Origin of the sequence: Pseudomonas sp. YuFO20 (assembly GCF_035064975.1) — a bacterium.
Lineage (GTDB): Bacteria > Pseudomonadota > Gammaproteobacteria > Pseudomonadales > Pseudomonadaceae > Aquipseudomonas > Aquipseudomonas putida_AE.
On sequence record NZ_JAXDEO010000049.1, the window covers coordinates 1 to 49,715 of the forward strand.

Below are 49,715 nucleotides of genomic sequence, written 5' to 3' on the forward strand. Positions count from 1 at the left end.
TGTAGGAGCCCGGCTTGCCGGCGAAGGCGTCCTTGAACATTGCACTGGTCTTCCGGGCGCCTTCGCTGGCAAGCCAGCTCCTACAGCGAAGGCGTCCTTAAACATTGCACTGGTCTTCCGGGCGCCTTCGCTCGCAAGCCAGCTCCTACAGCGAAGGCGTCCTTGAACATTGCGCTAGTCTATCGGACGCCTTCGCCGGCAAGCCGGGCTCCTACAAGGGGTTCAGGGCTTAACCTTGCGCCCGACCATATGCTGCAAATACCCCACCAGCATCCCCAGATCCTCATCCGGCAACACCTCGGCCGAGAACCCCGGCATCTTCGCCTGGGGCCATTGGCGCAAACTCTGCGGGTCGCGGATATAGCGCTTGAGGAAATCCGCGCCGAAGTACTCGGTCGGGTTGTACGGAATATTCAGGTCCGGGCCGAACTGCGCATCCCCGGCGCCATTCAAGCGATGGCACGCCAGGCAGTTTTTCTGGAACAGCGCAAAACCCTGGTTGACCGGGTCATCGGCCTTCAGCGCAGGATCCGGCAGCAGGGCAGGGAAGCGCTCGGCCACGGGGGCCATGCGCTTGATGCTGGCGACCTCGAACGGCCATTGTTCCGGGCTGATGTTGCCTGCCCGCGGATCGGTCCAGACCAGGTAAAACGGCCCGGCGCTGTGCTTGCCTTCCGCCAGCGGTGGCCATGGCTTGGCGGGGTCTTCGATCGCCAGCCAGGCACGCGCGCCCTGGGTGTTGAGCAGCGGGGCGGCCGCCAGCTCGGCGGCAAAGCCGTCCAGCGCCACGGCTTGCAGGTGGTCGTCAGGCTTGATGTCGGTCAATAGCGCGGCCAGCGGCACGGCGCGGTAGGCCATGTCACGCTTGTAGGACACGTCATTGCTGATGTTGATGGTCTGCACCTGAGGGTGCTTGAGCAGCTCCTCGGTTTGCCACGTGCGACTGTTCGCGCCCAGCTCCAGGTTCAGCTGTGCGGCATGAAGAGGCGTGCTGAGCAGCAGGGCCCCGAACACAATGAGCGTTTTCAAATGATCGCCATCCATGTCGTGGAAGTGCCGCAAAGGTTGGCACAGCCACGCTGGCCCGGGAAGGAAGCCAGTCACATTTTTACTTGGCGATAAAACATCTTGCGCCGTTTTCCAAAGAACGACTATCCGATCACCTTGGTCAGGTTCGGCAAAATCAACAACAGAGTGGTGGCGAAAAGAATGAGCCCGGCTTGACGAACTTTCGATTGTTTGAACATGGCTGACCGCCTTTTTTTTGTTATTTCCTGATGCCTGCCTGCACATCTCCTGACGGCAAACGCTGCACTTCCTGTAGGACGAGCGCCTCGGCAAAACCCGACGACAACTTCGTACACCTTCACCTTAGAGCCCGCGTCACGCTTGGTTTAGATCCATTTAGTATGGTGTTCTCACAAGATGCTATTAAAAAGGCATGAGGCCTATTGCCAGCTTCTTGGGCGGCCTTTTGCTAGACACCTGCGTGTCCTGAACCGGTTCACCGGCTGCGGGATGACCGTCCGTCTGAGCGTGAGCGTCAATGCCGGTGAGCGCTGCGGTCATTGAATCCAACGCGCCGTGGGCCAACAGTGAGGGCTGTATTTTTCTCACCTGCATTGCGGTTCGAGGACGTCATGACCCAAGCTTTCATTTTCGACGCGTTACGTACGCCCCGTGGCAAAGGCAAGGCCAACGGTGCCTTGCATGGCGTCAAGCCGGTGAGCCTGGTGGCCGGGTTGCTCACGGCGCTGCAACAGCGAACCGACCTGGATACCAGCCAGGTCGATGACGTGGTGCTCGGTTGCGTGACGCCCATTGGCGATCAAGGCTCCGACATCGCCAAGACCGCGGTCCAGGTGGCGGATTGGGACGTCAGCGTGGCCGGTGTGCAGATCAATCGTTTCTGCGCCTCGGGGCTGGAGGCGGTGAACCTGGGGGCGATGAAAGTCCGTTCCGGTTTCGAAGACCTGGTGGTGGTCGGCGGCGTCGAGTCGATGTCGCGAGTCCCCATGGGCAGCGACGGCGGGGCGTGGGCGCTGGACCCGGCAACCAACCTTCACGGCCATTTCATTCCCCAGGGTGTGAGCGCCGATCTGATCGCCACGCTTGAAGGCTTCAGCCGTCAGGACGTCGATGCCTACGCGCTGCACTCGCAACAGAAAGCCGCGCGGGCGCGGGCCGATGGCTCGTTCAAACAGTCATTGGTGCCGGTGCAGGACCAGAACGGCATCATCCTGCTCGATCATGATGAATTCATCCGCGCCGAATCGACCCTGGAAGGCCTGGGCAAGCTCAAGCCTAGTTTCGAAATGATCGGACAAATGGGTTTCGACGCCACCGCGCTGCGGGTCTACAGCCAGGTGGAGCGGATCAATCATGTCCACACCCCCGGCAACAGTTCCGGAATCGTCGATGGCGCGGCGTTGATGTTGATCGGCTCCGAAGCCAAGGGCCTGGCGTTGAGCCTGCAGCCGCGGGCGCGGGTCGTCGCCACGGCGGTCACCAGCACCGACCCGACCCTGATGCTCACCGGCCCCGCGCCGGCCACCCGCAAGGCGTTGGCCAAGGCCGGGCTGCGGGTCGAAGACATTGACCTGTTCGAGGTCAACGAAGCGTTTGCCTCGGTGGTGTTGAAGTTCATCAAGGACATGGCCATCGACCCGGACAAGGTCAATGTCAACGGCGGTTCCATTGCCATGGGCCACCCGTTGGGCGCCACAGGCTGCGCCATTCTCGGCACGCTGCTCGATGAGCTGCAAGCCCGGCACCTGCGTTATGGCCTGGCGACCCTGTGTGTCGGCGGCGGCATGGGCATTGCCACCATCATCGAACGCCTCTGAACCCGGACTTCAAGGAACCTGTCTATGAACCAAGCCATTCGTTACGAAAAGGGCCAGGACCGGATCGTCGTCCTGACCGTCGACATGCCGGGCCAGAGCGCCAATACCATGAATGCGGTCTACCGCGAGGCCATGGCCGAGTGTGTCGCCCGCCTGGTGGCCGACAAGGACGACATCGCGGGGGTGATCATCACCTCGGCCAAGAAAACCTTTTTTGCCGGCGGCGACCTCAATGAGCTGATCAAGGTCGGCAAACCCCAGGCCAAGGCTTTTTTTGACATGGTGCTCACGCTCAAGGGCCAACTGCGCACCCTGGAAACCCTCGGTAAACCCGTGGTCGCCGCGATCAATGGCGCGGCGTTGGGCGGTGGCTGGGAAATCTGCCTGGCCTGCCATCACCGCATCGCGCTGGACGATCCCTCGGTGCAACTCGGCCTGCCGGAAGTGACCCTCGGCCTGCTGCCGGGTGGCGGCGGGGTGGTGCGCATGGTGCGTATGCTGGGCATTGAAAAGGCCCTGCCGTACCTGCTCGAAGGTAAGAAGATTCGCCCGCAGCAGGCCTTGCAGGCGGGCTTGATCGATGAACTGGCGGTGGATCGCGAGGCACTGCTGAGCAAGGCGCGCAGCTGGATCATTGCCAACCCGGCGGCGGTTCAGCCCTGGGACGTGAAGGGCCATCAGATTCCCGGTGGCACACCGGCGAACCCGAAAGTCGCGCAAATGCTGGCGATTGCGCCGTCGATCCTGCGCAGCAAAACCCAGGGCACACTGCCCGCGCCGGAGAAAATCCTCTGCGCCGCGGTGGAGGGCGCCCAGGTGGATTTCGACACGGCGCACTTGATCGAAACCCGTTACTTCACCGAGCTGACCACCGGCCAGGTGTCGAAAAACCTGATCGGCACCTTCTGGTTCCAGCTCAACGAAATCAATGCCGGCGGTTCGCGTCCTCAAGGTTTCGCGCCTTATGTGACGAAAAAAGTCGGGGTGCTCGGCGCCGGGATGATGGGGGCGGGCATCGCGTTTGTCAGCGCGTCGGCCGGTATCGATGTGGTGCTCAAGGACATCACCCTGGCGGCGGCCGAGAAGGGCAAGGCGCACTCAGCGGCGTTGCTGGACAAGAAGGTGGCACGCCGGCAGATCAGCGCCGAGCAACGTGAAGCCGTGCTGGCGCGCATCCATACCAGCGACAACGATGCCGAACTGGCGGGTTGCGACCTGATCATCGAAGCGGTGTTCGAGGACCGTGAGTTGAAGGCCAAGGTCACATTGGCCGCGCAACAAGTGGTGGGTGCGAATGCGGTGATTGCCTCCAACACTTCGACCCTGCCGATCAGTGGCCTGGCCACGGCGGTGCCGGACCCGGGCAAGTTCATCGGCCTGCATTTCTTCAGCCCCGTGGAAAAAATGCCCTTGGTGGAAATCATCAAGGGCGCCAGCACCAGCGACGAAACCCTGGCTCGGGGATTCGATTACGTCCTGCAGATCCGGAAAACCCCGATTGTGGTCAACGACAGTCGCGGTTTCTTCACCTCTCGGGTGTTCGGCACCTTCACCAATGAAGGCATTGCCATGCTGGGTGAAGGGGTTTGCGCGGCGATGATCGAGACCGAGGCGCGCAAGGCCGGCATGCCGGTCGGGCCATTGGCGATCTCCGACGAAGTTTCCCTCAGCCTCATGAGCCATATCCGCCAGCAAACCGCCAAAGACTTGCAGGCAGAAGGCAAGGCGCTGATCGAACACCCGGCCTACGCCTTGATCGACTTGCTGCTCAACGAGTACAAGCGTCCGGGCAAGGCCGCCGGGGGTGGTTTTTATGAATACCCGGCGGGTGGCCAAAAACATCTATGGCCGGAACTGAAAACCCGCTTCGAAAAGGCGGACGGGCAGATTTCGCCAAAGGATGTGCGCGATCGCCTGCTGTTCGTGCAAGCCATCGAGACCGTGCGCTGTGTGGAAGAAGGCGTACTGACCTCGACGGCGGACGCCAATGTGGGCTCGATCTTCGGCATCGGCTTCGCCGCCTGGACCGGCGGTGCACTGCAGTTCATCAATCAGTACGGGGTCCAGGACTTCGTCGCCCGCGCCCAGTATCTGGCCGGGCAATACGGCGAGCGCTTTGCACCGCCCGCGCTGCTACTGGAGAAAGCCGCCAAAGGGGAGGCGTTTTAGGGATAGGTGACACACTGCGGGGCTTGCCTTGTCACGGTGTTCAAGGCAGGCTCTGGGGTGTGCATTATTCCCATCATGTGTCAGGTATTTTTTATGTCGTTACGCATCTGCATTCTGGAAACCGACATCCTGCGTCCGGAATTGGTTGACCAATATCAGGGCTACGGGCAGATGTTCAAACACCTGTTTTCGCAGCAACCCATCGCCGCCGATTTCACCGTCTATAACGTGATGCAGGGCGAGTATCCCGGCGATGACCTGACGTTCGACGCTTACCTTGTGACCGGCAGCAAGGCCGATTCCTTTGGCACCGACCCGTGGATCGAAACCCTCAGGGCCTACTTGCTCAAGCGCTACGAGCGCGGCGACAAGTTGCTGGGCGTGTGCTTCGGCCACCAGTTGCTGGCGCTGCTGCTGGGCGGCAAAAGCGAACGTGCGACCCAGGGCTGGGGCGTTGGCACCCATAATTACAAACTGGCCGCCAAGGCGCCCTGGATGAGTCCGGTGCGCGAAGAGCTGACCCTGTTGATCAGTCACCAGGACCAGGTTACCTCGCTACCGGAAAACGCCACGGTCATCGCCTCCAGCGATTTCTGCCCGTTCGCCGCCTACCACATCAACGATCAGGTGCTCTGCTTCCAGGGGCATCCGGAATTCATCCACGACTATTCCCGGGCCTTGCTGGAAATTCGCCAGCAGGCGCTGGGCGAGCAGATTTATTCCAAAGGCATGGCCAGCCTGGAGCATGAGCACCACGGCACGACCGTCGCCGAGTGGATGATGCGTTTTGTGGCGCACAAGCCGGAAACCGTGTAGGAGCCTGGCTTGCCGGCGAACCGGGCAACGCGGTGTGTCAGGCCGGTCGCCTTCGCTGGCAAGCCAGCTCCTACAGCGATTCTCACGAACGCCTCGGTCTCGCCTACAACCACCCCGACTTCTTGAAGCTCGCCCACAACCCCACACACCCCACCGCAATAAATCCCAGAACCCCGAAATATCCGTAATGCCAGGTCAACTCCGGCATGTTCTGGAAGTTCATCCCGTAGATCCCCGCCACCGCCGTCGGGAACGCCAGGATGGCCGCCCAGGCCGCGAACTTGCGTTGCACTACGCTCTGGCGTGAGGCCTCGAGCAAGACCCCGACCTCGATGGTCTGGCTGGCAATGTCCGCCAGGGTCGTCAGGTCTTCCATCTGCCGCGTCACATGAATCTGCACATCGCGAAAGTACGGGCGCATGTTCTTGTCGATGAAGGGGAAGCTCAGCTTTTGCAGTTCTTCACCGATCTCCACCATAGGCGCCGCGAACCGGCGCAAGCGCAATACATCGCGGCGCAGGCTGTGGAGTTTTTGAATGTCGCGCTCGTTCAGTGAGCTGCACATGACGTTGCGTTCCAGCTCGTCGATCTGCGCATGGATGGCTTCGCCCATCGGCTGGTAGTTTTCAATGACGAAGTCGAGGATGGCATAGAGTACGAAATCTTCCCCGTGCTCCAGCAACAACGGACGCGCCTCACAACGCTGCCTTACATAGGCGTAGGACGCCGAATGACCGTTACGCGCGGTAATGATGTAGCCGTTGCCGGCAAAGATATGCGTCTCGATGAATTTGAGTTTGCCATCTTCCATGATGGGCGAATACGTGACGATGAACAGCGCATCGCCAAAGGTTTCCAGCTTCGGGCGGCTGTGTTTTTCCAGGGCGTCTTCAATGGCCAGCTCATGCAGGTTGAACTGGCGTTGCAGGTTGTACAGTTCCTCTTCATTCGGCTCTTCGAGGCCGATCCAGACGAAATGCCCCGGCTTCGCAGCCCAGGCGGCGCCTTCGTCGAGGGTGATATTGGTGACTTTCTTACCAGCGCTGTAAACGGCAGCAGCAACAACTCTACCCATGATGTTGATTCACTTCTTCTTGGCAGCGTTCAGCTTAGCCTTGTCTGCTACCGGGAGTCAGTGAAATCTTGTAGGAGCCCGGCTTGCCGGCGAAGGCGCCCGTCCAGTCGTTGGGTTTATCGACTGGACGTACTGCATTTTCAAGCAGCCTGCAGCTGCCGATCCATCGAATCGATGCACTCGCGCATCTGCTCGCGGCACTGGGCGATCAACATGGGCATGTCATCCAGGCTCAATCCCGCAGTAGGAATGGCCGGCAAGGAACGGATCAGAATTTTCCCACTGCGCCAGCGGTTCAATCGCATGTGTTTGACGTAACTGCTGACACACACCGGGACGATTGGCACCCCGGCCGCGATGGCCATCTGGAAAGCGCCTTTTTTGAACGGCAACAGCTCTTCGCCCAGATTGCGTGTGCCCTCCGGGAAAACCCAGATCGAAGTGTCTTCGTTTTGCAGGGTATGGGTGGTGGTCAACATCGACTGACGCGCCTTGTGCGCATTGCCACGGTCGATCAGCACATTGCCGGCCAGCCAGAACAACTGACCGAACAATGGCACCCATTTCAGGCTCTTTTTACCGATGCACACCGTACGGCGGGGTACTACATTGCCAAACACGAACAAATCGTAGTTGGACTGATGGTTGGCAATGATCACGCAGCTGTCGGGTTTATCCATCAATGGCCCGACGTCGGCTTTTACCCGCAGGCGCAAGATGCACATCGCCGGCCACGCATAGAGGCGCGCGCACAGGCGGCTGTTGTCCGGATTGAACGGGCGACACAGGCCTAGCACCACGCCCAGCACACCCGCCACGATAAAGTGCAGGGCCATCAATGACATACGTAAAGCAAAGAGCATTTGCAGGCCCCACCGGGACAAAAGGTGGCGCAGTGTACGGATGTGCACTGTTTTCGGCAATTGCCACTATTGAGGCGGGAGATAGACGATGTTTGAGTACATGTTTCCGACTGACGGGTCAGACTTGTCCTAGAGCGCTCCCAGCGTTTTCAACGCAAAAGCCCGACACAACGGTCGGGCTCCTGGGTTACTGCAACATCGGGCTCAGCCCATATGTTCCTGATCCAGAATGATCGCGTTGTCCAGCGCTTCCAGCAGCGCCTTGCGCACTTTCAACTTGGTGTTCTTGTGGGCAATCATGTTGATTTTCTTCAACTGGCGAGCCGCCGCCAGCGCCGCGCCTTGCAGTTCTTCGGCCGCGACCACGACGTCCAGGTAACCGGCGGCCACGGCGCTTTGCGGGTTGAACATCTCACCGTTGACCACGGAACGCTGGAAGGCCGATTTGCCCAGGCGATCGCGGGCAATCTCGATACCGGCGTGGTGCATGGTCATGCCGATCTGCACTTCGTTCAGGCCAATACTGAAGGGGCCATCGACACCCAGGCGGTAATCCGCCGAAAGCAGCAGAAACGCACCCTTGGCGACCGCGTGCCCAGGGCAGGCGACGACGACGGGGAAGGGGTGCGACAACAGGCGACGGGCCAGCGTCGAGCCGGATGTCACCAACGACACCGCTTCCTTGGGGCCGGAGGTCATCACCTTCAGATCGTACCCGCCCGACAGAATCCCGGGCTGACCGGTAATGATCACCACCGCGCGATCAGTCACCGCCTGATCCAGCGCAGCGTTGAACGCCGCAATCACGTCCGGAGAGATGGCATTGACCTTGCCGTTGCTCAAGGTCAGGGTCGCGATACCGTCTTCGAGGTGGTAGGTAATCAACTCACTCATGACGCTAATCCTTTCAATAAAGTAGGGCAGAAGTTACTCACCGCCATCGGCAAGGTAAAGCGCCATGACTGACTCGCCAGTCACCCTTTACCCGCTCGGCCAGCGTCACCCGGCACGCCTGCCGCGTATCGCCTGCTATATAGAGGTGGGGTGCCAGGCCGGAGATTGGCCGGTTTGCCATTACCCTGGGCAACCAAAAACACCCAAGCGCCTTAAGCGCATGAAAATTCTCAAAAAAATGTTTGCCAACAGAAAAGCTTTCGACTACATTAGCGCGCCTCGACAGACAGAACATGTTTGAAGAGATACGGTGAAGTGTCCGAGTGGCTTAAGGAGCACGCCTGGAAAGTGTGTATACAGGAAACTGTATCGAGAGTTCGAATCTCTCCTTCACCGCCAAATTCGATGTAAACAGAACCCCTGGTTTCGAGAGAAGCCGGGGGTTTTGTGTTTTTGGGCGTGTCATTTACATATACACCGCGCAACTGCGCCAGATAACCGAGCAAAGGTAATTCCTAAATTCCCGTAGGAAATGAGCTGGGCGTGTAGGACGTCATGCTGGAGAGTCGGGTGGATAACTGCTTTCATGGGACTTGCTACTTGAAACAAGTCGTCTTGGAAAAGGGTATTGGTTTTATGTTTTCCGGGTGAAAATAAATGACCGCACCCAACGCGACCCACTCCAGGATGGAAAGGTAACCGCCATGCAGGAATTCACCATGAAGCAGGCCGAACTTGAAAAGGTTCATGTGGAAATCGTCAAGCTGATGGCTGAACAGCGCAAGCTGAACGCCGAAGCGGGCAAGATGACCCGTGAAACCTTTTGGTATCCGGTGGCGGTGGCCACCGGACTGATTGGCACGGTAGCCACCGTCACTGCGGTGCTGGTGAAGTTGCTCTGACGCTATCGATCGGTCTGTCCGGGGCCACGGCCAGATCCGACCTGAACAACAAGGACATCCCATGATCACGACGACCACCCACACAATCGAAGGCCGCCACATCACCGCCTACCTGGACATCGTCAGCGCCGAGTCGGTGCAGGGCGTCAACCTTGTCCGCGACCTTTTTGCCGGTATGCGGGATATTTTCGGCGGGCGTTCCCAGACCCTGGAGCGGGCGTTGCAAGAGGCACGTAGCCAGGCCACCGACGAGATCAGGGAGCGAGCGCGGGCATTGCAGGCGGATGCGGTGGTGGGGCTCGATTATCAGATCAGCATGCCATCGGGAAAGGGCGGCATGGTGGTGGTTTTTGTATCCGGAACGGCAGTCAGACTGAAGTGAAAGTTCCTGCCCATTCGTCGGGCATTCGCTGATCCGAACTACAAGTCCGTTAATGACCGGCTAGTCTCAAAATCCTTGGTGATCGATATTTTTCGTGCAAAGGGCTTGCCGGTGTCGATCCCGCTTTTGAGAGGGGTGAAGCGATGACTGAACCGTATATCGAAGACGACGGCGCAGAATATCCGATCAACAACTACGTTCAGTGCGGCCAGACGGAGTACGTGGCCAGCTTCGGCGAAGACCAGGTCAAGGTCCTCAAGATCAAGACCAAGGCTTGTCGAGTGTTGAAGGGGAAATTCCTACCCAAGCTAAGGGAATCGGCCAGGCAGTAGTAAATGTACCCGCGAGCAAACCCCGTCATCGAACGGGGTTTTTTGTGCCCGGAATGTGAACGAATATTTAATCTGGATTATTTTCACAAACTTTTCACAAGGCCCTACGTAGGCTCAACTCATCCGTTAGAAGCAACACCCTGCCCGTTCCCCAGCGGGCTTTTTTTTGCCTGCGATAAAACCTTTCCCAAAATTGCTGTCCAACCGTCGCCTATAACGAGGTTGAGCGCGCGCATGTCTGGACTTTGTCTCCTCTAAAGCATTCAATCTCGCCCCTTTGAGTTTCATCCCTATTTTTTTGAGGTTTCTGTCATGCGTTTCACACTGCCTGCTCTGGTTCTGGGTCTTCTGGTTGCTCAAGGTGCAATGGCCGGCGACGGCACTGCCGCCGTTGGTGGTGGCCTGGGTGGCGCACTGGGTAACGTCGTTGGCCAGAGCATGGGCGGCAGCACCGGTGCCGCGATTGGTGCCGGTGTCGCTGGCGCAGCCGGCAGTGCGGTTGCCGCCAAGAAAGGCCACCGTACCAGCGCTGCCATCGGTGGTGGCGTTGGCGCTGCCGGTGGTTCGGTGATCGGCAACAGCCTGGGTGGCAAGACCGGTTCAACCATCGGCGCAGGCCTGGGTGGCGCCCTGGGCGGCGGCGTCGGCAGCAACCTGGCCAAAGGTCACAAGCGTCACTGATCCCGGAGGATCTCACGCAAAAGCCCGGCTTGATGCCGGGCTTTTGCGTTTTGAACGTTTCTGCCGTTTGCGCCTCGAATGCTCCATACCCCCGATAAAATACGAGGCGTGCCATGACCCCGAAAACCAAAGGCAATGAAGTGCGATACCCAGGTACTCGACGCTTGACGTTGCCGGCGCTTGTTTTTGGATTGTTTCTGTCACCGTTCGCGCTGGCGGCAGGCGACGGTACTGCCGCCGTTGGCGGTGGACTTGGTGGTGCATTGGGCAATGTGGTTGGCGGACAAATGGGCGGCAGCACAGGCGCCGCCATTGGTGCCGGTGTCGGCGGCGCCGCCGGCAGTGCGGTCGGCGCACCCAAGGGCAGCCGCACCGAGGCCGCGATTGGCGGTGGATTAGGTTCGGCAGGCGGTTCGGTGATCGGCAACAGCCTGGGTGGCTCCACCGGCTCGACCATTGGTGCAGGCCTGGGTGGCGCAGCCGGTGGTGCGGTGGGCAACAATCTGGGAAGCGACGATGGCGGGTCCCATTCCGGTGGCGGCCATAAACATAAAAACAAACATAAGAACAAGCATCACTGACGGGCATCGCTCAGCGACGTAACCGATGGTCTCCCTGATCGAACCTGACGATCACCCATCCCTCCAACGGTCAGGGCCTGCCTTTCAGGCCCGTTGAGAGGTGTCACATGAACGCTGATCCAAAAGTCTCCGACATCGACGAAACCCCCGAATACCCCCTGCCTTCGCCCACCGATTCGCTGAGTCGGGACCAGCGTCCGCCCGATGACGAGCCCGGCGTCGAGCAGGTTCCCAACGATGATCTCAAGCGCACGGATTCTGATGTCGAAGCAGACCCGAGCGATCCGGACATCGCCGGGGAGGATGCCTCCGGCGAGCCAAGCTGATCGACGTCGAGTGAGAGACCGCCTGTCGAATGAGCGGCAACCATGCCAACACATCGTTGCCAGACATAAGGTATGCAACTCGTAAAGGAGACGCACCATGATCAGGTCAAGATGGATGGCCCTGACAGTGGCCGGTCTGTTGTCGCTCGGGTCCGGCATGGCATTTTCCCAGTCCTCTGGCAACGATGCACCCATCGACAAAGGCGGGATGCCACCGTCCACTGAAATGAATGCAGGCTCTGGCCCGGAAAATGCGCTGCCGCCTGGCTCCATCAATAATGGCAATGCAGGCGATGCCAATGGGAGCAGCACCCGCCCGGAGACGAAAAGCGGCTCGACCAGCGGTGGCAATTCGATGGGGAGCGGTTCTGGGAGTGGGTCTGGAGGATCAGGTAATTCTGCCGACGGGACCACAGCGCCTGCGGATGGCGGGACTGGCAAAAAAGCGGGCAGTTAGCCTGCCGATAGGTCTAAAGCAGTGAACTTGACGAGCCCGGCGATTTGCCGGGCTTTTTGCGTACTCCTCCGTTGCTCTTGGTAGCGGCTGCTCGTTATGCTGCTGAAACCTTTAATCTGTCGCGGAGCCGGCCATACTGAGCCGCCTGGGATGTCATGAAAACGGATCAGATGCGATGAATTCACTGTGCAAAGAATTCGGCCCGATCAAGGCCGTGATTTTCGATATGGACGGCCTGCTGCTGGACACCGAGGGGATCTACACCGAAGTCACGGCGACGATTGCCGCGCGCTATGGACGCACGTTCGACTGGAGCGTCAAGCAGAACATCATCGGCCGTGGTGCCGGTGATCTGGCGCGCTATGTGGTGCAGGCGCTTGACTTGCCGATCAGCGCCGAAGAGTTCCTGGTGATTCGCGAGCCGCTGATGCGCGAGCGTTTTCCTGCTGCGCAGGCGATGCCGGGTGCGGAACAACTGGTCCGGCACTTGAAGGCGCATAACATTCCCATTGCGGTGGGTACCAGTTCCTCGAGCCAGTCGTTCGGCCAGAAAACCACCTTGCACCGCGACTGGTTCGCCTTGTTCGACTTCATCGTCACTGCCGATGATCCAGACGTCGGCGCGGCCAAACCGGCGCCGGATATCTTCCTGACGGCAGCGCGACGCCTGGGTGTGGAGCCACAGGATTGCCTGGTGTTCGAGGATTCGCCGTTCGGTGTCACGGCAGCCAAAGCGGCGGGGATGACGGCGATTGCGATTCCGGATGCGGCGATGGCTGACGAAAAATACGCCCATGCCGACGGTATTCTTCGTACGTTGAAGGCATTTGTACCGGATGCCTGTGGCCTGCCTGCACTTGAGTGGACCTGATGACATTAACTGTGGGAGCGGGCTTGCTCGCGAAAGCGGTGTGTCAGCCCACGTCAATTTCGACTGACACTCCCTCTTCGCGAGCAAGCCCGCTCCCACAGTTTGATTGCATTCAATTCATCAGGCGCCAAAACCACCGTCGATGGTCAGGCTCGCGCCGGTGATGTAGCCGGCTTCGGGGCCGACCAGGTAGGCGACGAAACTGGCGATCTCTTCGGCTTTGCCGTAACGCCCCACTGCCATCAATGGAATCAGGCTGTCAGCGAAGTCGCCGTGGGCAGGGTTCATGTCGGTATCGACCGGGCCCGGCTGCACGTTGTTGATGGTGATGCCTTTGGGGCCGAGGTCGCGGGCCAGGCCCTTGGTCAAGCCGACCAGCGCCGATTTGCTCATGGCGTACGGGCCGCCACCGGCGAAGGGCATGCGGTCGGCGTTGGTGCTGCCGATGTTGATGATTCGACCGCCTTCGGTCATGTATTTGGCGGCAGCCTGGGTGGCGATGAACACGCTGCGTACGTTGATCGCCAGGGTCTGGTCGAAGTCTTCGAGTTTGAAATCTTCCAGCGGTGCAACGGCCAGCACGCCCGCGTTGTTGACCAGGATATCCAGCTGACCAAAGGCCTCTACGGTAGCCGTTACGGCGCTGCGGATGGCCTCGGCGTCGGCGCTGTCAGCCTTGATCGCCAGGGCTTTGCCGCCGGCGTTGGTGATGCTGTCTTGCAGTTCCTGGGCCTTGGCCGTGGAGCTGACATAGGTAAAGGCGACAGTCGCGCCTTCAGCGGCCAGGCGTTTGACAATGGCAGCGCCGATACCGCGGGAACCGCCCTGGATCAAAGCCACTTTGCCACTGAGGTTCTGAGTAGTCATATCGATCTCCAAAGTCCCGAGGCGAGATGTCCCGGTTGATGGAGCCTAGTATCGATTCAGGATTGCACGCTGAGTAGGGGGTAATTGCGATAGTCTGTGTAAACCAGAAGTTTATAATGGTTGGCCATGGAAACCTTCAGCAGTATCGAATGCTTTGTACGCAGCGCCGAGGTCGGCAGCTTTGCCGAAGCCGCGCGACGCTTGAGCCTGACCCCGGCGGCCGTGGGCAAGAGCGTGGCCAAGCTTGAAGCCCGGCTGGGCGTGCGGCTGTTTCAGCGCAGCACCCGCAGCCTCACGCTCACCGAGGCCGGTCAGCTGTTTCTCGATGAAGTCAGTGGCAGCCTGCTCACCATCCAGAATGCCGTAGCCAATCTGGCCAGCGCCGAAGGCCGTCCGGCGGGTACCCTGAAGGTCAGCATGGGCACCGTGTTCGGACGTTTGTACATCGTGCCGCTACTCGGTGAGTTTTTGCGGCGCTTTCCGGCGATCAATCCGGACTGGCATTTCGATAACCGGCAGGTCGACCTGATCGCCCAGGGTTTCGACGCCGCGATTGGTGGCGGCTTCGAACTCCCCCAAGGGGTGGTGGCGCGCAAGCTGACGCCAGCCCATCGCGTGTTGGTGGCCTCTGCCGATTACCTGGCGGCGCACGAGGCGATCCTTGAGCCTGACGATCTCAAGCCGCACGACGGCATCCTTATTCGCTCGCCGCAGACCGGTCGCGTGCGTTCCTGGCAGTTGACCAGTCGCACCCAGCAACACAGTCCCTTGACCCTCAAGGCGCGGATGACCATGAGCGATTCTGAGGCGGCCTGTGCCACGGCGGTCCAGGGTTTGGGTATTGCACTGGTGAGCATGCCCTTTGCGTTGGGCTATCTGGAGGCGGGGACGTTGCAGCGGGTGTTGCCGGACTGGTATGTCGACGATGGCAATATTTCTATCTATTACGCCGAGCACAAGCTGCTGCCCGGCAAGACCCGGGCGTTTGTGGATTTCATCATCGAGCAGTTTGCGGAGCGGGGGTTGGGGCAGCGTTTTAGTGCGGTATGAACCAGGTTGGAAACCGAGGCGCCCCCTTCGCGAGCAAGCCCGCTCCCACATCGGATCTGCGGCGTGCACAAATCCCCTGTGGGAGCGGGCTTGCTCGCGAAGGGGGCGACTCGCTTCAATGTTGGGAATTCAGCGCCCAAACCGCCCAGGCCAGCCGACGATATTCTTCGGCCGCGGTGTCGCATAAGTGCGCACCTTGGAGGTCGACAACCCCAGCCGCACCAGCGATTCGGCGATGGTCACCGCCGCGGTCACGCCATCGATCACCGGCACGCCGGTGCGCAGGCGAATCTGCTCATCCAGCCCGGCCATGCCGCCGCAGCCCAGGCAAATCACTTCGGCCTTGTCCTGGGTCACTGCCAGTTCAGCCTGATGCACGATGGCCTCCAGCGCGCGTTGCGGCTCGTGCTCCAGTTCCAGCACCGCCAGGCCACTGGCCCGCACCGAGGCGCAGCGGTCCCAGAGCCCGGACAGTTTCAGGCGGTCTTCGATCAGCGGCACGGTGCGGTCGAGGGTGGTGACCACCGAGTAGGCGTGACCGAGAAACATCGCGGTGCTCGCGGCCGCATCAGTGATGTCGACCACCGGTACGTTGAGCAATTCCTGCAGGCCTTCGCGGCCGTGTTCGCCGTAGCCGGCTTGAATCACCGCATCGAAAGGCTGGTCGTAGGCCATGACCCGGTCCATCACCGCAATGGCAGCCAGGTAGCTTTCGAAGTTGCCTTCGATCGAGTCGGCACCGAAGTAGGGCGTCAGGCCAACGATCTCCGTGCCGGGCGCTGCCACGGCCTGGGCCGAGCGGGCGATCGCCTGGGTGATGGATTCGGTGGTGTTGACGTTGACCACGAGAATGCGCATGGGAAGTCCTTATAACGGGTGGTTCAGCGGCCCGATACTGCCGGGCCGCGAGGGAGTTAATGGCTGACGTTGTCCACGGCGATGGCTTCACCGCTGACGTCGGCGTAGTGGGGTTGGCGCTTGGCGATGATCAGGTAGAGCATCCCGGCAATCCCGGCACCGATCAGCCAGGAGAACGGCGACACCAGGTGGAAACCCGGTACCAGCGCCAGGACGATGGCGATCAGCGCGGCGGGAATGAAGGCCACCACCGCGCGCAGGTTGACCCCGCGGCTGTAGTAATAGGCGCCGTTGGGGTCTTCGCTGTACAACTGCGGCACGTTGACCTGGCCTTTTCGCACCAGCCAGTAGTCGACCATGATCACGCCGTACAGCGGGCCGAGCAGGGCGCCGAGGCCGGAGAGGAAGTAGACGATCACCAGTGGGCTGTTGTAGAGGTTCCACGGCAGGATCAGCACGGCAATGGTCGCGCTGATCAGCCCGGCACGGCGGAACGTCAGGTACTTGGGCGCCAGGTTGCTGAGGACAAAGGCCGGGGCGACGAAGTTGGCCATGATATTGACCGCCACGGTGACGATCAGGAACGCCAGGCAGCCCAGGACCAGGAAGAAGGTGTTGGGGATCGAGGCGATGATCTCGGTCGGGCTTTCAATGATGCGGCCGTTAATCTGAAATTGCGCGCCACAGAGCAGGACGGTGATGGCGGCGAAGACCAGGATGTTGACCGGTAGGCCCCAGAAGTTGCCGACCTTGATGGTCTTGCGGCACGGCGAAGAGCGGGCGAAGTCGCAGAAGTTGAGGATCAGCGTGCCGTAGATCGCCAGCCACAACGCTCCGCCGGCAAAGATATTGCGCCACATCTCGCCACCGCTCAGCGGCTCGCGGATCGACCAGGCGATGGTCGCATTGGCCTGGAAGTACATCCAGGCGGCGAGGGCCGCGACGGTGAGCAGGATCACCGGCCCGGCAAACCCTTCGTAGCGCCGCACCATCTCCATGCCATAGGCGAGGATCGCCAACTGCACCAACCAGATCGAGACGAAACACACCCAACCCAGTGTCGACAGACCGAGGATCGAGTCGTGGTCGTACTCGGCGAAACCGGGATGGATAGCGGTCAGCAACACCCGAAAGACCACGGAGGCCAGGTAGGTCTGGATGCCGAACCAGGCGATGGCGATCACGGCGCGGATCAAAGCGGGAATCTGTGCCCCGTGGATGCCGAAACTGATGCGGCTGATGACCGGAAACGGCACCCCGGTTTTCTGGCCCATGTAGCCCGACAGGTTCATGAAGCAATACACCAGCGCCGCTCCGATGCCCAGGGACAGGAGAATCTGCCAGCCGCCCAGGCCCAGGGCATACAGGCCGATGGCAAACGAGTAGTTGGCGATGTTGTGCACATCGTTGGTCCACAACGCGAAGATGCTGTAGCGACCCCAGCGCCGGCCTTCCGCCTTCGTTGGCGCCAGGTCCTTGTTGTGCAGGCGGGGGCTGAGCACGACAGAGGATTCAAGCGATTGCCCAAAAGCTGTCTGGGTGACGTGGGAGGAGGGTAGATCCAGCGCGACATTGTTATTGGAGAGACTTGTACGCATTCCGGCAGGCTCCTGATGCTCGACGCCGCGATGACTGTGCTTGAGCCTTTGCTCGGCAATCTTCGTCGCGGGTGGCGAATATCATTGGTTACGGGGCATCTGCAGCCTGTACGGGATAGGGCGCTTCAGGCTTGCGGATCTAAGTGTTTTTATGTTTTGGCTTTATTGTATACAAAACATGTATGCACTTAAGCGAGATGCGTGCCAGTCGGGAGATATATGAAATGCGCTGCTCATTTCGTTTTGTTATGGTTTTTCGCCAAGTTATTGAAAAAATGGAAATATAAATTGACCGTTTGAACAGGTATTTATTTTTCAGCGGGATTGTTGGGTTTGGTCGACTGGGGAAGTCAGGAAAGGAGGATGTAACTTTTTGGGGCGTGGAAATTAAAAGTGCACACATTAATGGCACCTATGGTGACATTCCTGTGTACACATTTTTCGGCTCGGTCACGAATCCTGTAGGAGCAAGCTTGCTCGCGATGGTCGTCAACGATAACGCGGGGTGTCTGATACCCCGCGGCGTTCCAGGGTTCATCGCGAGCAAGCTCGCTCCTACAGGGGGATTTGCAGAGAGATCAGGCCTTGGACTTGCTGATGATATTGCCTGCATGCAATCCGCATTCTTTCTGGGTCGCTTCTTCCCACCACCAGCGGCCTTCACGCTCGTGCTGGTTCGGCAGTACCGGGCGGGTGCACGGTTCGCAGCCGATGCTGATGAAGCCGCGTTCGTGCAGGCTGTTGTACGGCAGTTCGAGCATGCGGATGTAGCCCCAGATTTCCTCGCTGGTCATCTGTGCCAGCGGGTTGAACTTGTACAGGGTGCGTTCCGGGGTGGAGAACGCGGTATCGACTTCCATCACCGCCACGGCGCTGCGCGTGCCGGGGCTCTGGTCGCGGCGCTGGCCGGTGGCCCAGGCCTTCACGCCAGACAGCTTGCGACGCAGCGGCTCGATCTTGCGGATGCCGCAGCACTCGCCATGGCCGTCCTTGTAGAAACTGAACAGGCCTTTTTCCTTCACGAACGGTTCCAGCCTGGTGTAGTCCGGTGACACCAGTTCGATGTCGATCTTGTAGTGCTCGCGCACCTGATCGATGAAGCGGTAGGTCTCGGGATGCAAGCGGCCGGTGTCGAGGCTGAACACCTTGACGTTCTTGTTCAGCTTCCAGGCCATGTCCACCAGCACCACGTCTTCGGCGCCGCTGAAAGATATCCACAGCTCATCGCCAAACTCGGCAAAGGCGAGTTTGAGGATGTCCTGGGCGGATTTATTGGCATAGGTCGTGGCGAGTTCCACGACGTCGAACGTTGGGCTCATCAGGGCGGCTTCCTACAGGTCGGTGGCGCTTGGCGCTCTATATGGGGCCGATGGTAACAAAAAGCGGCACTGGCCGGGGCGTCCTCTGCGTTGCGTGGTGGGGGAGTTGTCGCTAGAGTTCGGGCTCGCTCGACTCAATAAACAATACCAATGGGAGTGTCTTGTGGAAATTGCCTGTCTGGATCTTGAAGGTGTGCTGGTCCCGGAAATCTGGATCGCCTTCGCGGAAAAAACCGGGATCGAATCCCTCAGGGCCACCACCCGGGACATTCCCGACTATGACGTGCTGATGAAGCAGCGTTTGCGGATTCTGGACGAACACGGCCTGAAGCTCGCCGACATCCAGGAAGTGATCGCGACGCTCAAGCCGCTGGACGGTGCCGTCGAGTTCGTCAATTGGCTGCGCGAGCGCTTCCAGGTGGTGATTCTGTCGGATACCTTCTACGAGTTCTCCCAGCCGCTGATGCGTCAGCTGGGCTTCCCGACCTTGCTCTGCCACCGTCTGATCACTGACGATAGCGGGCGCGTTACTGGCTACCAGTTGCGTCAGAAAGATCCCAAGCGTCAGTCGGTCTTGGCCTTCAAGAGCCTTTACTACCGGGTGATTGCGGCGGGTGATTCCTACAACGACACCACGATGCTGGGCGAAGCGGATGCCGGGATTCTGTTCCATGCGCCGGACAATGTGATCGCCGAATTCCCGCAGTTCCCGGCGGTGCACACGTTTGAAGAGTTGAAGCAGGAGTTCATCAAGGCTTCGAATCGGGCCTTGAGTCTGTAGTCGTCTGCTCGGACGCCTTCGCTGGCAAGCCAGCTCCTACAGGATCGTCGCAATCCTTGTAGGAGCCGGCTTGCTGGCGATGTTTTAAAGGCTTTGCAGGGTATCGAGCAGCACCTTCACCTTGGTGATCGATTCCTGATACTCGGCCTGCCACTCGGAGTCCGCGACGATTCCGCCACCGCCCCAGCAACACACCTGCCCATCCTTGACCAGCAGGCTGCGAATGGCGATTGAGCTGTCCATCTCGCCGCGCACGTCCAGATACAGCAATGACCCGCAGTACAGTCCGCGTCGAGTGGGTTCCAGCTCGTCGATGATCTGCATCGAGCGAATTTTCGGCGCGCCGGTAATCGAGCCGCCCGGGAAGCTGCCGGCGATCAGGTCCAGCGCATCCCGATCAGCCGCCAGTTCGCCGGTCACGCTGCTCACCAGGTGATGCACATTCGGGTAGCTTTCCAGGCTGAACAACTCAGGCACGCGAACCGAGCCGGTGCGGCAGGTGCGGCCGAGGTCGTTGCGTAGCAGGTCGACAATCATCAGGTTTTCCGCGCGGTCCTTGGGGCTTGCCAGCAGTTCGGCGGCGTTCGCCGCGTCTTCGCCTGGCGTGAGGCCCCGTGGGCGCGTGCCTTTGATCGGGCGGGTTTCAACCAGGCGCTCTGTGACTTTGACGAAGCGTTCCGGTGACAGGCTGAGCACCGCGCCGCCGTCGGGCAGGCTCTGGAAACCGGAAAACGGCGTGGGGCACGCCAAGCGCAACGCGCAGTACGCCGTCCATGGATCACCCTGGCAGGGCGCGCGGAAGCGTTGGGCGAAGTTGACCTGGTAGCAGTCACCGGCCTGGATGTATTGCTGGATGCGTTCGATCGCCTGACGATACTGCCCGGCACTCAGATCTGCATTCATCGGCGCCTGCAACCTGAACGGCTCGCCCACGGCAACGGCTGGCTGGCTGAACAGCTGGATCAGGCGCTGACGTTCGCTGTCGGCCAGCGTCGGGTGGAACACCAGTTGGCTGGTGGCCTGCTGGTGATCGCTGATCAGCGCCCAGTCGTACAGGCCGAACCGCGCATCCGGCAAATGCAGGTCATCCAGGGCCCGGCTCGGCAGGTTTTCCAGGTGGCGGCCGAAATCGTAGCTCAGGTAGCCGATCAGGCCACCGGCGAACGGCAGGTCATTGGGTAGTGTCGCTTCGCCCAGGCGCGTCAGATTGTCCCGCAGGCGTTGCAGGAAATCGCCGCCACGCTCGTCAGGCGCGACCGTCAGCTGTTCCAGCGGCCAGGCGCTGAGCAGGTCAAAGCGCCCGCGCTCGGCACTCGGGCGGCCGCTGTCGAGCAGCACGGCACCGGGGGCATGACGAATGGCCGCAAAGTAGTCGGCGGGATTGGCGCGATAGGGCAGCGGGTGTACGGAACAGGTCAGCATGGGCGAGGGAGATCAGCCATCGAGGCGGGGTGGCGATTGTAGTCCTCTCGGGGAATTGCTCCTAGAGGGATGTCGGGTACTTGTAGGAGCGAGCTTGCTCGCGATGAACCTGAGAGCAACGCGTACATCCAGGAAGCACGCGTTATCGTTGACGTCCATCGCGAGCAAGCTCGCTCCTACAAGGAGGAACTCAGCCCTCGACCGGCGGAATATGCCCAAACATCTCCTGCACGAACGCTACCCGCTCTTCGACGGTTTCGGTCACACCCCGGGCCTTCAACTCTTCCAGCCGCGCCTCGACCGCGTGGGTGCGCAACGTCAGGCCGCAATCGTTGGCGATCTGGATGTTCAGCCCCGGCCGGGCGTTGAGCTCGAGGATCAGCGGGCCTTTCTCCTGGTCCAGCACCATGTCGACACCGATGTAACCCAGCCCGCACAGCTCATAGCAGCCTGCGGCGAGTTTCATGAAGCCGTCCCAGTAGGGCAGTTGCACGCCGTCCACCGCGTTGGTGGTGTCCGGGTGCTTGGCGATGATGTTGTTCAGCCAGGTGCCGCGCAGGGTCAGGCCAGTGGCCAGGTCGACACCTACGCCGATGGCGCCCTGGTGCAGGTTGGCCTTGCCGCCCGACTGGCGGGTGGGCAAGCGCAGCATGGCCATCACCGGGTAGCCCATCAGCACGATGATGCGGATGTCCGGCACGCCTTCATAGCTGATGCTCTTGAAGATCTGGTCCGGAATCACCCGGTATTCGATCAGTGCCCGGTCGCGATGCCCGCCAAGGGAGTACAGCCCGGTCAGAATGCTCGAGACATGGTGCTCGATCTCTTCGTGGCTGATGATCTTGCCGGACACCGTGCGATAACGGCCCTCGAAGCGGTCGGCGATGACGATGATGCCGTCGCCGCCCGCGCCCTGGGCCGGCTTGATCACGAAATCGTTGCGCCCGTCGATGATCTCGTCGAGCTTGTCGATTTCCTTCTCGGTGGAGATCACCCCGTACAGCTGCGGCACGTGGATGCCGGCGGCAATCGCCCGTTCCTTGGTGATGATCTTGTCATCGACGATCGGGTACAGGCTGCGCTTGTTGTACTTGAGCACGTAGTCCGCGTTACGCCGGTTGATGCCCATGATGCCCCGGGCTTCCAGGGCTTTCCAGGTCTTCCAGAAGCCGAACATCAGGCGTCAGCCTTCTTCAGGAAGGCCTTGAAGCGCACCAACTCGGTCAGGCGGTAGCCGCGATAGCGACCCATGGCCAGCATGAAGCCCACCAGGATCAGCAGGATCGCCGGGAAGGTGAATACGAAGTACACCAGTTCCGGCACGCTCATGATCAGGTGCGCCAGGGAGGCCGCGAACAGGGTCCCGATCGCGACTTTCATGGCATGGCTGGCGCCGCGTTCTTCCCAGGTGATCGACAGGCGTTCGATGGTCATGGTCAGGATCACCATCGGGAACAACGCCACCGACAGTCCGCGCTCCAGGCCGAGCTTGTGGCTGAACAGGCTGATGGCCGCGATCAACACCACCACGAACGTCAGTACCACCGACAGCCTCGGCAGCATTTGCAGCTTCAGGTGTTCAAGGTAGGAGCGCAGCGACAGCCCCAGCGCCGTGATGATGGTAAACAGCACGATGCCGAAGCCGAGCTGGGTTTCGCGGAAGGCCAGGGCGATCAGCACCGGGGTAAAGGTGCCGAGGGTCTGCAGGCCGATCAGGTTGCGCAGGATCAGGATCACCAGCACGCCGATCGGGATCATCACCATGATCATGAAGGTCTGCTGGGTTTGCAGCGGCAGGCCGTACAGCGAGTATTCGAGGAAGTTGGCGTCGGTATTTTCGTCGGTCAGCTTGGCCAGGCGAATGGCGTTCATTTCGCTGTTGTTCATGCTGAAGGTCACAGTGGCCTTCTTGCCGCCGTCGACGGTGATCAGGTTTTCGTCGCCGGTCCACCACAGCAGGCGGTCGGTCGGCAGGCCCTGTTCGCCGGTTTCCGGGTTGAAGTACAGCCAGTCGGTGCCGTTGAAGCTGCGCAGCCAGAGTTCCGGGGTTTGCGGCTGGTCGGCCACCAGGCGAATGGTATGGACCTTTTCCACCGGCACGTGGGCGATGGACAGCAGCAGTTCGACGATCTTCGCCTTGTGCGCCGGTGTCGGGTCGCCGGCCAGGAGCATCTTGGCATTGTCGTCGTTGCTGTTGTTGACCCGCTTGATCGCTTCGCTGATGAAGGTCTCGACGTCGGCCGAGTGCTGGCGAATCGGCGCCAGCAGCGCTTCGGCGGCGAGTTTCTCAGGGCCTTCCAGGGCAATGCTGTCGCGGAAGGTCGGCCCCTTGATCTTGGCTTTTTCGGCGGTGTAGCGCTTGGTCAGCACCAGGCGGTAATAAAGGGTCTGGTTGCCTTTGGCCCGGCGCGCCGACCAGGTGACCTTGCGGTTGCCGTCGACCCGGTTCACGGCCACGCCGTAGTTATTGGAGATGAAGCTTTCGTTGAGGCTCACGTAATCGCGGCTCAGCGGCGGCACGAACATCTGGATCTTGACCGGATCCTTGGCACTGGCGACGAACTCGACCTTGGCGTCGATGTTCCACAAGTCGTCGGTGGCGTCTTCGGTCACGGGAATGCCGAGTACGAAAATCTGGTAGGCCGTGACTGAAATGCCCAACACCACCAGGATGGCGATCAGCATTTTCAGATGAAGGGTAAGAGAGCGCATTTGAATTACTCGGCGGTATGAGCGTCGGTGGCGCAGGCGGGTTTGCCGGCAGCGTATTTAAGACTGGGGTCGACCAGCGCATCGAAGCGTTTGAGCGCTTCGGAGCCGATCAGGAGCGGGTATTGGAACGCGCTTCGGTCGGTCAGGTTCACTTCTATGCTGCGTAAAGCTGAACCCATGCAGATATCCAGCTCGATCACCGGACGGGCGGTGTACTTCTTGCCCTCTTCCGGATCGTAGTCACCAGCCCGGCGCTTGATCTTGCTGACACGGGCCAGCGGTCGTTCGATCGGGTGCGAATGGGCGGCGTCGATGGCCAGGTAGAAACGTACCCAGGACTCGCCATTGCGTTTGAAACGCTTGATGTCGCGGGCACTCAGGGACGCGGTTTTCGCGCCGGTATCGAGTTTGGCAGCCACTTCCAGGTCGATACCGCCCAGGGATGCGTATTCGTTGAGGCCATAGACGGTCTTTTCCCCCGCCACGGCAAAACCTGGCAGGCAAAGACAATAAAGGAGTGTGGAGAAGGGCTTGAGTCTCATAAATCCTGGTGCGCAGCGGTGCGTATTTCGGTTCAAGGCCCTGGCATCACTGCGCAAGCTCCCTCGTAGGCCTATCAGCTATTCATGACAAGCCGTGCAGATGTGACAGACAAATGCGGGCGGCATTCTAGCACGGTGGGTTTATGGCGCCACCGGTGGGGGGCGGCTATAAACAGAGGGCCCTGCTTGGTTATGGTGCAGTCGGTTATTAGACGATTGTCGACAATATCGAATTATCCTTTGACTGGAGCGCCTGTTTTGGTTAGTTTTTGCGGCACTGGCTTTCAAGGTGTCGACAATATGTTGGATCAACTGGATCCCCCGCTCATCGTTCAGGACGACTCGGAAACGCTTTCCGAGAACGTCTTCCGGCGTATTCAGGCGGCCATCGTCAAGGGCGATATTGCCCCCGGCAGCAAAATCTCCGAGCCGGAGCTGGCCCGGACCTACGGCATCAGCCGCGGCCCGCTACGCGAGGCCATCCACCGTCTGGAAGGCCAGCGCCTGCTGGTGCGCGTGCCGCACGTCGGGGCGCGGGTGGTGTCGCTCGATCATGCCGAGTTGATCGAGCTCTACGAAATCCGCGAATCCCTTGAAGGCATGGCCTGTCGTCTGGCCGCCGAACGCATGAGCGTCGAAGAAATCGACGAACTGCGTCGCGTCCTCGAAACCCACGAGCGCGACGAGGCCTTCCAGGCCGGTCGCGGCTATTACCAGCAGGAAGGCGATTTCGACTTCCACTACCGGATTATCCAGGGCAGCGGTAACCGCACCCTGACGCAAATGCTCTGCGGCGAGCTGTATCAACTGGTGCGCATGTACCGCATGAAGTTTTCCAGCACGCCCAATCGCCCACACCAGGCGTTCGCCGAGCACCACCGAATTCTCGATGCCATCGCCGACCGTGACGGTGAACTGGCCGAGTTGTTGATGCGCCGTCACATCGGCGCCTCCAAACGCAACATCGCCCGTCATTACCAGGACGGCGCCAACCCGACAGCCAAACGAGGTGAGTCATGAGTTTGAACAAGAGCACTCCAGGCCAGCGTTTCCGCGATGCGGTCGCCAGCGAGCATCCACTGCAAGTGGTCGGCGCGATCAACGCCAACCACGCGCTGCTGGCCAAGCGCGCCGGTTTCAAGGCGATCTACCTGTCCGGTGGCGGGGTGGCTGCTGGCTCCCTCGGCCTGCCGGACCTGGGCATCACCGGCCTGGATGACGTGCTGACCGACGTGCGCCGTATCACCGACGTTTGCGACCTGCCGCTGCTGGTGGACGTGGACACCGGTTTCGGTTCCTCGGCCTTCAACGTGGCCCGTACCGTGAAGTCGATGATCAAGTTCGGCGCGGCGGCGATTCACATCGAAGACCAGGTTGGCGCCAAGCGTTGCGGTCACCGTCCTAATAAAGAGATCGTGACCCAGCAGGAAATGGTCGATCGCATCAAGGCGGCGGTCGATGCCCGTACCGATGACAGCTTCGTGATCATGGCCCGTACCGACGCCCTGGCGGTGGAAGGCCTGGAATCTGCTCTGGATCGCGCCGCTGCGTGCATCGAAGCTGGCGCCGACATGATTTTCCCGGAAGCCATCACCGAACTGGACATGTACAAGTTGTTCGCCAACCGTGTGAAAGCGCCGATCCTGGCCAACATCACTGAATTCGGCGCGACGCCGCTGTACACCACCGAGCAGCTTGCTGGAGCGGATGTATCGCTGGTGCTGTACCCGCTGTCGGCCTTCCGCGCCATGAACAAGGCCGCGGAAAACGTCTACACCGCGCTACGCCGCGATGGCACGCAGGCGAATGTCATCGACACCATGCAGACCCGCATGGAGCTTTACGATCGCATCGACTACCACACCTTCGAGCAGAAGCTCGATGCGTTGTTTGCTGCGAAGAAATGAAGATCAAAAGATCGCTTTCCCCTGTAGGAGCTGTCGAGTGAAACGAGGCTGCGATCTTTTCGGCAACACCCAAAAGACCTGATGAATCACAATTTGCCGATTCCCTGACAAATTCAAAAATATTGGAGGCAGAAATGGCCGAAGCAAAAGTACTCAGTGGCGCCGGGCTCCGTGGCCAGGTAGCCGGGCAAACCGCACTGTCCACCGTGGGCCAGTCGGGTGCCGGTCTGACCTATCGTGGTTATGACGTTCGTGAACTGGCGGCTGACGCACAGTTCGAAGAAGTCGCCTACCTGCTGCTGTACGGCGAGCTGCCGAGCAAGGCGCAACTGAATGCCTACATCACCAAGCTGAGCAAGCTGCGTGACCTGCCGCAAGCGCTGAAAGAAGTGCTGGAACGCATCCCCGCCGACGCCCACCCGATGGACGTGATGCGCACAGGCTGCTCGTTCCTGGGCAACCTGGAGCCGGAGAACGACTTCTCCGAGCAGCACGACAAGACTGACCGCCTGCTGGCTGCTTTCCCGGCGATCATGACCTACTGGTACCGCTTCAGCCACGAAGGCAAGCGCATCGAATGCGTGAGCGACGAGCAGTCCATCGGTGGTCATTTCCTGCACCTGCTGCACGGCAAGAAGCCGAGCGAGCTGCACGTCAAGGTGATGAACGTTTCGCTGATCCTCTACGCGGAGCACGAATTCAACGCCTCGACCTTCACTGCCCGTGTTTGCGCGTCGACCCTGTCTGACTTGTACTCGTGCATCACCGCGGCCATCGGCTCGCTGCGTGGCCCGTTGCACGGCGGCGCCAACGAAGCGGCGATGGAAATGATCGAGCGCTTCTCGTCGCCGGAAGACGCGATCAAGGGCACCCTCGGCATGCTCGAGCGCAAGGACAAGATCATGGGCTTCGGTCACGCGATCTATAAGGACAACGATCCGCGTAACGAAGTGATCAAGGCCTGGTCGAAAAAACTTGCCGACGAAGTGGGGGACACGGTGTTGTTCCCGGTTTCCGAAGCCATCGACAAGACCATGTGGGAGCAGAAGAAGCTGTTCCCGAACGCCGACTTCTACCATGCCTCGGCGTACCACTTCATGGGCATCCCGACCAAGTTGTTCACACCGATCTTCGTCTGCTCGCGCCTGACCGGCTGGGCGGCCCACGTGTACGAACAACGTGCCAACAACCGCATCATCCGCCCGAGCGCCGAGTACACCGGCGTCGAACAGCGCAAGTTCGTGCCAATCGAACAACGCTGAATGGTGGGAATGCCTGCCCAGGTCACTGAATGAACCGGTGACCCTGTAGGAGCTGGCTTGCCAGCGAAGGCGGTTTGTCATTCAACATTGTTGTTGCTGACCCACCGCATTCGCCGGCAAGCCGGCTCCTACAGAGGTCTGTGTTCAATTCGGGAGCTGTGCCAGGCCCCACCCTTTGTAACTACCGTGACCCGAGTCCTGACGATGAACACTGAATTCCGTAAAACGCTGCCCGGCAGCCACCTGGATTACTTCGACGTCCGCGCGGCGGTCGAGGCCATCCAGCCCGGCGCCTATGACACCCTGCCGTACACCTCCCGCGTGCTGGCGGAAAACCTGGTGCGTCGCTGCGACCCGGCCACGCTGACCGAATCCCTCAAGCAATTCATCGAACGCAAGCGCGACCTCGACTTCCCGTGGTTCCCGGCCCGTGTGGTGTGCCACGACATTCTCGGCCAGACCGCACTGGTCGACCTCGCCGGCCTGCGTGACGCCATCGCCCTGCAAGGCGGCGATCCAGCGCAAGTGAACCCGGTGGTACCGACGCAACTGATCGTCGACCACTCCCTGGCCGTCGAGCGCGGTGGTTTCGATCCGGAGGCGTTCGAGAAGAACCGCGCCATCGAAGACCGTCGCAACGAAGACCGTTTCCACTTCATCAACTGGACCAAGAAGGCGTTCAAGAACGTCGACGTGATCCCGCCGGGCAACGGCATCATGCACCAGATCAACCTGGAGAAAATGTCTCCGGTGATCCAGGTACGTGACGGCGTAGCCTTCCCTGACACCTGCGTCGGCACCGACAGCCACACCCCGCACGTCGATGCGCTGGGCGTGATCGCCATCGGCGTTGGCGGCCTGGAAGCCGAAAGCGTGATGCTCGGCCGCGCCTCCTGGATGCGCCTGCCGGAAAGCGTTGGCGTTGAACTGACTGGCAAGCTGCAACCGGGCATCACCGCCACCGACATGGTGCTGGCGCTAACCGAGTTCCTGCGCAAGCAGAAAGTCGTGGGTGCATGGCTGGAGTTCTTCGGTGAAGGCGCCGCGGCGCTGACCCTGGGCGACCGCGCAACCATCTCCAACATGGCTCCGGAATACGGCGCCACCGCGGCGATGTTCTACATCGACCAGCAGACCATCGACTACCTCAAGCTCACCGGTCGTGAAGACGAGCAGGTGCAGTTGGTCGAGAACTACGCCAAGACCACCGGCCTGTGGGCTGACAGCCTCAAAGGCGCGCAATACGAGCGCGGCCTGACCTTTGACCTGTCTTCGGTAGTGCGCAACATGGCCGGCCCGAGCAACCCGCACGCCCGTGTCGCGGTATCGGACCTGGCTGCCAAAGGCATCTCCGGTCAGTGGGACGATGTGCCGGGGCAAATGCCGGACGGCGCGGTGATCATCGCCGCCATCACCAGCTGCACCAACACCAGCAACCCGCGCAACGTGATCGCCGCCGGCCTGCTGGCACGCAACGCCAACAAGCTCGGCCTGACCCGCAAGCCTTGGGTCAAGTCGTCCCTGGCACCGGGCTCGAAAACCGTCGCCCTGTACCTCGACGAAGCCGGCCTGACCGATGAGCTGGAACAGCTCGGTTTCGGCGTCGTGGCCTTCGCCTGCACCACCTGCAACGGCATGTCCGGTGCGCTGGACCCAGTGATCCAGCAAGAGATCATCGACCGTGACCTGTACGCCACGGCTGTGTTGTCCGGCAACCGTAACTTCGACGGCCGGATCCACCCGTACGCCAAGCAGGCTTTCCTCGCTTCGCCGCCGCTGGTCGTCGCTTACGCGATCGCCGGTACCATCCGTTTCGATATCGAGAAGGATGTGCTGGGCGTCGTCGACGGCAAGGAAATCCGCCTGAAAGACATCTGGCCGAGCGACGAAGAAATCGACGCCGTAGTGAAAGCCTCGGTGAAGCCGGAGCAGTTCCGCCAGGTCTACATCCCGATGTTCGCCATTCACGAAGACACCGGCCCGAAAGTCGCGCCGCTGTACGACTGGCGCGAGATGAGCACCTACATCCGCCGTCCGCCGTACTGGGAAGGCGCACTGGCCGGCGCGCGTCCGCTCAAGGGCATGCGCCCGCTGGCGGTACTGCCGGACAACATCACCACCGACCACCTGTCGCCATCCAACGCGATCATGCTCGACAGCGCCGCCGGCGAATACCTGGCAAAAATGGGCCTGCCGGAGGAGGACTTCAACTCCTACGCGACTCACCGCGGTGACCACCTGACCGCGCAGCGCGCAACCTTCGCCAACCCGAAACTGTTCAACGAAATGGTTCTGGAAAACGGCAAGGTCAAGCAGGGCTCCCTCGCTCGCGTCGAGCCGGAAGGCAAAGTGATGCGCATGTGGGAAGCGATCGAGACCTACATGGATCGCAAGCAGCCGCTGATCATCATCGCCGGCGCCGACTACGGTCAGGGTTCGTCCCGCGACTGGGCAGCGAAGGGCGTGCGTCTGGCCGGTGTCGAAGCGATTGCCGCCGAAGGTTTCGAGCGTATCCACCGCACCAACCTGGTGGGCATGGGCGTGTTGCCGCTGGAGTTCAAGCCGGGCACCAACCGTCACACCCTGGCCATCGACGGCAGCGAAACCTACGACGTGATCGGCGACCGCACCCCGCGTGCCGAGCTGACGCTGGTGATCCATCGCAAGAACGGCGAGCGCGTCGATGTGCCGGTGACCTGCCGCCTCGACACCGCTGAAGAAGTGTCGATCTACGAGGCTGGCGGCGTGTTGCAACGCTTCGCCCAGGACTTCCTCGAAGAATCGGCGGTAGCCGTCTAACACACGCAGCACAGACACGGGACCTTGAGTCCCGTGTCTGCTTTCAGATCAGGAGTAACGAGCACCATGGCTCACGCAGCTCAGATTAAAATTCCAGCCACCTACATGCGTGGCGGCACCAGCAAAGGCGTGTTCTTCAGCCTGAAGGACTTGCCCGAGGCCGCACAGGTTCCAGGCCCGGCCCGCGATGCCTTGTTGCTGCGCGTGATCGGCAGCCCCGACCCGTACGACAAGCAGATCGACGGCATGGGCGGCGCGACGTCCAGCACCAGCAAGACCGTGATCCTGTCGAAAAGCATCAAGGCCGATCACGACGTCGATTACCTGTTCGGTCAGGTGTCGATCGACAAGCCGTTCGTCGACTGGAGCGGCAACTGCGGCAACCTGACCGCGGCGGTCGGTTCGTTCGCCATCAGCAACGGCCTGGTGGACGCCAGCCGCATCCCGCACAACGGCATTGCCGTGGTGCGCGTGTGGCAGGCCAACATCGGCAAGACCATCATCGCCCACGTGCCGATCACCAACGGCGAAGTGCAGGAAACCGGCGATTTCGAACTCGACGGCGTGACCTTTCCGGCGGCGGAAGTGCAGGTCGAATTCCTCGACCCGGCAGCGGAAGAAGAGGGCGGTGGCGGTTCGATGTTCCCTACCGGCAACCTGGTCGATGACCTGGAAGTGCCGGGCGTCGGGACCTTCAAGGCAACCATGATCAACGCCGGTATCCCGACCATTTTCGTCAATGCCGAAGACATCGGCTACAAGGGCACCGAATTGCAAGGCGCGATCAACGGCGATCCGAAAGCGTTGCTGATGTTCGAAACCATCCGTGCCTACGGGGCACTGCGCATGGGCCTGATATCCAACGTCGACGAAGCAGCCAAGCGCCAGCACACGCCGAAAGTGGCATTCGTGGCCAAGCCGGCGGAGTACGTGTCGTCCAGCGGCAAGACGGTTGCGGCGGGGGATGTCGACCTGCTGGTACGCGCACTGTCCATGGGCAAGCTGCACCACGCGATGATGGGCACGGCGGCAGTGGCGATCGGCACGGCAGCAGCGATTTCCGGCACCCTGGTCAACCTCGCGGCGGGCGGCGTCGAACGCAACGCGGTGCGCTTCGGTCATCCGTCGGGCACCTTGCGCGTTGGCGCCGAAGCCAGCCAGGTCAACGGCGAATGGACCGTGAACAAGGCCATCATGAGCCGCAGTGCACGGGTGTTGATGGAAGGTTACGTCCGCGTGCCGGGCGATTCGTTCTAAAACCTGGCACCGACCCCATGTGGGAGCGGGCTTGCTCGCGAATACGGACTGCCATTCAACATTGATGTCGAATGACACACCGCTTTCGCGAGCAAGCCCGCTCCCACACTTGGATCGTATTTTAAACAAAAATGGCGTCACCCACCGAGATTGATCCCTGAACCGAGGTCCCATCAACGAACCATGTGCAGAGTGAATCGAACATGAGCGCCAACGTTGACCTCAACAACCGCCCCGACTACGACCAGGTCCTGCAGGACATTGCCGATTACGTACTGAACTACAAAATCGACTCCCTGGAAGCCCTCGACACCGCCCGCAACTGCCTGATGGACACCCTCGGCTGCGGCCTGCTGGCCTTGCGTTTTCCCGAGTGCACCAAGCACCTGGGGCCTATGGTCGAAGGCACCGTCGTGCCGTTCGGCGCCCGCGTGCCTGGCACCAGTTACCGACTCGACCCGGTCAAGGCGGCGTGGGACATCGGCTGCATCGTGCGTTGGCTCGACTACAACGACACCTGGCTCGCCGCTGAATGGGGTCATCCGTCGGATAACCTCGGTGGCATTCTCGCCGTGGCTGACCATCTGTCGCAAAAGCGCCTGGCCAATGGCGAAGCGCCGCTGACCGTGCGCACGGTGCTTGAAGCGATGATCATGGCCCATGAGATCCAGGGCGTGATCGCGTTGGAAAACTCGTTCAACCGTGTCGGCCTCGATCACGTCATTCTGGTGAAAGTCGCTTCCACCGCCGTCACCGCCAAGCTCATGGGCGCCAACCGCGAGCAGTTGCTCTCGGCGTTGTCCCATGCGTTCGCTGACGGCCAGGCATTGCGAACCTATCGCCATGCACCGAATGCCGGCTCGCGAAAATCCTGGGCGGCGGGGGATGCGTCCAGCCGAGGTGTGCGCCTGGCGGACATCGCCCTGCGTGGCGAGATGGGCATTCCAGGCGTGTTGAGTGCCAAACAATGGGGTTTTTACGACGTGCTGTTCAGTCACACCAACAACGACCTGGCGCTCAAGCCGCAAGACCAGCGTGGTTTCAGCTTCTCGCGGCCATACGGCAGTCATGTGATGGAAAACGTGCTGTTCAAGATCAGTTTTCCCGCCGAGTTCCACGCACAGACGGCCTGTGAGGCTGCGGTGACCCTGCACCCGCTAGTGCGCAATCGCCTGCATGAAATCGACCGGATCGTCATCACCACCCAACAATCGGCGATCCGCATCATTTCCAAGGTCGGTCCGCTGGCCAATGCCGCTGACCGCGATCACTGCATCCAGTACATGACCGCGGTGCCACTGGCGTTCGGCAACCTGGTCGCCGAGTACTACGAAGATGATTTTCACAAGGCGCATCCGATCATCGATGTGCTGCGCGACAAGATGGTCATTGTCGAAGATCCGCGCTTCACCCGCGAATACCTGGAGGCCGACAAGCGCTCGATCGCCAATGCCGTCCAGGTGTTTTTCAAGGATGGGTCCAGCACCGAGAACGTGGTGGTGGAGTATCCGATCGGTCATCGTCGGCGGCGTGCCGAGGGCATTCCATTGTTGGAGGACAAGTTCAGGGCGAACCTGCTGACGCGATTCACCGGGCAGCGCAGTAAGGAGATTTTTGATCTGTGCAAGGATCAGGCAGCGCTTGAAGCGACGCCTGTTAATCGGTTTTTGGATTTGTTTGTTATCTAGGCGACCGCGTCATCGTTCTTCGCGAGCAAGCCCGCTCCCACATTTGACCGCGTCGTGGGAATGGTATGCGGTCCAATGTGGGAGCGGGCTTGCTCGCGAAGGCGGCGGGACAGGCGCTACAAACTACTTGAAGCGCCGCTCCACACCTTTCTCCACAAGAATCTTCGCGGAGATCTCTTCCACGGAAAAATGCGTGGAGTTGATGTTCGGAATGTTCTCGCGGCGGAACAGGTTTTCCACCTCGCGCACTTCGAATTCGCACTGGGCGTAGCTCGAATAGCGGCTGTTGGGCTTGCGCTCGTTGCGGATCGCGGTGAGGCGGTCCGGGTCGATGGTCAGGCCAAACAGCTTGTGCTGGTGGGCACGCAGGGCGCTGGGCAGTTGCAGGCGCTCCATGTCGTCTTCGGTCAGCGGGTAGTTGGCCGCGCGGATGCCGAATTGCATGGCCATGTACAGGCAGGTCGGGGTCTTGCCGCAGCGCGATACGCCGACCAGGATCAGGTCGGCCTTGTCGTAATAATGCGTGCGGGCACCGTCGTCGTTGTCGAGGGCGAAGTTCACCGCCTCGATACGCTCCATGTAATTGGTGTTGGCACCGATAGAGTGGGATTTGCCCACGGTATAGGAAGAATGCTCGGTCAGTTCCTGTTCAAGGGGCGCCAGGAAGGTCGAGAAAATGTCGATCATGAAACCATTGGAAGTCGCGAGGATCTCACGAATGTCCTGATTGACGATGGTATCGAAGATAATCGGACGGAAGCCGTCGGTTTCGGCGGCTTTGTTGATTTGTTGTACCATGGCCCGCGCTTTGTCCACGTTGTCGATGTACGGCCGCGTGACTTTGCTGAAGGTAATGTTTTCGAACTGCGCCAAAAGGCTTTGGCCGAGGGTTTCGGCGGTAATGCCCGTGCCATCGGAGATAAAGAAAGCAGATCGTTTCATTTGCACCTTGGGCCTTAAGCTAGTGACGAATCTTGGATATGATAGGCGCGATTTGCCGGCCGCCAATGGCCCGCATTCTCACTTATTTTCCAGGTCCAGGCCATACAACTGGCAAACGCTCCCTTGAGCCGCCGGTTTCTGAGCTTTTCCAACACAGTTAGTGGAGAGATCACCTTGGTAGAGTACGTAGTTTCCCTCGACAAGCTCGGCAAAGACGACGTTGAGCACGTGGGGGGCAAGAACGCATCCCTGGGCGAGATGATCAGCAATCTTGCGGGTGCCGGTGTATCGGTGCCCGGTGGCTTCGCCACGACCGCTCAGGCTTATCGTGATTTCCTCGAACTGAGCGGCCTGAACGATCAGATCCATGCCGCCCTCGACGCCCTGGACGTCGACGATGTCAATGCCTTGGCCAAGACCGGTGCCCAGATCCGCCAATGGATCATGGAAGCCGAGTTCCCGGAAAAACTGAATGCCGAAATCCGCACCGCGTTCGCCACGCTGTCCGCCGGCAACCCTGACATGGCCGTGGCCGTGCGCTCTTCCGCTACCGCCGAAGACCTGCCGGATGCTTCCTTCGCCGGCCAGCAGGAAACCTTCCTGAACATCCGTGGCGTCGAAAACGTCATTCGCGCCGCCAAAGAGGTGTTCGCTTCCCTGTTCAACGACCGCGCCATTTCCTACCGCGTGCACCAGGGCTTCGACCACAAGCTGGTCGCCCTGTCGGCCGGTGTGCAGCGCATGGTCCGCTCCGAAACCGGCACTGCCGGCGTGATGTTCACCCTCGACACCGAGTCGGGTTTCCGTGACGTGGTGTTCATCACCGGCGCCTACGGCCTGGGTGAAACCGTCGTACAAGGCGCGGTGAACCCGGATGAGTTCTACGTCCACAAAGGCACGCTGGCCGCCGGTCGCCCTGCGATCCTGCGCCGCAACCTGGGCAGCAAAGCCATCAAGATGATCTACGGCGACGAAGCCAAGGCCGGTCGTTCGGTCAAGACCGTCGACGTCGACAAGGCCGAACGCGCGCGTTTCTGCCTGACCGACGCCGAAGTCAGCGAGTTGGCCAAGCAGGCGATGATCATCGAGAAGCACTACAAGTGCCCGATGGACATCGAATGGGCCAAGGACGGTGACGACGGCAAGCTGTACATCGTGCAGGCCCGTCCGGAAACCGTGAAGAGCCGCACCCAGGCCAACGTCATGGAACGTTACCTGTTGAAAGAGACCGGCACCGTGCTGGTCGAAGGCCGTGCCATTGGCCAGCGCATCGGCGCCGGCAAGGTCCGCATCATCAAGGACGTGTCCGAGATGGACAAGGTCCAGCCAGGCGACGTACTGGTGTCCGACATGACCGACCCCGACTGGGAACCGGTCATGAAGCGCGCCAGCGCCATCGTCACCAACCGTGGCGGCCGTACCTGCCACGCGGCGATCATCGCCCGTGAGCTGGGCATCCCGGCCGTGGTCGGTTGCGGCAACGCCACCCAGCTGTTGAAAGACGGCCAGGGCGTGACCGTTTCCTGCGCTGAAGGCGACACCGGTTTCATCTTCGAAGGCGAACTGGGCTTCGACATCAAGAAGAACTCCGTGGACGCCATGCCGGACCTGCCGTTCAAGATCATGATGAACGTCGGCAACCCGGACCGCGCCTTCGACTTCGCCCAGCTGCCGAACGCCGGTGTGGGCCTGGCCCGCCTGGAATTCATCATCAACCGCATGATTGGTGTGCACCCCAAAGCGCTGTTGAACTATGACGGTCTGCCGCAGGACATCAAGGAAAGCGTCGACAAGCGCATCGCCGGTTACAACGATCCGGTCGACTTCTACGTCGACAAGCTGGTCGAGGGCATCAGCACCCTGGCTGCAGCGTTCACGCCGAAAAAGGTCATCGTGCGCCTGTCGGACTTCAAGTCCAACGAATACGCCAACCTGATCGGCGGCAAGCTCTACGAGCCGGAAGAAGAAAACCCGATGCTGGGCTTCCGCGGCGCTTCGCGTTACATCAGCGAATCGTTCCGTGACTGCTTCGAACTCGAGTGCCGTGCCCTCAAGCGCGTGCGCAACGAGATGGGCCTGACCAACGTCGAAATCATGGTGCCGTTCGTCCGTACCCTGGGCGAAGCCAGCCAGGTGATCGATCTGCTGGCCGAAAACGGCCTGGCCCGTGGCGACAACGGTCTGCGCATCATCATGATGTGCGAACTGCCGTCCAACGCGATCCTGGCGGAAGAGTTCCTCGAGTTCTTCGACGGCTTCTCCATCGGCTCCAACGACCTGACCCAGCTGACATTGGGCCTGGACCGTGACTCCGGGATCATCGCGCACCTGTTCGACGAGCGTAACCCGGCGGTGAAGAAGCTGCTGGCCAACGCCATTGCCGCCTGCAACAAGGCTGGCAAGTACATCGGCATCTGCGGCCAGGGTCCTTCGGACCACCCGGACCTGGCCAAGTGGCTGATGGAGCAGGGCATCGAAAGCGTTTCGTTGAACCCCGATTCCGTTCTGGAAACCTGGTTCTTCCTGGCTGAGGGTCAGGCGCAGGCCTGATCCGGTGTGAACGGGCCGCTCTCTCTCTGTAGGAGCGAGCTCGCTCGCGATGGACGTCAACGATGACTCGCTTATCCTGGATAAACGTGGTGTCCTGAAGTTCTTCGCGAGCAAGCTCGCTCCTACAGGGGGGCGGTCTGTTTTGAGATTTCAAGTAGGGCGGGCTCCTCCGGATGCCGCCCTTTTTTGTGCAAGAGATTATGCAAAGCAGCAGCAACCTGTTTCCTGTCGCCCTGATCAGCGCCGAGCGGCGCGGCGATCTGAGCGAAGATGTCTACCGGCTGAAACCCGGTAACAGCCCCGACGGCACCGTAGAGCTGGCGGTGACGCGCCTCGGCATGGCTGATGAACCGGCGTCCCGTGGCGTGCCGGTGATCCTGTTGCACGGCAGTTTTTCCAATCGACGTTTCTGGTTCTCCCCCAAGGGGCTGGGCCTGGGTGCCTATCTGACGCGCCTGGGGTTCGATGTCTGGATCGCGGAAATGCGCGGTCACGGCCTGTCCCAGCGCAACCAGAACTATCGCAAGAACCGTGTTGCCGACTACGCGCGATACGATCTGCCCGCCATTGGCGCCTTCGTGCGCGAGCAGAGCGGCCAGGTCCCGCACTGGATCGGCCATTCGCTGGGTGGCATTACCCTGGCGGCCGCGCTGGGGGGTGAATACATTGGCGAACCCGTGGTCGCTTCCGCGGCGTTTTTTGGCACGCAAGTCAGCCGCACCTACTGGCCGCTGAAGATTCCACCGGTGGAATGGAGCGGTCGTTTCATCCTCAAGCGCTTTGCCCAGCTGTCCGGTTCACGGCTCAAGCGTGGCCCGGAGGACGAGCCGATCGGCCTGGCCCTGGAAAGCATGCGCTGGTACGGTCTGTTCGGGCGCTTTGGCGACGCCGACAAGGACTGGTGGGCGGGGCTGGCCGAGGTCAAGGTGCCAGTGCTGGCGGTGAGCGCCGCAGGCGATCATCAGGACCCGGCCTGGGCGTGTCGCAAGTTGTTTGATCAGCTGGGTTCCGAGCACAAGCAATTTATCAACCTGGGACGCGAGCAGGGTTTTGCCGATAATTTCGGTCATGTGGAAATGTTGGTCAGCAAGGCCGCCCAGGCTGAAGTCTGGCCCCTGGTAGCGCGCTGGTTGACGGATCAGCACAGGCCATTGCTCGGTGATCAAGCGGATTTGGCCGCGGCGATCTAAGCTGGACGCTCTATCAAGGGCATTTCGCTCTGGTCGGCATGCGGCTAAGATATGACGCATTGAGCTGTTCCGGTCATTTTCCGTGACTGAATCAGTAGTGATGTTCGTGCTTTCTTCCTCTTTACAGGAGTTTCTCGATGAACCATTACCTCACGCCTGACCTGTGCGACGCCTATCCGGAGCTGGTGCAGGTGTTGGAACCGATGTTCAGCAATTTCGGTGGCCGGGATTCCTTCGGCGGCGAGATCGTGACCATCAAGTGCTTCGAAGACAACTCGCTGGTCAAGGAGCAAGCCGAGCTCAAGGGTAATGGCAAGGTGTTGGTAGTCGATGGCGGCGGCTCTCTGCGCCGTGCATTGCTGGGCGACATGATCGCCGAGAAAGCCGCGAAAAACGGCTGGGAAGGGCTGGTGATCTACGGTTGCATCCGCGATGTCGACGTCATCGCGCAAACCGACCTGGGGGTCCAGGCATTGGCCAGCCACCCGATGAAGACCGACAAGCGCGGCATTGGCGACCTGAACGTTGCCGTGACCTTCGCCGGCGTGACCTTCCATCCTGGCCACTACATCTATGCGGACAACAATGGCGTGATCGTCTCGCCCAGCCCGCTGAAGATGCCTGAGTAATTTTTTGAGCCAAGGAATGCGGATGTTCGAGGAAGAAAACGCGCAATGGGGGCTGGTACATGCCCTGGTGCTGGACGGTAAAGGCGGTGCGCGTTCGATAGCCCGGACAGAACTCGACGAATTGCAGCTGCAGGCTCACGAAAGCCTGTGGCTGCACTGGGATCGCAGTCACCCGCAGACCCAGACCTGGCTGCGCAAGTCCAGTGGCCTGAGTGAGTTCAGCTGCGACCTCTTGCTGGAAGAAAACACCCGTCCGCGTCTTCTCGCGCTTTCGGACAGCGAACTGTTGCTGTTTTTACGCGGGGTCAACCTCAATCCGGGGGCTGAGCCTGAAGACATGGTGTCGGTGCGGATCTTCGCCTCCGCCCAGCGGGTGATTTCCCTGCGCTTGCGTCCGTTGCGCGCCACCGAAGAACTGCTGGTGCAGCTGGAGGAGGGCAAGGGGCCGAAAACCGCCTCCGAACTCATTCTCTACATGGCCCAGTACCTCACCAACAAGGTGCAGGACCTGGTCAGCTGCCTCTCGGAAGTGGTCGATGAGGAAGAAGAAAAGCTGGATTCCGACGAACGGTACACGCCCGAGCACGGCGCCGTTTTACAGATCCGTCGCCGGGCCGCTGCGTTGAAGCGCTTTCTCGCTCCGCAACGGGACATTTTTGGTCAACTGACGCGGATCAAGCTGCCCTGGTTCGTCGAGGATGACGGCGATTACTGGAACGAATTGAACAACAGCCTGACCCGCTATCTGGAAGAGCTTGAATTGACGCGGGAGCGGGTGGGGCTGGTCCTGGAGGCTGAAGACCGACGATTGAGCGTGCGCATGAACCGCACGATGTATCGCTTCGGCATCATCACCGGGATATTTTTGCCAATGAGTTTTCTCACCGGTCTTCTGGGGATCAACGTCGGTGGCATTCCATTTTCAGAAAGCCCCTATGGCTTCCTCGTCGCCTGCCTGCTGATGATCTCGGTGGCGCTTGGGCAGTGGTGGTTATTCCGACGTTTGCGCTGGGTTTGAAAATGCGCCATGTGACCCGGGCAAATTTGACCGCGTCTTTCACAGACATCACGAGAGGTGCGTATGCACGATCCGTTTGAACAGTCTTTGCGCGACATGCTCAATGCATCACCGTCCACCCGGGACGACGATGCGTGCCTGGGACGTGTCCTGAAAACCGCCAATCGCCAGGTTGGCGCCGGTGATTTGTTCAGCCTGCTGGGCCGCTGGCTGCCCGCCCTGATGATCGCCCTCAATAACGGCTCGGCCCATGTCACGCCGGTCTCCCGACTTCGTAAACCTACCGCTCGCACTGCTGATAAGGCTGATTGAATATGGAACTTGATCTCTGGACACAGAGCCTCGTCACTGCAATGACTGCGTTATGGACCAAGGTCGCGAACTTCATTCCGAACCTGTTTGGCGCACTGGTTGTGCTCCTGCTAGGGTTTGTCGTGGCCAAGCTGCTGGACACCCTGCTGTCCAAATTGCTCGCCAAACTGGGTCTGGATCGCCTGATGGGCGGTACCGGTTTGACCAAGTTGATGTCCCGCGCCGGGCTTCAAGTCCCCATCTCGACGCTGATCGGCAAAATCGTCTATTGGTTCGTTCTGCTTATTTTTCTGGTTTCTGCCGCAGAATCCCTTGGACTTGAGAGAGTTTCAGCTACGCTGGATATGCTTGCGTTGTATTTGCCGAAAGTATTCGGCGCGGCGCTGGTGCTGCTGGTGGGTGTCCTGCTGGCGCAACTGGCCAATGGCCTGGTGCGCGGTGCGGCAGAAGGCGTAGGACTGGACTACGCTTCCGGACTTGGGAGAATTGCCCAGGGCCTGGTGATCATCATCAGTATCTCGGTCGCGATCAGTCAGTTGGAGGTCAAGACTGACCTGCTCAACCACGTGATCGTGATCGTATTGATAACCGTTGGTCTGGCGGTTGCGCTGGCCATGGGGCTGGGAAGCCGGGAAATTGCCGGTCAGATTCTTGCGGGAATCTATGTGCGTGAGTTGTACCAGGTTGGGCAACAAGTGCGAGTTGGAGAGGTCGAAGGGCAGATCGAAGAGATCGGCACGGTTAAAACCACATTGCTGACCGATGAGGGTGAGCTAGTCTCTCTTTCCAATCGGATCCTCCTCGAGCAGCATGTGAGTAGCCGCTAACCCGGCAAACCCTGCTAATGTATGCCGCCGTAAAATGCCGCCTGATGCTGGCTGCGGCGGACATTGACCTGACTGTCGGCACGACTTGTTTTGAATAAAGCCCAATCGCTATCCATGCGCTACGACCCCCGCGAGCTCTCTGATGAGGAGTTGGTCGCGCGCTCGCATACCGAGCTGTTTCACGTGACGCGCGCTTATGAAGAGCTGATGCGGCGTTACCAACGAACATTATTTAACGTCTGTGCAAGGTATCTCGGGAACGATCGCGACGCTGATGATGTCTGTCAGGAGGTCATGTTGAAGGTGCTGTATGGCCTGAAGAACTTCGAGGGCAAATCGAAGTTCAAGACATGGCTATATAGCATCACGTACAACGAGTGCATTACGCAGTATCGAAAGGAAAGGCGAAAGCGTCGATTGATGGACGCATTGAGTCTTGACCCCCTCGAGGAAGCGTCCGAAGAAAAGGCGCCGAAACCCGAGGAGAAGGGTGGACTTGATCGTTGGTTAGTGTATGTGAACCCGATTGACCGCGAAATTTTGGTGCTACGATTTGTCGCAGAGCTGGAGTTTCAGGAGATCGCAGACATCATGCACATGGGCTTGAGCGCAACAAAAATGCGGTACAAACGCGCTCTAGATAAATTGCGTGAGAAATTTGCAGGCATTGCTGAAACTTAGTTCAGCGCAAATATCTCTTACGTGTAGGCAAGTTCTGATAGACTTGCTGCCGAGTTGTCCCCCGGTTTGCGGGACTGCTTCACAATCACCAGATGGGGATTTAACGGATGAAACTGAAAAACACCTTGGGCTTGGCCATTGGTTCTCTTATTGCCGCCACTTCGTTCGGCGCTCTGGCACAGGGCCAAGGCGCAGTTGAAATCGAAGGCTACGCAAAGAAGCAGTATTTCGATAGCGACCGTAACTTCAAGAACGACGGTATCCTGCCGGGCGGTTCGATCGGTTACTTCCTGACTGACGACGTTGAACTGCGTCTGTCCTACGACGAAGTCCACAACGCCGTTACCGATGATGGCCAGAACGTGAAGGGCTCGAACGCAGCTCTGGACGGCCTGTACCACTTCAACAACCCAGGCGACATGGTTCGTCCGTACCTCTCCGGCGGTTTCTCCCACCAGAGCATCGACCAGAACGGTTCGGGCGGTCGTAACCACTCCACCTTCGCCAACGTTGGCGGCGGTGCCAAGCTGTACTTCACCGAGAACTTCTACGCCCGTGCTGGCGTTGAAGCTCAATACAACATCGACCAGGGCAACACCGAGTGGGCTCCTAGCGTCGGTATCGGTGTGAACTTCGGTGGCGGCTCCAAACCAGCTCCTGCTCCAGTTCCAGCTCCAGAAGTTTGCTCCGACAGCGACAACGATGGCGTTTGCGACAACGTTGACAAGTGCCCGGACACCCCAGCCAACGTAACTGTTGACGCTGACGGCTGCCCAGCAGTTGCTGAAGTTGTTCGTGTTGAGCTGGACGTGAAATTCGACTTCGACAAGTCGGTAGTCAAGCCTAACAGCTACGGCGACATCAAGAACCTGGCTGACTTCATGAAGCAGTACCCATCCACCAGCACCACTGTTGAAGGTCACACTGACTCCGTCGGTCCTGACGCTTACAACCAGAAACTGTCCGAGCGTCGTGCAAACGCCGTTAAGCAGGTTCTGACCAACCAGTACGGTGTTGAATCGTCCCGCGTTCAGTCTGTTGGCTACGGCGAATCCCGCCCAGTTGCTGACAACGCTACTGACGCTGGCCGTGCTGTAAACCGTCGCGTAGAAGCGCAGGTTGAAGCTCAAGCTAAGTAATTAGCTCGCAGCTACGAGAAAAGCCCGGCTCAGGCCGGGCTTTTCTTTGTCTGCGATTTGAGGATTTGTGTTGTGTGAAAAGATCGCAGCCTGCGGCAGCTCCTACACAAGCTCTGCGTTCAAGCTGTAGGAGCTGCCGAAGGCTGCGATCTTTAGATTTTCCTCGCGGGCCGCGACAGCGCCGATTACCAAAATGGCCGGGCTTTTCAACTCAAAGGCGTAGGCATCTTCCTCCATGCCTGTCAGATCACTCCTGCATTCCCGCTGATGGGGCAATGATGCGTTTTCGATCATCGCCACCGGCGTGTCCGCCGCCATCCCGCCGGCCAACAGCTGCTCACGGATTTCGCTGAGTTTGGCCACACCCATGTAGATCACCAGGGTCGTACCGCACTGGGCCAGTGCCTGCCAGTTCAGGCTGCTGCCGTCCTGGGTATGGGCGGTAACCAGCGTCACACCGCGCGCCACACCGCGCAAGGTCAGTGGGATATCGCATTGCGTAGCGCCTGCGAGCCCAGCTGTGATGCCATTGACCAGTTCGACCTCGACTCCGCGCTCGCGCAGCCACTGGGCTTCTTCGCCACCACGCCCGAAGATGCACGGGTCACCCCCCTTGAGTCGTACCACGCATTTGCCCTGCCGGGCGTAACGCAGCATCAGGCGATGAATGAACGCTTGCGGCGTGGAGCGGCAACCACCGCGTTTGCCCACGGCCACGATCCGTGCCTCAGGGCAGTGTTCGAGAATCGCGCCATTGACCAGGTCATCGATCAGCACCACATCCGCTTCCTTCAATGCGCGCACCGCCTTGAGGGTCAGCAGTTCAGGATCACCGGGTCCCGCGCCCACCAGCCAGACTTTTGCGTTCATAGGGTTTTTCCTCACGAAATGACGATGATCGGTTTAAAAGGCAAGACAGGCTCAGCCATGGAACACCAGGAACAGCAGCGCCAGGTTCGCCACCAGCGACAGCAGGGCCAATGTGCGCCACACCTTCAGCGGTTCGCGCTCCAGCAAAGGCCTGGGCCGTATGCTTAAGCTGTTTCGCTCCCCCTGTTCCAACAGCCGCAACCATTCCTCTGCCGTTTCAAAGCGCTGGGCCGGGTCTGCGGCCACCGCGCGTTCCAGGCTTTGCGCCAGCCAATCCGGCAGGTCGGGGCGGTAGCGACTGGCACTGACCGGCACGCCGAACCGGGGGCGTTGAAAGGCTTCTATCTCACCGTAGGGATACTGCCCGGTGAGCAAAAAATACAAAGTCACCCCCACCGCATACAGGTCCTGTTGCGGCGTGGGTGCGTCACCGCGGAAGGCCTCCGGGGCGATATAGCTGGGGGTTCCCGGCAGGGCGCTAGGTTGATCCTCAGACAGGCCGGGGCAGTAGGCGAGGCCGAAATCCAGCAGGCGCAGCTCGCCGTCGTCCCCTGACAGCAGGTTCTGCGGCTTGATATCGCGATGCAGGATCTGCCGTCGATGCAGCAGGCCGACCGCTCGCAGCAGGCGTTCCGCCACATCCTGCCACTGCGCCAGGGGCAAGGGCCCGATCTGCTCCTGCAGTTGCGCCAGGGTCGAGCCCGGATACTCGCGCATCACGTAGTACAGATGCTGACGCTGGCTGGCCGCATGCACTTCAGGAAAGTGCCGTCCGGCCACGCGCTTGAGGAACCACTCTTCGGACAGCAGCGCTTGTCCGGCCTGATGATCGTCGTGCAAGCGCGCGGGCAGTGTTTTCAGCAACCAGGGTTGTTGTTGGCTGTCGCGTACCCGATAAAGCAACGATTGCTGGCTCTGGCCGAGAATCCCTTCAATCTGCCAGCCTTCGAAAACCTGCCCCGGTTTCAGTGTCGGCGGCAGCGGCCATTGCTGCAGATGGATCAAGGCATCGCCGATACTCGCTTCACCCAGGGCATCGACGCGCACCAGCAAGGCGCTGGCGTTGTCCTGGCTGCCCGCCAGGTGCGCGGCGTTGACCAGGGTTTGCGCGGCGCTGTCGAGGTCCGGTTGATCGCGCAGGATCGCTGCAATGGCAGTGTCACCCAGGACCGCCCACACGCCGTCGCTGAGCAGCACGAAGCTTTCATCGGTGCGCAGCTCGCCATCGAGGAAATCCAGCACCAGGTGCTGATCCAGTCCCAGTGCGCGCTTGAGTACATGCTGCATGCCCGGTTGGTCCCAGACGTGGTCTTCGCTGACCCGCTGCAACTGCCCGGCGTGCCAGCGATACACCCGGCAATCGCCGACATGGGCCAGGGTAAAACGCCGGCCACGCAGGACCAGGGCGCTGACGGTGGTCAGCAGCGGTTGGCCTGCGCCGTTGGCCTGCAACCAGCGGTTTTGCGCCAGCAGCAAGCGATCCAGGGCCTGGGCCACCCCCCAGGTTTCCGGCGTGGCGTAGTAATCCAGGGCCAGGGCCTGCAAGGTCGAGCGAGCCGCCAGGCCGCCATCGGCGCACTGGCTGACGCCGTCGGCGATGGCGAACAGGAAGCCCTTGCTGGCCGCCAGCGCCGGGGCCGGCGTGACCAGGCGCAAGGCATCCTGGTTCTCTTCGCGCGGGCCGATGGCGCTGGCTTGGGCGAAACTCAGTTGCAGGCTCATCGCGCTGTCAGACCCGTGCAGCCGTCACGGCGGCCGAACCCCAGGTGGTCCTCCAGCGACGTTTTACGCCGTGAAGGCCGAACCAGGCGAGCACCCCCAGGCTGGCGAACAACCACAAGGCCATCTGGTAGCTGCCGGTGCTCTGCTTGATCGCGCCCATGCCGGCTGCCAGGGCAAAGCCACCGATGCCGCCGGCCATGCCGATCAGCCCGGTCATCACGCCGATCTCGCGACGGAAACGCTGGGGTACCAACTGGAACACCGCGCCGTTGCCTGCACCCAAGCCGAGCATGGTGCACACGAACAGGGCCAGTGCGGCATAGGAACTCGGCAAGTTGAATCCGACGGCCGCGATGCAGATGGCCGCGACGGTGTACATCGCGAGCAGGGTGCGAATGCCACCGAAGCGATCGGCCAGGGCGCCGCCCAGCGGCCGCATCAGGCTGCCGCCGAATACACAGGCTGCGGTGTAGTAACCGGCAGTGACCGGGCTCAGGCCGTATTGGTCGTTGAAGTAACCGGGCAGGGCGCTGGCCAGGCCGATGAAACCACCGAAGGTCACGCTGTAGAAAAACATGAACCACCAGCTGTCGCGGTCGCCCAAGGCCTTGAAGTAATCGGCCATGGACTTGGCTTTCGGCCGCTCAGGCGCGTTTTTCGCCAGCCAGGCGAAGACGATCAGGGTCAGGATCAACGGGATCAGCGCAAAGCCGAACACGTTGCTCCAGCCAAAGGCAGCAGCCAGCACCGGTGCAATCAGCGCCGCCAGTACGGTGCCGGAGTTACCGGCCCCGGCGATGCCCATGGCCTTGCCCTGATGTTGCGGCGGGTACCACTGCGATGCCAAAGGCAGGGCGACGGCGAAGGACGCGCCGGCCATGCCGAGGAACAGCCCCAGCAGCAAGGCTTGCTCGTAGCTGTGGATGCCCAGTTTCCAGGCGCCGAACAGCGCACAGATGACGATCACCTGGCCGATCAGGCCGGCGGTCTTGGGTGACAGGCGATCAGCCAGCATGCCCATCGCAAAACGCAGTACCGCGCCGGCCAGAATCGGCGTGGCGACGACCATCCCGCGTTGTTGGGTGGTCAGGTGCAGGTCGCCGGCGATCTGTACGGCCAGCGGGCCGAGCAGGTACCAGACCATGAAGCTCAGGTCGAAATAGAGGAAGGCCGCGAACAGTGTCGGGGTGTGGCCGGATTTCCAGAAGCTTGAATTCATCGCGCACCTCAGCTGATAGGAGTCTCGAACGGGGGCCAAAACAAAAAAAACGCCGCCACCTGATTCGCCATGGGGCAAATGAGGTGAGCGACGTCTTTGTCGTAGGTGGGGCAACCGCCGTTGGTTACCTGTAGTGAATACCTAGCGAGATCTGTGCCAACCGAAAAGATCGCAGCCTGCGGCAGCTCCTACAATTGGAATGCGTACCCCTGTAGGAGCTGCCGAAGGCTGCGATCTTTTGCCGTTCAGCCAAGCAACTCACTCATGGCAATGATCTGCTCCGCCACCTGGATCAGCTTCTGCTGGCGGCTCATCGCCTGGCGACGCATCAGGGTGTAGGCCTCTTCTTCGTTGCAGTCCTTCATCTTCATCAGCAGCCCTTTGGCCAGCTCGATGCGCTTGCGCTCGGCCAGTTGCTGGTCGCGGGCGTGCAGTTGGGCGCGCAGGGCCTGGTCGCTTTCGAAGCGTGCCATGGCCACGTCGAGAATCGGTTGCAGGCGCTGTGCGTGAATGCCTTCGACGATGTAGGCACTGACCCCGGACTTGATCGCCTGGCGCATCACATCGGGGTCGTGTTCGTCGGTAAACATCACGATCGGCCGTGGCTGGTCGCGGCTGACCAGCACCACTTGCTCCATGACATCGCGGCTCGGTGACTCGGTATCGATCAGGATTACGTCCGGGCGCACCGTTTCGACGCGTTCGGGCAGGTCGATGGTCAGCCCGGATTCGTCGATGACCTCGAAACCGGCCTCGGTGAGCGCGGCTTTCAGGCGTCCGACTTTTTTCGCGGTGTCGTTGATCAGCAGGATACGCAACATGTTCGCAGTCTCCTGTTCAGCGGCTGGCGAGAAGGGGCGAGCTGTCGCTCAAGGCGTTCAGCTTGAAGCTGCGGGCATAACCGGCCGGGTCCGAACCGTCCCAGACCTTGCCGTCGATCAACTGGCTACTGCGCATCTCGTTGCCTGGGGCGGCGACACCGACGGCGCTGGCGGCTTCACGGTATAAGCCTAGTTGTTGCACCTGGCGGGCCACGGCGAGGTAATCGGGGTCGTCGCGCAACAGGCCCCAGCGACGAAACTGGGTCATGAACCACATGCCATCGGACAAGTACGGCAGGTTGACTTCCCCCTGCCCATGGAAGCGCAGGGCGTGCGGGTCTTGCCATTGATTGCCCAGGCCGTCGGCGTAGTCACCCAGCAACCGCGGTTCGATGCACGCCAGCGGCGCATCGAGGTACTGCGGTGCGCTGAGTAATTGCGCGGTACTGCGGCGATTTTCGCTGCTGTCGTCGATGAAGCGGCTGGCTTCGAGGATCGCCATCACCAGCGCGCGGGCGGTGTTGGGGTATTGCTCGACGAAGGCACGGGTACAGCCGAGGACTTTTTCCGGGTGGTCGGGCCAGATGGCCTGGGACGTGGCCAAGGTAAACCCGAGATCCTGTTTCACTGCGCTGTCGGCCCAGGGCTCGCCGACGCAGAAGCCGTCGATGCGCCCGGCCTGCAGGTGCGCGACCATTTGCGGTGGCGGCACCACCACGCTGTCGACGTCGTGCAGCGGGTGAATACCCTGGCTCGCCAGCCAGTAGTACAACCACATGGCATGAGTGCCGGTGGGAAAGGTCTGGGCGAAGGTCAGTTTTGGGCGACTTTGGTGCACGTGCCGGTCCAATGCTTCAGGACTGGTCACGCCGGCGGCCTGCAGGCCGTGGGAGAGATTGATGCTCTGGCCGTTCTGGTTCAGGCCCATGAGCACCGCCATGTCGGTGGGGGCCACGCCGCCGATGCCCAGGTGCACGGCATAGATCAAGCCGTACAGGCTGTGGGCGGCATCGAGTTCGCCGCTGACCAGTTTGTCCCGCAGGTTGGCCCAGGACGACTGGCGCTTGAGGTTCAAGGTCAGTCCATAGGGCTGGGCGAAGCCCTGGGTGGCGGCGACCACCACCGAAGCGCAGTCGCTCAGGGCCATGAAGCCGAGGTTGATTTCGCTCTTTTCCGGAGCGTCGCTGCCATTGACCCAGGCCAGGGGGCCGATTGAGGGTTCGTTCATCGATTTCGCACCTTCCAAAAAAAACGTCGTCCCGGACCCCGCAAGAGCAGGGCCGGCTGACGACGCCATTGTCCTGGCACGCATTCCGCCGTTGGCCTGCGTGCTGATGCCTGTGCTGGTGCAAGGCATATGCCATCGCCTGCTGATTTTGTCGCGCGCCTCGCTTGCGACCCCGATGCGCGGGTATAATCGCCGCCTCATTTCGCCGCCAATCGAGTCAAATCCGCCCATGTACACCCTGGCCCGTCAGCTGTTGTTCAAACTTTCCCCGGAAACCTCCCACGATCTGTCCCTGGACCTGATCGGCGCGGGCGGGCGTCTGGGGCTCAACGGTTTGCTGTGCAAGGCCCCGGCAAGATTGCCGGTGAACGTCATGGGCCTGGAGTTCCCGAACCCGGTGGGCCTGGCCGCCGGCCTGGACAAGAACGGCGCCGCCATCGACGGTTTTGCACAATTGGGTTTTGGTTTCGTCGAAATCGGCACCATTACCCCGCGTCCGCAACCGGGCAATCCGAAACCGCGGTTGTTCCGTCTGCCGGAGGCCGAGGCGATCATCAACCGCATGGGCTTCAACAACCTGGGCGTCGATCACCTGCTGGCCCGCGTGGCGGCCGCCAAATACAAGGGCGTGCTGGGCATCAATATCGGCAAGAACTTCGACACTCCGGTCGAGCGTGCGGTCGACGACTACCTGATCTGCCTGGACAAGGTCTATGCCCATGCCAGCTACGTGACGGTCAACGTCAGCTCGCCCAACACCCCGGGCCTGCGCAGCCTGCAGTTCGGTGACTCGCTCAAGCAGCTGCTGGCGGACCTCGCCACCCGTCGGGCCGAACTGGCGCTGCGCCATGGCAAACACGTGCCGCTGGCGATCAAGATCGCCCCGGACATGACCGACGAAGAAACCGCGCAGGTCGCACAGGCGTTGATCGAAACCGGCATGGACGCGGTCATCGCCACCAACACCACCCTGAGCCGCGTGGGTGTCGAAGGCATGGAGCACGGTGACGAGGCGGGCGGTCTGTCCGGCGCACCGGTGCGTGACAAGAGCACGAACACCGTGAAGGTGCTGGCTTCGGAGCTGGGTGGCCGCTTGCCGATCATTGCAGCGGGCGGCATCACCGAAGGCAAACACGCAGCGGAGAAAATCACCGCGGGTGCGAGCCTGGTGCAGATCTACTCAGGCTTCATCTACAAGGGCCCTGCATTGATTCGCGAGTCCGTGGACGCCATCGCCGCCCTGCGCTGATCCCTGTAGGAGCCCGGCTTGCCGGCGATGGCGATCTCGAGGACGCCTTCGCCGGCAAGCC

General features: G+C 60.6%; 46 protein-coding genes and 1 tRNA gene. 29 read left to right on the plus strand and 18 right to left on the minus strand.

Going from position 1 to position 49,715, the window contains the following annotated elements; all coding sequences use genetic code 11:
• Positions 1-222: 222 nt before the first annotated feature.
• Positions 223-1,044: a c-type cytochrome gene (locus SOP85_RS23760; RefSeq protein ID WP_323628413.1), complete on the minus strand. Its 822-nt coding sequence runs from the start codon at positions 1,042-1,044 to the stop codon at positions 223-225.
• A gap of 596 nt (positions 1,045-1,640) precedes the next feature.
• Between SOP85_RS23760 and SOP85_RS23765 the strand changes: the two genes are divergently transcribed.
• From SOP85_RS23765 to SOP85_RS23775, 3 genes are all read left to right on the plus strand, one after another.
• Positions 1,641-2,846 carry an acetyl-CoA C-acetyltransferase gene (locus SOP85_RS23765; protein WP_323628414.1) on the plus strand — a complete coding sequence of 402 codons (1,206 nt, stop codon included), beginning with the start codon at positions 1,641-1,643 and terminating at the stop codon, positions 2,844-2,846.
• A 24-nt stretch (positions 2,847-2,870) separates the two neighbouring features.
• A complete protein-coding gene (locus tag SOP85_RS23770; RefSeq protein WP_323628415.1) occupies positions 2,871-5,015 on the plus strand; it encodes a 3-hydroxyacyl-CoA dehydrogenase NAD-binding domain-containing protein in 2,145 nt (714 codons plus the stop codon).
• A 93-nt stretch (positions 5,016-5,108) separates the two neighbouring features.
• Positions 5,109-5,831, plus strand: coding sequence for an amidotransferase (locus SOP85_RS23775; protein ID WP_274073138.1), 723 nt, complete (start codon positions 5,109-5,111; stop codon positions 5,829-5,831).
• 103 nt (positions 5,832-5,934) lie between these two features.
• Here SOP85_RS23775 and SOP85_RS23780 read toward each other — a convergent pair whose 3' ends face one another.
• The 3 genes from SOP85_RS23780 to SOP85_RS23790 form a co-directional block, all read right to left on the minus strand.
• A complete protein-coding gene (locus SOP85_RS23780; protein WP_274073139.1) occupies positions 5,935-6,906 on the minus strand; it encodes a magnesium and cobalt transport protein CorA in 972 nt (323 codons plus the stop codon).
• 140 nt (positions 6,907-7,046) lie between these two features.
• Positions 7,047-7,769 carry a lysophospholipid acyltransferase family protein gene (locus SOP85_RS23785; RefSeq protein WP_274073140.1) on the minus strand — a complete coding sequence of 241 codons (723 nt, stop codon included), beginning with the start codon at positions 7,767-7,769 and terminating at the stop codon, positions 7,047-7,049.
• Between the two features lie 204 nt (positions 7,770-7,973).
• Entirely contained in the window at positions 7,974-8,663 is a 690-nt protein-coding gene (locus SOP85_RS23790) for a crotonase/enoyl-CoA hydratase family protein (RefSeq protein WP_274073141.1), read from the minus strand.
• Positions 8,664-8,727: 64 nt separating this feature from the next.
• On the opposite strand from SOP85_RS23790, the gene SOP85_RS23795 reads away from it, so the two are divergent.
• The 9 genes from SOP85_RS23795 to SOP85_RS23835 all read left to right on the plus strand — a co-directional run bounded on the left by SOP85_RS23795 (position 8,728) and on the right by SOP85_RS23835 (position 13,195).
• Positions 8,728-8,964, plus strand: coding sequence for a hypothetical protein (locus tag SOP85_RS23795; protein WP_274073142.1), 237 nt, complete (start codon positions 8,728-8,730; stop codon positions 8,962-8,964).
• Positions 8,965-8,972: 8 nt separating this feature from the next.
• Positions 8,973-9,062, plus strand: a tRNA-Ser gene (locus SOP85_RS23800).
• A 320-nt stretch (positions 9,063-9,382) separates the two neighbouring features.
• Positions 9,383-9,565: a hypothetical protein gene (locus SOP85_RS23805; RefSeq protein WP_274073285.1), complete on the plus strand. Its 183-nt coding sequence runs from the start codon at positions 9,383-9,385 to the stop codon at positions 9,563-9,565.
• A gap of 61 nt (positions 9,566-9,626) precedes the next feature.
• The gene (locus SOP85_RS23810) at positions 9,627-9,947 is read left to right on the plus strand and encodes a YbjQ family protein (protein WP_274073156.1); all 321 of its coding nucleotides are present in this window, start codon (positions 9,627-9,629) and stop codon (positions 9,945-9,947) included.
• A gap of 143 nt (positions 9,948-10,090) precedes the next feature.
• The gene (locus SOP85_RS23815) at positions 10,091-10,279 is read left to right on the plus strand and encodes a hypothetical protein (RefSeq protein ID WP_274073157.1); all 189 of its coding nucleotides are present in this window, start codon (positions 10,091-10,093) and stop codon (positions 10,277-10,279) included.
• Between the two features lie 312 nt (positions 10,280-10,591).
• Positions 10,592-10,960, plus strand: a complete 369-nt coding sequence (locus SOP85_RS23820; RefSeq protein ID WP_047531564.1) for a hypothetical protein — start codon at positions 10,592-10,594, stop codon at positions 10,958-10,960.
• Positions 10,961-11,073: 113 nt separating this feature from the next.
• Complete coding sequence (locus SOP85_RS23825; RefSeq protein ID WP_274073158.1) at positions 11,074-11,541, plus strand: glycine zipper domain-containing protein; 468 nt, start codon at positions 11,074-11,076, stop codon at positions 11,539-11,541.
• A 107-nt stretch (positions 11,542-11,648) separates the two neighbouring features.
• Entirely contained in the window at positions 11,649-11,867 is a 219-nt protein-coding gene (locus SOP85_RS23830) for a hypothetical protein (protein ID WP_274073159.1), read from the plus strand.
• A 632-nt stretch (positions 11,868-12,499) separates the two neighbouring features.
• The gene (locus SOP85_RS23835; protein WP_323628417.1) at positions 12,500-13,195 is read left to right on the plus strand and encodes an HAD-IA family hydrolase; all 696 of its coding nucleotides are present in this window, start codon (positions 12,500-12,502) and stop codon (positions 13,193-13,195) included.
• A gap of 120 nt (positions 13,196-13,315) precedes the next feature.
• Here the strand turns inward: SOP85_RS23835 and SOP85_RS23840 are convergent, their stop codons facing one another.
• A complete protein-coding gene (locus SOP85_RS23840) occupies positions 13,316-14,062 on the minus strand; it encodes a 3-oxoacyl-ACP reductase family protein (protein ID WP_323628418.1) in 747 nt (248 codons plus the stop codon).
• Between the two features lie 126 nt (positions 14,063-14,188).
• Between SOP85_RS23840 and SOP85_RS23845 the strand changes: the two genes are divergently transcribed.
• Positions 14,189-15,112 (plus strand): LysR family transcriptional regulator, encoded by a 924-nt coding sequence (locus SOP85_RS23845; RefSeq protein ID WP_323628421.1) that lies wholly within the window; start codon positions 14,189-14,191, stop codon positions 15,110-15,112.
• A gap of 129 nt (positions 15,113-15,241) precedes the next feature.
• Here SOP85_RS23845 and SOP85_RS23850 read toward each other — a convergent pair whose 3' ends face one another.
• The 3 genes from SOP85_RS23850 to SOP85_RS23860 form a co-directional block, all read right to left on the minus strand.
• Positions 15,242-15,970 (minus strand): aspartate/glutamate racemase family protein, encoded by a 729-nt coding sequence (locus SOP85_RS23850; protein ID WP_150701005.1) that lies wholly within the window; start codon positions 15,968-15,970, stop codon positions 15,242-15,244.
• 56 nt (positions 15,971-16,026) lie between these two features.
• Positions 16,027-17,568, minus strand: coding sequence for an NCS1 family nucleobase:cation symporter-1 (locus SOP85_RS23855; RefSeq protein WP_274073164.1), 1,542 nt, complete (start codon positions 17,566-17,568; stop codon positions 16,027-16,029).
• Positions 17,569-18,146: 578 nt separating this feature from the next.
• A complete protein-coding gene (locus SOP85_RS23860) occupies positions 18,147-18,887 on the minus strand; it encodes a phosphoadenylyl-sulfate reductase (protein ID WP_274073165.1) in 741 nt (246 codons plus the stop codon).
• Between the two features lie 163 nt (positions 18,888-19,050).
• Here SOP85_RS23860 and thrH point away from each other — a divergent pair, with 163 nt between their 5' ends.
• Positions 19,051-19,668 (plus strand): bifunctional phosphoserine phosphatase/homoserine phosphotransferase ThrH, encoded by a 618-nt coding sequence (thrH, locus tag SOP85_RS23865; protein ID WP_323628422.1) that lies wholly within the window; start codon positions 19,051-19,053, stop codon positions 19,666-19,668.
• An 84-nt stretch (positions 19,669-19,752) separates the two neighbouring features.
• On the opposite strand, the gene pabB is transcribed toward thrH, so the two are convergent.
• The 4 genes from pabB to rloA all read right to left on the minus strand — a co-directional run bounded on the left by pabB (position 19,753) and on the right by rloA (position 24,344).
• Entirely contained in the window at positions 19,753-21,090 is a 1,338-nt protein-coding gene (gene pabB / locus SOP85_RS23870; protein WP_323628424.1) for an aminodeoxychorismate synthase component I, read from the minus strand.
• A gap of 190 nt (positions 21,091-21,280) precedes the next feature.
• On the minus strand, positions 21,281-22,267 hold the full coding sequence (locus tag SOP85_RS23875) for an alpha-L-glutamate ligase-like protein (RefSeq protein ID WP_274073168.1): 987 nt from the start codon (positions 22,265-22,267) through the stop codon (positions 21,281-21,283).
• Positions 22,267-23,802: an osmotic stress tolerance membrane protein RloB gene (rloB, locus tag SOP85_RS23880; RefSeq protein ID WP_274073169.1), complete on the minus strand. Its 1,536-nt coding sequence runs from the start codon at positions 23,800-23,802 to the stop codon at positions 22,267-22,269. Before rloB ends, SOP85_RS23875 begins: the two co-directional genes overlap by 1 nt.
• A gap of 5 nt (positions 23,803-23,807) precedes the next feature.
• Positions 23,808-24,344, minus strand: coding sequence for a retropepsin-like aspartic peptidase RloA (gene rloA / locus SOP85_RS23885; RefSeq protein ID WP_046816176.1), 537 nt, complete (start codon positions 24,342-24,344; stop codon positions 23,808-23,810).
• Between the two features lie 303 nt (positions 24,345-24,647).
• Here rloA and SOP85_RS23890 point away from each other — a divergent pair, with 303 nt between their 5' ends.
• The 6 genes from SOP85_RS23890 to prpD all read left to right on the plus strand — a co-directional run bounded on the left by SOP85_RS23890 (position 24,648) and on the right by prpD (position 33,257).
• Positions 24,648-25,364, plus strand: a complete 717-nt coding sequence (locus SOP85_RS23890) for a GntR family transcriptional regulator (protein ID WP_172668661.1) — start codon at positions 24,648-24,650, stop codon at positions 25,362-25,364.
• The gene (gene prpB, locus SOP85_RS23895; protein WP_274073170.1) at positions 25,361-26,251 is read left to right on the plus strand and encodes a methylisocitrate lyase; all 891 of its coding nucleotides are present in this window, start codon (positions 25,361-25,363) and stop codon (positions 26,249-26,251) included. Before SOP85_RS23890 ends, prpB begins: the two co-directional genes overlap by 4 nt.
• A 134-nt stretch (positions 26,252-26,385) precedes the next feature.
• On the plus strand, positions 26,386-27,513 hold the full coding sequence (prpC, locus tag SOP85_RS23900) for a bifunctional 2-methylcitrate synthase/citrate synthase (RefSeq protein ID WP_274073171.1): 1,128 nt from the start codon (positions 26,386-26,388) through the stop codon (positions 27,511-27,513).
• A gap of 204 nt (positions 27,514-27,717) precedes the next feature.
• The gene (gene acnD / locus SOP85_RS23905; protein WP_274073172.1) at positions 27,718-30,312 is read left to right on the plus strand and encodes a Fe/S-dependent 2-methylisocitrate dehydratase AcnD; all 2,595 of its coding nucleotides are present in this window, start codon (positions 27,718-27,720) and stop codon (positions 30,310-30,312) included.
• A gap of 66 nt (positions 30,313-30,378) precedes the next feature.
• Complete coding sequence (gene prpF, locus SOP85_RS23910; protein WP_274073173.1) at positions 30,379-31,569, plus strand: 2-methylaconitate cis-trans isomerase PrpF; 1,191 nt, start codon at positions 30,379-30,381, stop codon at positions 31,567-31,569.
• Positions 31,570-31,772: 203 nt separating this feature from the next.
• Positions 31,773-33,257, plus strand: a complete 1,485-nt coding sequence (gene prpD / locus SOP85_RS23915; RefSeq protein WP_323628425.1) for a 2-methylcitrate dehydratase — start codon at positions 31,773-31,775, stop codon at positions 33,255-33,257.
• A gap of 123 nt (positions 33,258-33,380) precedes the next feature.
• Here the strand turns inward: prpD and ppsR are convergent, their stop codons facing one another.
• Positions 33,381-34,199, minus strand: a complete 819-nt coding sequence (ppsR, locus tag SOP85_RS23920) for a posphoenolpyruvate synthetase regulatory kinase/phosphorylase PpsR (RefSeq protein WP_008048584.1) — start codon at positions 34,197-34,199, stop codon at positions 33,381-33,383.
• 174 nt (positions 34,200-34,373) lie between these two features.
• Here ppsR and ppsA point away from each other — a divergent pair, with 174 nt between their 5' ends.
• The 8 genes from ppsA (at position 34,374) to SOP85_RS23960 (ending at position 42,545) form a co-directional block, all read left to right on the plus strand.
• Positions 34,374-36,749 (plus strand): phosphoenolpyruvate synthase, encoded by a 2,376-nt coding sequence (gene ppsA / locus SOP85_RS23925; RefSeq protein WP_274073175.1) that lies wholly within the window; start codon positions 34,374-34,376, stop codon positions 36,747-36,749.
• Between the two features lie 200 nt (positions 36,750-36,949).
• A complete protein-coding gene (locus SOP85_RS23930) occupies positions 36,950-37,939 on the plus strand; it encodes an alpha/beta fold hydrolase (RefSeq protein WP_274073176.1) in 990 nt (329 codons plus the stop codon).
• A 137-nt stretch (positions 37,940-38,076) separates the two neighbouring features.
• Complete coding sequence (gene rraA, locus SOP85_RS23935) at positions 38,077-38,568, plus strand: ribonuclease E activity regulator RraA (protein WP_008061717.1); 492 nt, start codon at positions 38,077-38,079, stop codon at positions 38,566-38,568.
• A gap of 22 nt (positions 38,569-38,590) precedes the next feature.
• Complete coding sequence (locus tag SOP85_RS23940) at positions 38,591-39,586, plus strand: zinc transporter ZntB (protein WP_274073177.1); 996 nt, start codon at positions 38,591-38,593, stop codon at positions 39,584-39,586.
• Positions 39,587-39,649: 63 nt separating this feature from the next.
• On the plus strand, positions 39,650-39,898 hold the full coding sequence (locus tag SOP85_RS23945; RefSeq protein WP_274073178.1) for a CrfX protein: 249 nt from the start codon (positions 39,650-39,652) through the stop codon (positions 39,896-39,898).
• Positions 39,899-39,900: 2 nt separating this feature from the next.
• The gene (locus tag SOP85_RS23950; RefSeq protein WP_007916401.1) at positions 39,901-40,725 is read left to right on the plus strand and encodes a mechanosensitive ion channel family protein; all 825 of its coding nucleotides are present in this window, start codon (positions 39,901-39,903) and stop codon (positions 40,723-40,725) included.
• 90 nt (positions 40,726-40,815) lie between these two features.
• Positions 40,816-41,406, plus strand: coding sequence for an RNA polymerase sigma factor SigX (sigX, locus tag SOP85_RS23955; protein ID WP_075949123.1), 591 nt, complete (start codon positions 40,816-40,818; stop codon positions 41,404-41,406).
• A 107-nt stretch (positions 41,407-41,513) separates the two neighbouring features.
• Entirely contained in the window at positions 41,514-42,545 is a 1,032-nt protein-coding gene (locus tag SOP85_RS23960) for an OmpA family protein (RefSeq protein ID WP_323607088.1), read from the plus strand.
• 102 nt (positions 42,546-42,647) lie between these two features.
• Here SOP85_RS23960 and cobA read toward each other — a convergent pair whose 3' ends face one another.
• The 5 genes from cobA to SOP85_RS23985 all read right to left on the minus strand — a co-directional run bounded on the left by cobA (position 42,648) and on the right by SOP85_RS23985 (position 48,405).
• Positions 42,648-43,415: a uroporphyrinogen-III C-methyltransferase gene (cobA, locus tag SOP85_RS23965; RefSeq protein WP_323628426.1), complete on the minus strand. Its 768-nt coding sequence runs from the start codon at positions 43,413-43,415 to the stop codon at positions 42,648-42,650.
• Positions 43,416-43,466: 51 nt separating this feature from the next.
• Positions 43,467-45,137: a bifunctional protein-serine/threonine kinase/phosphatase gene (locus SOP85_RS23970; protein ID WP_323628427.1), complete on the minus strand. Its 1,671-nt coding sequence runs from the start codon at positions 45,135-45,137 to the stop codon at positions 43,467-43,469.
• A gap of 7 nt (positions 45,138-45,144) precedes the next feature.
• Positions 45,145-46,356, minus strand: a complete 1,212-nt coding sequence (locus SOP85_RS23975) for a nitrate/nitrite transporter (protein WP_274073182.1) — start codon at positions 46,354-46,356, stop codon at positions 45,145-45,147.
• Between the two features lie 245 nt (positions 46,357-46,601).
• On the minus strand, positions 46,602-47,177 hold the full coding sequence (locus tag SOP85_RS23980; RefSeq protein ID WP_008056396.1) for an ANTAR domain-containing response regulator: 576 nt from the start codon (positions 47,175-47,177) through the stop codon (positions 46,602-46,604).
• Between the two features lie 16 nt (positions 47,178-47,193).
• Positions 47,194-48,405: a CmpA/NrtA family ABC transporter substrate-binding protein gene (locus tag SOP85_RS23985; protein ID WP_323628428.1), complete on the minus strand. Its 1,212-nt coding sequence runs from the start codon at positions 48,403-48,405 to the stop codon at positions 47,194-47,196.
• Positions 48,406-48,634: 229 nt separating this feature from the next.
• Here SOP85_RS23985 and SOP85_RS23990 point away from each other — a divergent pair, with 229 nt between their 5' ends.
• Positions 48,635-49,654 carry a quinone-dependent dihydroorotate dehydrogenase gene (locus SOP85_RS23990; protein WP_323607092.1) on the plus strand — a complete coding sequence of 340 codons (1,020 nt, stop codon included), beginning with the start codon at positions 48,635-48,637 and terminating at the stop codon, positions 49,652-49,654.
• Positions 49,655-49,715 lie beyond the last annotated feature (61 nt).

Coding starts and splice junctions, on each gene's coding strand:
- SOP85_RS23760 (WP_323628413.1), bottom strand. CDS start 1,044: ATGGATGGCGATCATTTGAAAACGCTCATTGTGTTCGGGGCCCTGCTG.
- SOP85_RS23765 (WP_323628414.1), top strand. CDS start 1,641: ATGACCCAAGCTTTCATTTTCGACGCGTTACGTACGCCCCGTGGCAAA.
- SOP85_RS23770 (WP_323628415.1), top strand. CDS start 2,871: ATGAACCAAGCCATTCGTTACGAAAAGGGCCAGGACCGGATCGTCGTC.
- SOP85_RS23775 (WP_274073138.1), top strand. CDS start 5,109: ATGTCGTTACGCATCTGCATTCTGGAAACCGACATCCTGCGTCCGGAA.
- SOP85_RS23780 (WP_274073139.1), bottom strand. CDS start 6,906: ATGGGTAGAGTTGTTGCTGCTGCCGTTTACAGCGCTGGTAAGAAAGTC.
- SOP85_RS23785 (WP_274073140.1), bottom strand. CDS start 7,769: ATGCTCTTTGCTTTACGTATGTCATTGATGGCCCTGCACTTTATCGTG.
- SOP85_RS23790 (WP_274073141.1), bottom strand. CDS start 8,663: ATGAGTGAGTTGATTACCTACCACCTCGAAGACGGTATCGCGACCCTG.
- SOP85_RS23795 (WP_274073142.1), top strand. CDS start 8,728: ATGACTGACTCGCCAGTCACCCTTTACCCGCTCGGCCAGCGTCACCCG.
- SOP85_RS23805 (WP_274073285.1), top strand. CDS start 9,383: ATGAAGCAGGCCGAACTTGAAAAGGTTCATGTGGAAATCGTCAAGCTG.
- SOP85_RS23810 (WP_274073156.1), top strand. CDS start 9,627: ATGATCACGACGACCACCCACACAATCGAAGGCCGCCACATCACCGCC.
- SOP85_RS23815 (WP_274073157.1), top strand. CDS start 10,091: ATGACTGAACCGTATATCGAAGACGACGGCGCAGAATATCCGATCAAC.
- SOP85_RS23820 (WP_047531564.1), top strand. CDS start 10,592: ATGCGTTTCACACTGCCTGCTCTGGTTCTGGGTCTTCTGGTTGCTCAA.
- SOP85_RS23825 (WP_274073158.1), top strand. CDS start 11,074: ATGACCCCGAAAACCAAAGGCAATGAAGTGCGATACCCAGGTACTCGA.
- SOP85_RS23830 (WP_274073159.1), top strand. CDS start 11,649: ATGAACGCTGATCCAAAAGTCTCCGACATCGACGAAACCCCCGAATAC.
- SOP85_RS23835 (WP_323628417.1), top strand. CDS start 12,500: ATGAATTCACTGTGCAAAGAATTCGGCCCGATCAAGGCCGTGATTTTC.
- SOP85_RS23840 (WP_323628418.1), bottom strand. CDS start 14,062: ATGACTACTCAGAACCTCAGTGGCAAAGTGGCTTTGATCCAGGGCGGT.
- SOP85_RS23845 (WP_323628421.1), top strand. CDS start 14,189: ATGGAAACCTTCAGCAGTATCGAATGCTTTGTACGCAGCGCCGAGGTC.
- SOP85_RS23850 (WP_150701005.1), bottom strand. CDS start 15,970: ATGCGCATTCTCGTGGTCAACGTCAACACCACCGAATCCATCACCCAG.
- SOP85_RS23855 (WP_274073164.1), bottom strand. CDS start 17,568: ATGCGTACAAGTCTCTCCAATAACAATGTCGCGCTGGATCTACCCTCC.
- SOP85_RS23860 (WP_274073165.1), bottom strand. CDS start 18,887: ATGAGCCCAACGTTCGACGTCGTGGAACTCGCCACGACCTATGCCAAT.
- pabB (WP_323628424.1), bottom strand. CDS start 21,090: ATGCTGACCTGTTCCGTACACCCGCTGCCCTATCGCGCCAATCCCGCC.
- SOP85_RS23875 (WP_274073168.1), bottom strand. CDS start 22,267: ATGTTCGGCTTCTGGAAGACCTGGAAAGCCCTGGAAGCCCGGGGCATC.
- rloB (WP_274073169.1), bottom strand. CDS start 23,802: ATGCGCTCTCTTACCCTTCATCTGAAAATGCTGATCGCCATCCTGGTG.
- rloA (WP_046816176.1), bottom strand. CDS start 24,344: ATGAGACTCAAGCCCTTCTCCACACTCCTTTATTGTCTTTGCCTGCCA.
- prpB (WP_274073170.1), top strand. CDS start 25,361: ATGAGTTTGAACAAGAGCACTCCAGGCCAGCGTTTCCGCGATGCGGTC.
- prpC (WP_274073171.1), top strand. CDS start 26,386: ATGGCCGAAGCAAAAGTACTCAGTGGCGCCGGGCTCCGTGGCCAGGTA.
- acnD (WP_274073172.1), top strand. CDS start 27,718: ATGAACACTGAATTCCGTAAAACGCTGCCCGGCAGCCACCTGGATTAC.
- prpF (WP_274073173.1), top strand. CDS start 30,379: ATGGCTCACGCAGCTCAGATTAAAATTCCAGCCACCTACATGCGTGGC.
- prpD (WP_323628425.1), top strand. CDS start 31,773: ATGAGCGCCAACGTTGACCTCAACAACCGCCCCGACTACGACCAGGTC.
- ppsR (WP_008048584.1), bottom strand. CDS start 34,199: ATGAAACGATCTGCTTTCTTTATCTCCGATGGCACGGGCATTACCGCC.
- SOP85_RS23930 (WP_274073176.1), top strand. CDS start 36,950: ATGCAAAGCAGCAGCAACCTGTTTCCTGTCGCCCTGATCAGCGCCGAG.
- rraA (WP_008061717.1), top strand. CDS start 38,077: ATGAACCATTACCTCACGCCTGACCTGTGCGACGCCTATCCGGAGCTG.
- SOP85_RS23940 (WP_274073177.1), top strand. CDS start 38,591: ATGTTCGAGGAAGAAAACGCGCAATGGGGGCTGGTACATGCCCTGGTG.
- SOP85_RS23945 (WP_274073178.1), top strand. CDS start 39,650: ATGCACGATCCGTTTGAACAGTCTTTGCGCGACATGCTCAATGCATCA.
- SOP85_RS23950 (WP_007916401.1), top strand. CDS start 39,901: ATGGAACTTGATCTCTGGACACAGAGCCTCGTCACTGCAATGACTGCG.
- SOP85_RS23960 (WP_323607088.1), top strand. CDS start 41,514: ATGAAACTGAAAAACACCTTGGGCTTGGCCATTGGTTCTCTTATTGCC.
- cobA (WP_323628426.1), bottom strand. CDS start 43,415: ATGAACGCAAAAGTCTGGCTGGTGGGCGCGGGACCCGGTGATCCTGAA.
- SOP85_RS23970 (WP_323628427.1), bottom strand. CDS start 45,137: ATGAGCCTGCAACTGAGTTTCGCCCAAGCCAGCGCCATCGGCCCGCGC.
- SOP85_RS23975 (WP_274073182.1), bottom strand. CDS start 46,356: ATGAATTCAAGCTTCTGGAAATCCGGCCACACCCCGACACTGTTCGCG.
- SOP85_RS23980 (WP_008056396.1), bottom strand. CDS start 47,177: ATGTTGCGTATCCTGCTGATCAACGACACCGCGAAAAAAGTCGGACGC.
- SOP85_RS23985 (WP_323628428.1), bottom strand. CDS start 48,405: ATGAACGAACCCTCAATCGGCCCCCTGGCCTGGGTCAATGGCAGCGAC.
- SOP85_RS23990 (WP_323607092.1), top strand. CDS start 48,635: ATGTACACCCTGGCCCGTCAGCTGTTGTTCAAACTTTCCCCGGAAACC.